This is a genomic window from Acidocella sp. (assembly GCF_035535915.1).
In the GTDB taxonomy this organism is placed as follows: domain Bacteria; phylum Pseudomonadota; class Alphaproteobacteria; order Acetobacterales; family Acetobacteraceae; genus Acidocella.
Window position 1 is genome coordinate 1 of the sequence record NZ_DATLPB010000095.1, and the last position, 48,703, is coordinate 48,703.

Annotated in this window: 55 protein-coding genes and 2 tRNA genes; 18 read left to right on the top strand and 39 right to left on the bottom strand. The window is 62.6% G+C overall.

All coding sequences use genetic code 11. From position 1 onward, the window contains the following. Positions 1-118: 118 nt before the first annotated feature. Entirely contained in the window at positions 119-1,306 is a 1,188-nt protein-coding gene (locus VNC39_RS12495; RefSeq protein WP_325399688.1) for a UbiH/UbiF/VisC/COQ6 family ubiquinone biosynthesis hydroxylase, read from the bottom strand. 285 nt (positions 1,307-1,591) lie between these two features. Between VNC39_RS12495 and VNC39_RS12500 the strand changes: the two genes are divergently transcribed. The 3 genes from VNC39_RS12500 (at position 1,592) to VNC39_RS12510 (ending at position 6,371) form a co-directional block, all read left to right on the top strand. After that, a complete protein-coding gene (locus VNC39_RS12500) occupies positions 1,592-2,962 on the top strand; it encodes an ammonium transporter (RefSeq protein WP_325399690.1) in 1,371 nt (456 codons plus the stop codon). A 292-nt stretch (positions 2,963-3,254) separates the two neighbouring features. Further along, positions 3,255-5,651 carry an FtsK/SpoIIIE family DNA translocase gene (locus VNC39_RS12505; RefSeq protein WP_325399692.1) on the top strand — a complete coding sequence of 799 codons (2,397 nt, stop codon included), beginning with the start codon at positions 3,255-3,257 and terminating at the stop codon, positions 5,649-5,651. A gap of 276 nt (positions 5,652-5,927) precedes the next feature. Next, the gene (locus tag VNC39_RS12510; protein ID WP_325399694.1) at positions 5,928-6,371 is read left to right on the top strand and encodes a cupin domain-containing protein; all 444 of its coding nucleotides are present in this window, start codon (positions 5,928-5,930) and stop codon (positions 6,369-6,371) included. Positions 6,372-6,448: 77 nt separating this feature from the next. On the opposite strand, the gene VNC39_RS12515 is transcribed toward VNC39_RS12510, so the two are convergent. Continuing rightward, on the bottom strand, positions 6,449-7,105 hold the full coding sequence (locus VNC39_RS12515; RefSeq protein ID WP_325399697.1) for a glutathione S-transferase family protein: 657 nt from the start codon (positions 7,103-7,105) through the stop codon (positions 6,449-6,451). A gap of 140 nt (positions 7,106-7,245) precedes the next feature. Between VNC39_RS12515 and VNC39_RS12520 the strand changes: the two genes are divergently transcribed. Continuing rightward, positions 7,246-8,463: a polyhydroxyalkanoate depolymerase gene (locus tag VNC39_RS12520; RefSeq protein ID WP_325399699.1), complete on the top strand. Its 1,218-nt coding sequence runs from the start codon at positions 7,246-7,248 to the stop codon at positions 8,461-8,463. A 147-nt stretch (positions 8,464-8,610) separates the two neighbouring features. Here the strand turns inward: VNC39_RS12520 and VNC39_RS12525 are convergent, their stop codons facing one another. The 7 genes from VNC39_RS12525 to hisB form a co-directional block, all read right to left on the bottom strand. Beyond that, entirely contained in the window at positions 8,611-8,976 is a 366-nt protein-coding gene (locus VNC39_RS12525; RefSeq protein ID WP_325399701.1) for a histidine triad nucleotide-binding protein, read from the bottom strand. A 93-nt stretch (positions 8,977-9,069) separates the two neighbouring features. Then, the gene (locus tag VNC39_RS12530; RefSeq protein ID WP_325399703.1) at positions 9,070-9,429 is read right to left on the bottom strand and encodes a phosphoribosyl-ATP diphosphatase; all 360 of its coding nucleotides are present in this window, start codon (positions 9,427-9,429) and stop codon (positions 9,070-9,072) included. Beyond that, the gene (hisF, locus tag VNC39_RS12535) at positions 9,422-10,222 is read right to left on the bottom strand and encodes an imidazole glycerol phosphate synthase subunit HisF (RefSeq protein WP_325399705.1); all 801 of its coding nucleotides are present in this window, start codon (positions 10,220-10,222) and stop codon (positions 9,422-9,424) included. The genes VNC39_RS12530 and hisF overlap by 8 nt, the downstream gene beginning before the upstream one ends. Continuing rightward, on the bottom strand, positions 10,216-10,947 hold the full coding sequence (hisA, locus tag VNC39_RS12540) for a 1-(5-phosphoribosyl)-5-[(5-phosphoribosylamino)methylideneamino]imidazole-4-carboxamide isomerase (RefSeq protein WP_325399707.1): 732 nt from the start codon (positions 10,945-10,947) through the stop codon (positions 10,216-10,218). The genes hisF and hisA overlap by 7 nt, the downstream gene beginning before the upstream one ends. Continuing rightward, entirely contained in the window at positions 10,944-11,489 is a 546-nt protein-coding gene (locus tag VNC39_RS12545; RefSeq protein ID WP_325399709.1) for a GNAT family N-acetyltransferase, read from the bottom strand. The genes hisA and VNC39_RS12545 overlap by 4 nt, the downstream gene beginning before the upstream one ends. 70 nt (positions 11,490-11,559) lie before the next feature. After that, complete coding sequence (gene hisH / locus VNC39_RS12550; protein ID WP_325399711.1) at positions 11,560-12,195, bottom strand: imidazole glycerol phosphate synthase subunit HisH; 636 nt, start codon at positions 12,193-12,195, stop codon at positions 11,560-11,562. A gap of 13 nt (positions 12,196-12,208) precedes the next feature. Then, positions 12,209-12,799 (bottom strand): imidazoleglycerol-phosphate dehydratase HisB, encoded by a 591-nt coding sequence (hisB, locus tag VNC39_RS12555; protein ID WP_325399713.1) that lies wholly within the window; start codon positions 12,797-12,799, stop codon positions 12,209-12,211. A 131-nt stretch (positions 12,800-12,930) separates the two neighbouring features. On the opposite strand from hisB, the gene VNC39_RS12560 reads away from it, so the two are divergent. Further along, on the top strand, positions 12,931-13,683 hold the full coding sequence (locus VNC39_RS12560) for a gamma-glutamyl-gamma-aminobutyrate hydrolase family protein (RefSeq protein ID WP_325399714.1): 753 nt from the start codon (positions 12,931-12,933) through the stop codon (positions 13,681-13,683). Between the two features lie 107 nt (positions 13,684-13,790). Continuing rightward, the gene (locus VNC39_RS12565; RefSeq protein WP_325399716.1) at positions 13,791-14,234 is read left to right on the top strand and encodes a hypothetical protein; all 444 of its coding nucleotides are present in this window, start codon (positions 13,791-13,793) and stop codon (positions 14,232-14,234) included. A gap of 159 nt (positions 14,235-14,393) precedes the next feature. On the opposite strand, the gene mctP is transcribed toward VNC39_RS12565, so the two are convergent. From mctP to purB, 4 genes are all read right to left on the bottom strand, one after another. Beyond that, positions 14,394-15,917: a monocarboxylate uptake permease MctP gene (gene mctP / locus VNC39_RS12570; protein WP_325399718.1), complete on the bottom strand. Its 1,524-nt coding sequence runs from the start codon at positions 15,915-15,917 to the stop codon at positions 14,394-14,396. Continuing rightward, positions 15,914-16,099 (bottom strand): DUF3311 domain-containing protein, encoded by a 186-nt coding sequence (locus VNC39_RS12575; RefSeq protein ID WP_325399720.1) that lies wholly within the window; start codon positions 16,097-16,099, stop codon positions 15,914-15,916. Before VNC39_RS12575 ends, mctP begins: the two co-directional genes overlap by 4 nt. 134 nt (positions 16,100-16,233) lie before the next feature. Then, on the bottom strand, positions 16,234-16,929 hold the full coding sequence (locus VNC39_RS12580; protein ID WP_325399721.1) for an NRDE family protein: 696 nt from the start codon (positions 16,927-16,929) through the stop codon (positions 16,234-16,236). 16 nt (positions 16,930-16,945) lie between these two features. Further along, positions 16,946-18,280 (bottom strand): adenylosuccinate lyase, encoded by a 1,335-nt coding sequence (purB, locus tag VNC39_RS12585; protein WP_325399723.1) that lies wholly within the window; start codon positions 18,278-18,280, stop codon positions 16,946-16,948. A gap of 97 nt (positions 18,281-18,377) precedes the next feature. Between purB and VNC39_RS12590 the strand changes: the two genes are divergently transcribed. Further along, positions 18,378-18,980 (top strand): YjbE family putative metal transport protein, encoded by a 603-nt coding sequence (locus tag VNC39_RS12590; protein ID WP_325399725.1) that lies wholly within the window; start codon positions 18,378-18,380, stop codon positions 18,978-18,980. Between the two features lie 214 nt (positions 18,981-19,194). On the opposite strand, the gene phnE is transcribed toward VNC39_RS12590, so the two are convergent. Genes phnE through VNC39_RS12605 form a run of 3 tightly spaced genes read right to left on the bottom strand, consistent with a single transcriptional unit; the run spans position 19,195 to position 21,663 of the window. Further along, positions 19,195-20,016 carry a phosphonate ABC transporter, permease protein PhnE gene (phnE, locus tag VNC39_RS12595; protein WP_325399727.1) on the bottom strand — a complete coding sequence of 274 codons (822 nt, stop codon included), beginning with the start codon at positions 20,014-20,016 and terminating at the stop codon, positions 19,195-19,197. Continuing rightward, positions 20,013-20,762: a phosphonate ABC transporter ATP-binding protein gene (gene phnC / locus VNC39_RS12600; protein ID WP_325399791.1), complete on the bottom strand. Its 750-nt coding sequence runs from the start codon at positions 20,760-20,762 to the stop codon at positions 20,013-20,015. The genes phnE and phnC overlap by 4 nt, the downstream gene beginning before the upstream one ends. Before the next feature lie 10 nt (positions 20,763-20,772). Next, positions 20,773-21,663: a phosphate/phosphite/phosphonate ABC transporter substrate-binding protein gene (locus tag VNC39_RS12605; protein WP_325399729.1), complete on the bottom strand. Its 891-nt coding sequence runs from the start codon at positions 21,661-21,663 to the stop codon at positions 20,773-20,775. 157 nt (positions 21,664-21,820) lie between these two features. Here VNC39_RS12605 and phnF point away from each other — a divergent pair, with 157 nt between their 5' ends. Together phnF and VNC39_RS12615 are read left to right on the top strand one after the other, a co-directional pair. Continuing rightward, entirely contained in the window at positions 21,821-22,558 is a 738-nt protein-coding gene (gene phnF, locus VNC39_RS12610) for a phosphonate metabolism transcriptional regulator PhnF (RefSeq protein ID WP_325399731.1), read from the top strand. Further along, entirely contained in the window at positions 22,558-23,673 is a 1,116-nt protein-coding gene (locus tag VNC39_RS12615; protein ID WP_325399733.1) for an alpha-D-ribose 1-methylphosphonate 5-triphosphate diphosphatase, read from the top strand. The genes phnF and VNC39_RS12615 overlap by 1 nt, the downstream gene beginning before the upstream one ends. Before the next feature lie 146 nt (positions 23,674-23,819). Here VNC39_RS12615 and phnN read toward each other — a convergent pair whose 3' ends face one another. The 11 genes from phnN to VNC39_RS12670 form a co-directional block, all read right to left on the bottom strand. Beyond that, positions 23,820-24,350, bottom strand: a complete 531-nt coding sequence (gene phnN / locus VNC39_RS12620; RefSeq protein WP_325399735.1) for a phosphonate metabolism protein/1,5-bisphosphokinase (PRPP-forming) PhnN — start codon at positions 24,348-24,350, stop codon at positions 23,820-23,822. Continuing rightward, entirely contained in the window at positions 24,347-25,012 is a 666-nt protein-coding gene (locus tag VNC39_RS12625; RefSeq protein ID WP_325399737.1) for a DUF1045 domain-containing protein, read from the bottom strand. The genes phnN and VNC39_RS12625 overlap by 4 nt, the downstream gene beginning before the upstream one ends. Further along, positions 25,005-26,123: an alpha-D-ribose 1-methylphosphonate 5-triphosphate diphosphatase gene (locus tag VNC39_RS12630; RefSeq protein ID WP_325399739.1), complete on the bottom strand. Its 1,119-nt coding sequence runs from the start codon at positions 26,121-26,123 to the stop codon at positions 25,005-25,007. Before VNC39_RS12630 ends, VNC39_RS12625 begins: the two co-directional genes overlap by 8 nt. Next, a complete protein-coding gene (gene phnL / locus VNC39_RS12635) occupies positions 26,120-26,860 on the bottom strand; it encodes a phosphonate C-P lyase system protein PhnL (RefSeq protein ID WP_325399741.1) in 741 nt (246 codons plus the stop codon). Before phnL ends, VNC39_RS12630 begins: the two co-directional genes overlap by 4 nt. Next, positions 26,857-27,621 (bottom strand): phosphonate C-P lyase system protein PhnK, encoded by a 765-nt coding sequence (phnK, locus tag VNC39_RS12640; RefSeq protein WP_325399743.1) that lies wholly within the window; start codon positions 27,619-27,621, stop codon positions 26,857-26,859. The genes phnL and phnK overlap by 4 nt, the downstream gene beginning before the upstream one ends. After that, a complete protein-coding gene (locus VNC39_RS12645; protein ID WP_325399745.1) occupies positions 27,618-28,451 on the bottom strand; it encodes an alpha-D-ribose 1-methylphosphonate 5-phosphate C-P-lyase PhnJ in 834 nt (277 codons plus the stop codon). Before VNC39_RS12645 ends, phnK begins: the two co-directional genes overlap by 4 nt. Beyond that, the gene (locus tag VNC39_RS12650; RefSeq protein ID WP_325399747.1) at positions 28,448-29,587 is read right to left on the bottom strand and encodes a carbon-phosphorus lyase complex subunit PhnI; all 1,140 of its coding nucleotides are present in this window, start codon (positions 29,585-29,587) and stop codon (positions 28,448-28,450) included. The genes VNC39_RS12645 and VNC39_RS12650 overlap by 4 nt, the downstream gene beginning before the upstream one ends. Then, positions 29,588-30,154: a phosphonate C-P lyase system protein PhnH gene (gene phnH / locus VNC39_RS12655; RefSeq protein WP_325399749.1), complete on the bottom strand. Its 567-nt coding sequence runs from the start codon at positions 30,152-30,154 to the stop codon at positions 29,588-29,590. It lies immediately after the preceding gene. Beyond that, a complete protein-coding gene (gene phnG / locus VNC39_RS12660) occupies positions 30,151-30,609 on the bottom strand; it encodes a phosphonate C-P lyase system protein PhnG (RefSeq protein ID WP_325399751.1) in 459 nt (152 codons plus the stop codon). Before phnG ends, phnH begins: the two co-directional genes overlap by 4 nt. Positions 30,610-30,619: 10 nt before the next feature. Then, entirely contained in the window at positions 30,620-31,294 is a 675-nt protein-coding gene (locus VNC39_RS12665) for a DapH/DapD/GlmU-related protein (RefSeq protein WP_325399753.1), read from the bottom strand. 254 nt (positions 31,295-31,548) lie between these two features. Then, complete coding sequence (locus VNC39_RS12670; protein WP_325399754.1) at positions 31,549-32,940, bottom strand: ArnT family glycosyltransferase; 1,392 nt, start codon at positions 32,938-32,940, stop codon at positions 31,549-31,551. Between the two features lie 126 nt (positions 32,941-33,066). Here VNC39_RS12670 and VNC39_RS12675 point away from each other — a divergent pair, with 126 nt between their 5' ends. After that, positions 33,067-33,546, top strand: a complete 480-nt coding sequence (locus tag VNC39_RS12675) for a DUF192 domain-containing protein (RefSeq protein ID WP_325399756.1) — start codon at positions 33,067-33,069, stop codon at positions 33,544-33,546. 145 nt (positions 33,547-33,691) lie between these two features. Here VNC39_RS12675 and VNC39_RS12680 read toward each other — a convergent pair whose 3' ends face one another. From VNC39_RS12680 to VNC39_RS12700, 5 genes are all read right to left on the bottom strand, one after another. Next, complete coding sequence (locus VNC39_RS12680; protein ID WP_325399757.1) at positions 33,692-34,954, bottom strand: threonine/serine ThrE exporter family protein; 1,263 nt, start codon at positions 34,952-34,954, stop codon at positions 33,692-33,694. A 12-nt stretch (positions 34,955-34,966) separates the two neighbouring features. After that, positions 34,967-36,373 (bottom strand): class II fumarate hydratase, encoded by a 1,407-nt coding sequence (gene fumC, locus VNC39_RS12685; RefSeq protein WP_325399759.1) that lies wholly within the window; start codon positions 36,371-36,373, stop codon positions 34,967-34,969. Then, the gene (locus VNC39_RS17470; protein WP_408840695.1) at positions 36,370-36,522 is read right to left on the bottom strand and encodes a hypothetical protein; all 153 of its coding nucleotides are present in this window, start codon (positions 36,520-36,522) and stop codon (positions 36,370-36,372) included. The genes fumC and VNC39_RS17470 overlap by 4 nt, the downstream gene beginning before the upstream one ends. Before the next feature lie 53 nt (positions 36,523-36,575). After that, positions 36,576-38,309: a ubiquinone-dependent pyruvate dehydrogenase gene (gene poxB, locus VNC39_RS12695; protein WP_325399761.1), complete on the bottom strand. Its 1,734-nt coding sequence runs from the start codon at positions 38,307-38,309 to the stop codon at positions 36,576-36,578. Between the two features lie 197 nt (positions 38,310-38,506). Next, positions 38,507-39,457 (bottom strand): SAM-dependent methyltransferase, encoded by a 951-nt coding sequence (locus VNC39_RS12700; protein WP_325399763.1) that lies wholly within the window; start codon positions 39,455-39,457, stop codon positions 38,507-38,509. A gap of 353 nt (positions 39,458-39,810) precedes the next feature. On the opposite strand from VNC39_RS12700, the gene VNC39_RS12705 reads away from it, so the two are divergent. From VNC39_RS12705 to VNC39_RS12720, 4 genes are all read left to right on the top strand, one after another. Further along, the gene (locus VNC39_RS12705) at positions 39,811-39,978 is read left to right on the top strand and encodes a hypothetical protein (RefSeq protein WP_325399765.1); all 168 of its coding nucleotides are present in this window, start codon (positions 39,811-39,813) and stop codon (positions 39,976-39,978) included. Between the two features lie 86 nt (positions 39,979-40,064). Continuing rightward, positions 40,065-40,138, top strand: a tRNA-Pro gene (locus VNC39_RS12710). 59 nt (positions 40,139-40,197) lie between these two features. Further along, positions 40,198-40,503 carry an ETC complex I subunit gene (locus VNC39_RS12715; RefSeq protein WP_325399767.1) on the top strand — a complete coding sequence of 102 codons (306 nt, stop codon included), beginning with the start codon at positions 40,198-40,200 and terminating at the stop codon, positions 40,501-40,503. Positions 40,504-40,577: 74 nt separating this feature from the next. Further along, positions 40,578-40,654: transfer RNA gene (locus VNC39_RS12720), tRNA-Arg, on the top strand. A gap of 228 nt (positions 40,655-40,882) precedes the next feature. Here VNC39_RS12720 and VNC39_RS12725 read toward each other — a convergent pair. The 3 genes from VNC39_RS12725 to VNC39_RS12735 form a co-directional block, all read right to left on the bottom strand. Further along, positions 40,883-41,218 carry a hypothetical protein gene (locus tag VNC39_RS12725; RefSeq protein ID WP_325399769.1) on the bottom strand — a complete coding sequence of 112 codons (336 nt, stop codon included), beginning with the start codon at positions 41,216-41,218 and terminating at the stop codon, positions 40,883-40,885. 613 nt (positions 41,219-41,831) lie between these two features. Continuing rightward, positions 41,832-42,161 (bottom strand): hypothetical protein, encoded by a 330-nt coding sequence (locus VNC39_RS12730; protein WP_325399771.1) that lies wholly within the window; start codon positions 42,159-42,161, stop codon positions 41,832-41,834. A 728-nt stretch (positions 42,162-42,889) separates the two neighbouring features. Beyond that, positions 42,890-43,678, bottom strand: a complete 789-nt coding sequence (locus VNC39_RS12735; RefSeq protein WP_325399773.1) for a hypothetical protein — start codon at positions 43,676-43,678, stop codon at positions 42,890-42,892. A 112-nt stretch (positions 43,679-43,790) separates the two neighbouring features. On the opposite strand from VNC39_RS12735, the gene VNC39_RS12740 reads away from it, so the two are divergent. The 3 genes from VNC39_RS12740 (at position 43,791) to VNC39_RS12750 (ending at position 46,157) form a co-directional block, all read left to right on the top strand. Further along, positions 43,791-43,988, top strand: coding sequence for a hypothetical protein (locus VNC39_RS12740; protein WP_325399775.1), 198 nt, complete (start codon positions 43,791-43,793; stop codon positions 43,986-43,988). A gap of 674 nt (positions 43,989-44,662) precedes the next feature. After that, entirely contained in the window at positions 44,663-45,052 is a 390-nt protein-coding gene (locus tag VNC39_RS12745) for a hypothetical protein (protein ID WP_325399777.1), read from the top strand. 784 nt (positions 45,053-45,836) lie between these two features. Beyond that, on the top strand, positions 45,837-46,157 hold the full coding sequence (locus VNC39_RS12750; RefSeq protein WP_325399779.1) for a hypothetical protein: 321 nt from the start codon (positions 45,837-45,839) through the stop codon (positions 46,155-46,157). Positions 46,158-46,687: 530 nt separating this feature from the next. Here VNC39_RS12750 and VNC39_RS12755 read toward each other — a convergent pair. Genes VNC39_RS12755 through VNC39_RS12770 form a run of 4 tightly spaced genes read right to left on the bottom strand, consistent with a single transcriptional unit; the run spans position 46,688 to position 48,409 of the window. Further along, on the bottom strand, positions 46,688-46,969 hold the full coding sequence (locus VNC39_RS12755; protein ID WP_325399781.1) for a hypothetical protein: 282 nt from the start codon (positions 46,967-46,969) through the stop codon (positions 46,688-46,690). Next, positions 46,966-47,289, bottom strand: a complete 324-nt coding sequence (locus VNC39_RS12760; RefSeq protein ID WP_325399783.1) for a hypothetical protein — start codon at positions 47,287-47,289, stop codon at positions 46,966-46,968. The genes VNC39_RS12755 and VNC39_RS12760 overlap by 4 nt, the downstream gene beginning before the upstream one ends. Further along, positions 47,289-48,239, bottom strand: coding sequence for a glycine-rich domain-containing protein (locus VNC39_RS12765; protein WP_325399785.1), 951 nt, complete (start codon positions 48,237-48,239; stop codon positions 47,289-47,291). The genes VNC39_RS12760 and VNC39_RS12765 overlap by 1 nt, the downstream gene beginning before the upstream one ends. After that, positions 48,236-48,409: a hypothetical protein gene (locus VNC39_RS12770; RefSeq protein WP_325399787.1), complete on the bottom strand. Its 174-nt coding sequence runs from the start codon at positions 48,407-48,409 to the stop codon at positions 48,236-48,238. The genes VNC39_RS12765 and VNC39_RS12770 overlap by 4 nt, the downstream gene beginning before the upstream one ends. An 80-nt stretch (positions 48,410-48,489) precedes the next feature. On the opposite strand from VNC39_RS12770, the gene VNC39_RS12775 reads away from it, so the two are divergent. Further along, on the top strand, positions 48,490-48,703 hold a 214-nt coding region (locus tag VNC39_RS12775), incomplete at its 3' end, for a hypothetical protein (protein WP_325399789.1).

The window sequence follows — 48,703 nt, forward strand, 5'->3', positions numbered from 1 at the left end:
GAAAAAAGCGCCGCAAAAACTTTTGTTATGCTGGGCCATGGGCGTTGGCGCTGACACAGCCCATGACCCGGCATAACAAAAGTTTTTTGCTTCTTTTTTTCAAAAAAGAAGCACTTGCTTACCTTCCCATCGCCGTCAGCATGAAACGCCGTTTCAGCCGCGGCATGCGGTCGACCGCGGCGAGGCCGAGGTCGCGCACCAGCCGGATGGCCGGGTTGTTGGTGGAAAACAGCCGGTCCAGCGCGTCGGTGGCGGCCAGCATCATCAGGTTGGCGGGGCGTCGCGCCGCCTGATAGGCGGCCAGGAGCGCCGGGTCGCCCGGGTCGGGCGCATCGGCGAGCAGATCGACCAGGGCCAACGCATCCTGCAGCCCGAGATTCAGCCCTTGCCCGGCGATCGGGTGCACCCCGTGCGCGGCGTCGCCGATCAAAGCCAGCCTTGTATCGAAATAGCGTGCCGCATGCATGGCCGAGAGCGGATAGGTCCAGCGCCGCCCCACCAGGGTCACGGCGCCGAGATGGTCGCCGAGCCGCTTGGCCACTTCCCGCGTAAAGCGCGCATCATCGAGCAGACCGAGGCGGTTCACGATTTCGCTGCGGTCAGTGAACACGATGGCGGAGAGATGTTCGTGCTGCGCATTGCCGCTCATGGGCAACTGGGCGAACGGGCCGCCGGGCAGGAAATGCTCGAGCGCCACGCCCCGATGCGGCTTTTCATGGGCCACGGCGCACACCACGGCCGATTGGCCATAGACCAGCCGGGTGACGGGAATCCCCGCCTGGGCCCGCAAGGTGCTGTTGCGCCCGTCGGCCGCCACCACGAGGCGGGCCTCGATGATCTCACCGCTCTCGAGGCTGACGCGCACGCCGGCGCTGTGCCGCGTCACGCTTGCCTGGGCCGGTGCGCGGAGCCGGATGTTTTCCTGCTCATGCACGCGGCGGTTGAGGGCGACACGCAATGACCGTGCTTCGATGATCCAGCCGAACGGGTCATCGCCGACCGCGCGGTGATCGAAATGCAGACGCAGGGGCGAAGCCCGGCGCCCGGCCTTTCCGTCCGTGACGTCGATGTCCAGGATCGGGCAGGGTGGGAAGGGCAGGGCGTCCCATAATCCGGCCGCGTCGAGCAGGCGTTTGGAGCCGGCGGCAATCGCATAGGCGCGGCCGTCGAAATCCGGGTGCTCCATCGGCGGCAACGCGGCTTTGTCGACCAGAGCCACAGTGCGGCCGCATGCCGCCAGGGCGCAGGCAAGGGCCCCGCCCACGGGACCGGCGCCGATAATCGCGATGTCATGGTGACTCTGCATGCGGCCCTATGTGGCAGAGCAAGGCAGCCGCGCCAAGTTTCCGGCCGCCATGCGGGGTGAAATTTTCCGCAGCGACGAGGCACGCCAGATGGAGATGTGCGCTTAATAAATAATCAGATTCTGATCGTTGATTGAGCGCTCCGGCAGCATGAACGGTAGGCAATCCGTTCTTTGCCCCAAATAAAGATTGCATAAGATTGGCACGGAAGATGCTTTGCAACCGACACCGCTAGGCTTTGTGCGCAAAGCCTGAACACGCGGTTGTGGCATTATGGAGACGTAACAATGGCAATAGTTCCCGCGCTACCGGGCAGCTGGCTTGATACAGGCGATAACGCTTGGCAGCTTACGGCGGCAACGTTGGTTGGCCTGCAGAGCGTGCCGGGCCTGGTGGTGCTATACGGCGGCATCGTCAAGAAAAAATGGGCGATCAACTCCGCCTTCATGGCGTTCTACGCCTTTGCGGCGGTGCTGCTGGTATGGGTTCTCTGGGCCTATAATATGTCCTTCGGCAAACCCTGGCTGGTGATGCCTGGGACCGGTGGTGGCGGGTTCCTCGGCCATCCGGGGCAGATTACGTCCGCCTGGAACGAGACCAAGGAAGCGATCGTTCCCTCCGCCGCCGGCGGCATGCCGCCTCTCGGCTTCCCGATGGCCACAATGGTGTTCTTCCAGTTCGTGTTCGCCGCCATCACGGTGATCATTATGCAGGGCTCCATCCTCGGCCGCATGAATTTCAAGGCCTGGATGATTTTCGTTCCCGTGTGGATCAGCGTCGTTTACCCGATCGGCGCGTTCTCGCTCTGGGCTGGCGGCTGGCTGGGTTCCATGGGCGTGGTCGACTATTCCGGCGGGTACGTGATTCACCTCACCGCCGCCGCGTCCGGCTTCACCGCCGCGGCCATGATCGGCCCGCGTCTGGCGCGTGACCGCGAAAACTTCCAGCCGAACAGCCTGCTGATCACCCTGGTGGGCGCCGGCATTCTGTGGCTGGGCTGGGACGGCTTCAACGGCGGCGACCCATATTTCGCCAACGCCGATGCCGGTGCGGCCGTGCTGAACACCAACGTGGCGGCGGCAGCGGCTCTGTTGTCCTGGACCGTGCTGGACGTGATCGCCTACAACAAGCCCTCCGTGCTGGGCGCGGTGAATGGCATGATTGCCGGTCTCGTCGCCATCACCCCGGCAGCGGGCTATATCAATGGCGGCGAGGCGATTGTCCTCGGGCTCGCGGCTGGCGTCCTGCCCTGGATGACCTGGAACTGGCTCGGCAAGACCTGGCTGTTCCGCAAGGTCGACGATACGCTCGGCGTGTTCCACACGCACGGCGTGGCGGCCCTTGTCGGCGGTATCGGCACCGGCATCCTGGCCGATCCCGGCATGATCGAATATTTCGGCACGGGTAAGGACAGCTCGGTGAGCGTCACCGGTGCCGCCTTCGGCAATCCGCATCAGGTGCTGCTGCAGATCTACGGCGCGGCTTTCATCATCGCCATCAACGTGGTCGGCACGTTTGTCCTTCTCAAGATCATCGGCTTGTTCGTGCCGCTGCGCGCGAATGACGAGGTCATGATGATCGGCGACGACGCCGTCCATGGTGAAGAAGCCTACGCGATCTTCGCCGACGGCCAGAAGATCCCGGTGATGGGCGACTAGAGTCGGATGATTTTAGATCGAATCGCGTAGCGATCCGCTCTAAAATCTGAATCCGCCTTTAGATAAATAAGTTAGAGGGCGATTCAGACTTTAAGCCGAACCATGAATGGTTCGACTTAAAGTCATCGCGCTCTAACGCCGTCCCCCATCCGTCTAAACAGAGAAACAGCGCCGCGAGGCGCTGTTTCCATTTGTGCGTGAACGATTCGTCATGAGTTCGGCAGCCTGGCGGCCGGGCTTTGGGCCACGAATGTATTTTGAAATCAGGTACCTCCAACGTATAACGTCGGCCATGGCGGTAAATTTCGAAGCCCGACGGTTCGTCTCTCCAGCAATCCGGGCGCAGCTCCGCCGCCGGATTTCAGAGCTTTCAGCGGTTTGCTGCGCACTGGTCGGCTTGGCGGTGCTGCTGGCGCTGATCTCCTACAATCCCCATGATCCGTCCTTCGACACGGCGAGCGATTCACCGGTGACGAATCTCGCGGGCCCGGTGGGGGCGATTCTCGCGGACCTGGTGCTGCAGGGGTTCGGCGCGGCCGGGCTGATCCCGCCTTTGGTTCTGCTGGCCTGGAGCTACCGTTTGGGCAGCCGCGGCGCGGTTGGCCATCTGAAGAGCCGAATCTTTTCGGCCGGCTTGTCGATGCCCTTGTTGGCCACGGCTTTGGCCATGGCCCTGACCATCATCCCCGGGCCATCCGTCGGCTGGCCCGTGCCGGCCGGAATCGGCGGCGCGGCGGGGGCCGTGCTGTCTCATGCGTTTGTCAGTTTGGGCAATTCCGGCCTGGGGAAAGTCGGCAGCGGCCTGATGCTGCTGCTGACGCTGGTTCTGGCGCTGGGGAGTTTCGGATTCGCGCTGGGCTTCACGCCCGGCGAATGGCGCTCGGGCGGGCGCAAGGCCGCGGTTGTCGCCAAGGCGTCGGTGAGCCACAGCCGGCGCGGCGCGGAGGCGGTGTCCTCCTGGATCACGCCTCTGCTGCAAAGCGTGTCGGAGCGTGCCGAGGAGGCGCCGGGGCGGGCCTGGGTTCCCGCCGTGCCGCCCGGCCGGCTGGACGAGGATGATGACGCGCCGGTGATGCCGGCGATGCCGACGCCCCAGGCGCGGAGCATGCCGGCGATCAAGGCCACGCTGCCGCCCAAGAAGGCGCCGCCGCGCCAGGAAATGCTGCCCTTGCTCGAAGCCGGCTGGAATTTCCCCTCGCTCGATCTGCTGCGCACGGCACCGCCGCGCAACAGCACCGGCCCCTCGCCGGAGGCGCTGGAGAACAATGCGCGCCTGCTGGAGAATGTCCTTCAGGATTACGGCGTGCAGGGCAAGATCGTTGAGATCCGCCCGGGCCCCGTGGTTACGTTGTATGAGCTGGAGCCCGCGCCTGGCATCCGTTCGGCCCGCGTCGTCGGGCTGGCCGACGATATCGCCCGCTCGCTTTCGGTGGTCGCCGTGCGCATCGCCACGGTCTCGGGCCGCAACGTGATCGGCATCGAGGTGCCGAACGCGAAACGGGAAACGGTCTATCTGTCCGAGCTGCTCGGCGCCGAGACCTGGGAAAAGCAAAGCTCGAAGCTGACGCTCGCGCTCGGCAAGGATATTTCCGGCGCCCCGGTGCTCGCCGATCTGGCGCGGATGCCGCATCTGCTGATCGCCGGCACCACCGGGTCCGGCAAATCGGTTGGTGTCAATGCCATGATCATGAGCCTGCTGTTCCGGCTCTCGCCCGAACAATGCCGCCTGATCCTCATCGACCCGAAAATGCTCGAACTCTCGGTGTATGACGGCATCCCGCATCTCATGGCCCCGGTCGTCACCGAGCCGGCCAAGGCGGTGGCGGCGCTCAAATGGGTGGTGCGCGAGATGGAGCGGCGCTACCGCTCCATGAGCCAGCTCGCGGTGCGCAACATCGCCGGGTATAACGACCGCGTGAACGAGGCGCGCAGCCGCGGCGAGGTGGTGACACGGCGCGTGCAGACCGGCTTCGATTCGGAAACCGGCAAGCCGGTGTTCGAAGACCAGCCTCTGGCGCTCGAACCTCTGCCCTTCATCGTGGTGTTCATCGACGAGATGGCGGACCTCATGATGGTGGCCGGCAAGGAAATCGAAATCGCCGTTCAGCGTCTGGCGCAGATGGCCCGCGCCGCCGGGATTCACGTGATCATGGCGACCCAGCGCCCCTCGGTCGACGTCATCACCGGTACGATCAAGGCGAATTTCCCGACCCGCATCAGCTTCCAGGTGATCTCGAAATTCGACAGCCGGACGATTCTTGGCGAGCAGGGCGCGGAGCAGCTGCTCGGCCAAGGCGACCTGCTGTACATGGCGGGCGGCGGGCGCATCACCCGCGTTCACGGGCCTTTCGTGTCCGACCAGGAGGTCGAGGCGGTGGTCGCCTTCCTGCGCGAGCAGGGCGAGCCGGCTTACCTCGATGAAGTGACCGAGCCGGTCGAGGACGAGACGCCGACGATTTCCGGGGCGATCGGCGGCAACACCAATGGTGAAAACGCGCTGTACGACCAGGCCGTCGCCCTCGTCGCCCGTGAGGGCAAGGCGAGCACGTCGTTCATTCAGCGGCACTTGCAGATCGGCTACAACCGCGCCGCCAAGCTGATCGAGCAGATGGAGAAAGAGGGCGTCGTGAGCCCGGCAAACCATGTGGGCAAACGTGACGTGCTGGTTCGCACGGAGCGGGAAGAGTAAGTAAGCGCTACTTTTTGTGAACAAAAAGTAGCAAAAAAACTTTGTTATGCTGGGCTTCAGGCTGTGTCGGCGCCAACGCCCATGCCCCAGCGTAAACAAAAGTTTTTGGTGCCGCTTTTTTCAAAAAGCGGCCACTTTCTGTCTGAGCCGGTTGTGCACCTAACAAATGATTAAGGAATAGTTTCCTAAAATCGTGTTGCGGCGCAAAATAAATCTGGCTAAAAATGCGGATTCGTGCAATAAATTCTAGATGGCCCTTCGGGGGGAGCACAACCTATGCTCGACAAAATGGCGGTGAATCAGTTTTCGCACGTCCGGCCCGGTGACACGCCGTGGCGCAGCGATGGGTTGCGAGATTTCTTCCTATATCGCGATTTGGGCGTGGCCGGGGCGACCGGCGGGCGCGTGCTGTGTCAGCTCGTCAGGGCCAATCCTGATCGCCCGCCCGAGCAAGGGACGGGGTGGCACCGGCACGTCGCGGATTTCCACATCGTCCTCATGCAAAAGGGGTGGGCCCGCTTCATGTATGGCGACCAGGAACATCTGGTCGCCGCCGGGGACTGCGTTCACCAGCGGCCCGGCATCGTGCATTATCTGTTCGATTATTCGCCCGATATGGAATATCTCGAAATCATCTCCCCGGCCGATTTCAAGACCGTCGATGCCGAGGCGCCCTGCATTGTACCGGCACCGACGCCATGGGCCGAGTTACCGAAATAGGGCGCCGGAACCATGAGGCGGATCGGCCTTTAGGCCGGCTGCCACGGCAGGTCGCGCCCCGCTTAGAAATCTCCCGCTCAGAAATCCATGTCGAGTTCGATGATTTCCTGGGGCTCGCGCTTGGCTTCAGCGACCCATCGCTGCATCGGCTCCCAGTTCATGATGGTGTCGCAGTAATCCTGGCAGGCTGGGCCGACCGTGACGTCATAGCTCAGGAAGCGGGTCACGACCGGCGCGTACATCGCATCGGCGATCGTCGGCGCCTTGCCGAACAGGAACGGCCCCTTCCAACTCGTCAGGCAGTCCCGCCAGATCGAGGTGATGCGGTCGATGTCCGCCTGGGCGGACGACCAGACGGTGAAGCCGCGCTTGTGGGCGCGCAAATTCATCGGCAGCGAGGCGCGCAAGGCGGCAAAGCCGGAATGCATTTCGCCGGATATCGACCGGCACCGCGCCCGCGCCACTTTTTCACGCGGCAGCATCTGCGCGTCGGGAAACACTTCGTTCAGATACTCGGCGATCGCCAGCGTGTCCCAGACCGAAACCTCCCCGTGAATCAGGCAGGGCACGAGAATCGACGAGGTGCGCATCAGCAGTTCCTGCCGGGCGCGCGCGTCATCCGGCGAGACTTTCTCTTCGACGAAGTCGATGCCGGACAGCTTTGCCAGCAAATAGCCGCGCAACGACCAAGAAGAATAGTTTTTGCTACTAATCAGCAGGGTCGCTTCTGTCATGATCGCGCCTTTGTTTTATGAATATACTGCTTTTGTCTTATGAGTATACCGCTTTTCTTGGACTAGACGAGCGGCACACTGGCGTGAGAAATCTTATTACGGGGACTCGGCGATACCATATTCGCCTAAGGGACTGAACGATGATTTACGACCTCTACCAAGCCCAGACGGACGTTCTGGACCCGCTGCGAATGATGGCCCGGCATAGCAGCACGTTGTTGAGATGCGTCACGCCCACCCAGCCCTATGGCGTCCTGATGCGCCATGTCACGGCGGCGCTCGACGTGTTCGGCAATTCGGGCACCACCCATAAGCGCCCCGCATACGAACTCAACGACGTCACGGTCGGCAATAAGCTGGTCAGCGTCACGGACGAAATCGTTCTCGAGACTCCCTTTGCGAGCCTGATCCATTTCAAAAAAGACACCGACCGCCCGCAGCCTAAGGTGCTGCTGGTGGCGCCGATGTCGGGCCATTTTGCCACCTTGCTGCGCAGCACGGCGGAAACGATGCTGCGGGATCATGATGTTTACATCACGGACTGGCATAATGCCCGGGATGTGCCGATGGAGGCGGGGCGCTTCGGGTTCGACGAATATATCGACCATGTCATCAAATTCCTGGAGTTTCTGGGCCCGCGCAGCCATGTGCTGGGCATCTGCCAACCTGCGGTGGCCGTTTTGGCCGCCGTCGCCGTCATGTCCGAGGACAACCACGAGGCGACGCCACGCAGCATGACGCTGATGGCCGGCCCCATCGATACGCGCCGCAATCCCACCAGAGTGAACGAGCTGGCCAAGAGCAAGGACCTTTCCTGGTTCGAGGACCGTATGATCAGCACCGTTCCGTGGCGGTTCCGCGGCGCCGGGCGGCAGGTCTATCCAGGCTTCGTCCAGCTTTCGGCGTTCGTCTCGATGAATCTCGAAAAACATATCGGCGCGCATTTCCGGCAGTTCCGCTCGCTGGCGGCCGGCGACAAGGCGACCGCGGAAATGCACCGCGCGTTCTATGACGAATATCTCGCGGTCATGGATCTGCCGGCCGAGTTCTACCTCGAGACCGTCAAGCGCATTTTCATGGATCATGAGCTGCCCAAGGGGGAACTGACCTATCATGGCCGCGCGGTGCGGCCGGATATGATCCAGAAGACCTTCCTGTTCACCATCGAAGGCGAGCGCGACGATATTTGCGGCCTCGGGCAAACCGCCGCGGCGCTGGACCTGTGCACCAATCTCCGTCCGGCGCTCAAGCGCCATCACGTGCAGACGGGAGTCGGCCATTACGGCGTCTTTTCCGGATCGCGCTGGGTCAAGGAAATCTACCCGCGGGTGCGCGAGGTGATCCAGTTCAGCGCGTAAGCAAGGAAGCGCTACTTTTTGTGAACAAAAAGTAGCAAAAAAACTTTATTTATGCTGGGCCATGGGCTGTGTCGGCGACAACGCCCATGGCCCAGCATAACAAAAATTTTTGCGCCGCTTTTTTTTAAAAAGCGGCTGCTTTCTTACTTACGGCGCGACGAGCATGGCGCCCAGCCGATGCCCGCCGAGAATATGCACGTGGAAATGCGGCACTTCCTGCCGGCTGTCGGGGCCGGCGTTGGCGATCAGGCGATAGCCGCTTTCGGCCACGCCCAGTTTTTCCGCGACCAGGGAAACCGCCCGGTAAAAGCCGGTGATTTCTTCAGGCTTGGCCTTGGCGCCGAAATCCGTGGCCGACACATATTTGCCTTTCGGGATCACCAGCACGTGGCAAGGTGCTTGCGGCTTTATGTCGGGGAAGGCGAGGGCGAACTCGTCTTCATAGAGGCGCTGGCAGGGAATTTCGCCGCGCAGGATGCGGGCGAAAATATTGTTGTCGTCATAGGTGGCCATATTTCGTCCCCTTTCGCTGTGCAGGTTTCGCTGCCCCAGTCCCAGCATAAACAAAAATTTTTGCGCCGCTTTTTTTAAAAAGCGGCCGCTTGCTTACTTCTGGCGAGCCGCCTTTTCGGCGATGCCGCTCACGCCTTCGCGCCGCGCCAGCTCGGTCCAGACCTGGTCCGGCCGCACGCCGGCAGCGACCCACAGGACCATCAGATGGTACAGCACGTCGGCGCTTTCCGAGACCAGGGCGTCCGGCCGGCCGGCGACGGCTTCGATCAGGCATTCCACAGCTTCTTCGCCGAATTTCTGCGCGACCTTGGCAGTGCCGCGCGAGAGCAGGCGCGCCGAGTGGCTCTCGTCGGGGGAGGCATCCTTGCGCGACAGCACGGTGGCCCAGAGCCGGTCGAGCACGCGGGCATCCAAGCTTGCCGTTGAAGCGGCCGGTTCGATTTTTTCAGCCATGATCACCTGCTGTTATGGGCGCCGAATTCGTCGTTACAGGCGGGCGCACGGGCAGGTGCGCCGCGAGCAAGGCCTGTTTGACCTCGGCGATGGAAAACTGGCCGAAATGGAAGACGCTGGCCGCCAGCAGCCCGGTGGCGCCGGCCTCGGCGCCCTCGACGAAATGCTGCAGGCTGCCGACGCCGCCGGAGGCCACGACAGGCAAGCGGATTTTGGCGCAGATGGCCTTGAGCAGGGCCAGGTCGAAGCCTTTGCCGGTGCCGTCCCGGTCCATGGAGGTGACCAATAGTTCGCCCGCGCCGGAGGCTTCCATGCGTTGCGCCCATTCGAGCACGTCCAGGCCGGTATTCATCCGCCCGCCATGGGAAAAGACCTCCCATTTGCCGGGTGAGACCATGCGCGCGTCGATCGCCACCACCACGCACTGGCTGCCGAATTTCTGCGCCGCTTCGCTAACCAGTTCGGGCCGGCTGATGGCCGCGGAATTGATGCTGCATTTGTCCGCGCCCGCCAGGAGCAGCCGCCTTATATCCGCCACGCTGCGGATGCCGCCGCCCACGGTCAAAGGCAGGAACACTTTTTCGGCCGTGCGGGAGACGACGTCGAGGATCGTGTCGCGGTTGTCGCTGCTGGCGGTGATGTCGAGGAAGGTCAGCTCGTCGGCGCCGGCGGCGTCATAGACCACCGCCTGTTCCACCGGGTCCCCGGCGTCGCGCAACGAGACGAAATTCACCCCCTTCACGACCCGCCCGTCCTTGACGTCGAGGCAGGGGATCACGCGCAGTTTCAGCATGCGGCGAGCGCTTCCGCCGGGCTTAAGCTGCCGTCATACAAAGCGCGGCCGAGAATCGTCCCGGCGAGGTTCTTTTGGGTCCGCGCGGCGTCCTTCAGGGCAAGGATGTCGGCGATCCCCGCGACGCCGCCGGAGGCGATAACCGGCAGGCTGACCGCCCGAGCCAAAGCGGTCGTCTCCGCGAGGTTGAGCCCGGTTTTCATCCCATCCCGCGCGATATCGGTGTAGATGATCGCGGAAATGCCGGCATTTTCCAGGCGCTGGGCCAGTTCCGTGGCTTTGAGGCTGGAGGTCTCGGCCCAGCCTTCGGTCGCCACCATGCCGCTTTTGGCGTCGATGCCTACGACCACGCGGCCGGGGAATTTTTTCGCGGCTTCGATGACGAGGCCGGGGTTTTTGGCGGCGGCGCTGCCCAGGATCACGCGCGACACGCCGGCTTCCAGCCAGCTTTCCACCGCGCCGAGATCGCGAATGCCGCCGCCGAGCTGCACCGGAATGTTCACCGCGTCCAGAATCGCCTTCACCGCCGGGCCGTTCGCCGTCTTGCCGGCAAAGGCGCCGTTCAAATCGACCACATGGACCCAGGAGAAGCCCGCCGCCTGCCAGGCTTTGGCCTGCGCCGCGGGGTCCTCGCCATAGATGGTGGCGCGGTCCATCTCCCCGCGCTGCAGGCGCACGCAAGCGCCGTCTTTCAGATCGATGGCCGGAAATAAGGTCAGTGTCATTTTTGCAGCAACTTATAATAGAAATGTCCGCGCACGGTCTCGCCCTTCACCCGCGCATAGGCCGGATGGGTTCCCCAGCGTACGAAACCGGCGGCCTCGAACAAAGCGATGGCGGCTTGTTGTGTTTCGCGCACGTCCAGGTTCAGCACCCTGTAGCCGAGCGACCTGGCATGCTCCTCGGCGCGCTGGATGATCAGCCGCGCCAAGCCATGGCCGCGCGCGTAAGGCGCCACGAAATGGTGCATCAGATGCGCCGAGACCGCCTGCGCCTCGTTGTTCCGTGAGGGGCGATGCAGCTGCACCGCGCCATAGATCACGCCGTCCATGCGGCCGACGATGAGCATGCGCTCCGGCACCAGCAAAACACCGCGGAAATACTGCTCGAGCAAAGCGGCCTTCGGCGGCTTCACCCAGCCGAAACCGCCGCCATCCAGGATCGCCGCCGTCGCGGCTTCTGCCAGCGCGTGCACGTCGGCATCGTCGTCGAAACGCTCGATGCGTTCGGCGGTCAAGGTGGTGGGTGGGGGCAGGTCGTAATTCACCGCTGCCTATTCGCGCGTGTGGGAGGGCTGATCAAGGTACCGGGCATGACAGTTTGCTAAGCTCTCATGCCTAGGGAGACCAGCGCAAGAAATTACCGAGAATTCTTAAGCCGACCTGTTGGCTTTTTTCCACATGGAACTGCGTGCCGGCGCAATTTCCCGCCGCCACCATGGCGACGACCTTGCCGCCATATTCAGTCGTGGCCAGAACCTGCTCGGGCCGGCTCCCAGCCAGTGCAAAGGAATGCACGAAATAAGCGTGGTCGCCCGGCTTCAGGCCGGCCAGAAGCGGGTGCGAGTCGGCGGTGAAGGTGAGCTCGTTCCAGCCCATATGGGGCAGGCGCAGATCGCCCGCCGGCAGGGGGGCAATCTCGCCCGAGACCCACCCGAACCCTTCGGTCACGCCGAACTCCAGGCCGCGCTCCGCCATGAGCTGCATGCCGACGCAGATGCCCAGAAACGGGGCCCCTTCGGCCACCCGGCGCATCATCGCCTCCTTCAACCCGGTGACGCCCGCAAGGCCGGCGGCGCAGTCGGCGAACGCGCCCTGGCCGGGCAGGACAATCCGGTCCGCCCGCCCGACCAGGTCAGGGTCGGCCGTGATGCGTATGTCGGCCGTCAGCCCAAGCTGTTCGGCCGCAAGCGAGAGCCCCCGCGCGGCCGAGGCGAGATTGCCGCTGCCGTAATCGACGACGGCTACCAGCATAGCGCGCGCCGCATCACAGGGAGCCTTTGGTCGAGGGGATTTGGCCGGCGCTGCGCGGGTCCACCGCGACCGCCATGCGCAGCGCCCGCGCCGCGGCCTTGAACGCGGCTTCCGCCACGTGATGCGCATTGGTGCCGGCCAACTGGCGCAGATGCAGCGTGAACAACCCGTTGCCGGCCAAAGCGCGGAAAAATTCCTCGACCAGCTGCGTGTCCATGGTGCCGAGCATCGGCCGTTCGAAATTCACCTGCCAGCCCAGATAGGCGCGGCCCGAAAGGTCGATCGCCGCGTCCACCAGCGCCTCATCCATCGGGATGCTGGCCTGGCCGAATCGGGTGATGCCCCGCTTGTCGCCGACCGCATGGCCGAGCGCCTGGCCCAGCACGATGCCGACATCCTCGACCGTGTGATGCGCGTCGATATGCAAATCGCCCTTGGCCTCGATTTCCAGGTCGAACATCCCGTGGCGCCCGAAGGCGGTCAGCATATGGTCGAAAAACCCGACCCCGGTGGCGATTTTGGTCGCCCCGGTCCCATCCAGGTTCAGGCGGATCAGGATGTCGGTCTCGGAGGTTTTGCGGCTCAGTTCGGATCTGCGTGTCATAATACCGGCCTACATCAGCGCCGCCGAAAATTGAAGCGGCGCGGGGACGTGGGGCGTATACCGGCGCGCGGCAGCCTTGTGGCCGGCCCGTGGCCTCGCCATAAAAGTCGTGTTGATGGAGCTTAAAGAATATGGTCGGCCCTTGCGTCGTTGGAATCCCCGCCTGCACGAAACTGGTCAATCACTATATCCAGCATGCCACCCCGGCGCGGTACGGTGCCGCCCTCATCGCCGCGGCGAATGCCATTCCCATCCTCATTCCGCCGGAAGGCGCGGCGATGGGCGCGCTGCTCGACCGGCTGGATGGCCTCATGCTCAACGGCAGCCCCTCCAACGTGGCGCCGATGTGCTACGGGGCCGATTTCGACGCGACGCCGGACCTCCACGACCCAGCGCGCGACGCCACGACATTGCCCTTGATCCGCGCCGCGCTCGATCGCGGCATGCCGATCCTGGGGATCTGCCGCGGCATGCAGGAACTCAACGTGGCTCTGGGCGGCACGTTGTTTCAGGAGGTCCACAAGGTGCCGGGCCGCATGGATCATCGCGCCGGCGAGGGAACGCGCGAGCAGATGTTCAGCCTGAAGCACGATGTAACCCTCTCCGGGGAACTGGCGCGGATTTCCGGCGCGGAGACCATTCGCGTGAATTCCCTGCACGGGCAGGGGATCGACCAGCTCGCCGCCGGCCTGGTGGTCGAGGCGCGGGCGCCCGACGGCACCATCGAGGCGCTGCGCGTCGAGGGGGCGAGCAGTTTCGCTATTGCGGTGCAATGGCATCCGGAATGGGAGGTCACGCATTTTGTCGACCGCAAGCGGTTGTTCGAGGCGTTCGGGCAGGCCTGTGACGAGTATCGGCGCGTGGTCAAGAAGGTCACGGCTTGAGGGGTGTGCATCCCCAGTGACAAACTGTCACATTCCGCCACGGAGTCGCCCTCGGTTTTGGTGACGGGCTTGCCTATATTGATAATCGACCCAAAGGAGGGGCCACTATGGATATCCAGACCATCGACAACCAGTATAGTCAGCTACAGACCCAATCCCAGCAGACCGTGCAGGAATTGCGCGCCCTGGCCATGAAGCTGCAGGGTTCGGCGCAGGCCGGCAATCAGGATGCGCGGGAATGGCTCCTGGACCTGAAGAGCATCGCGCTCGCCATTCAGAGCGAGCAGAACCAGGTGGCCAACCTCCTGCAGGCTTTGCACAATTTCATGGATAACCAGAACCGGATGCAGCAGCAGAGCCCCTGGGGTAATCAGCCGCAGCCGATGCCGTATCCCGCGCAGAACATGCCGTACCCGCCGCAGAATTATGGCGGTTACCCGCAGCAAGGGGGCGGCATCCTGGGCGAGGTGATGAATTCCGGCTTTGGCCGGGCGATCACGATGGGCGCCGGTTTTGCCATCGGCGACGATCTGATCAACTCGATTTTCTAACAAGAAAGCAGCCGCTTTTTGAAAAAAGCGGCGCAAAAACTTTTTACTATGCCGGGCCATGGGCGTTGTCAGCGGCATTGCCCATGGCCCGGCGTTAGCAAAGTTTTTTTGCTACTTTTTGTTCACAAAAAGTAGCGCTTTCTTATTTCTTTCCCCTCATTAGGCGGCGTAGTCGGCCGCCTTGGTGGCATCGCGCGCGCGGTCGGAGGCGATGGCGTTGAACGGCACGCTCAGCACCGCCGCGATCACGGCGTTCAGGATGACGGTCGCGAACGCGATATAGCTCGGGACCGTATAGCCGAGGATATGAAAGGCCCAGATTGCGCCCATCAGATGGTTCAGCGCGGCCAGATAGGTGGCGCTGACGATCCCCACGGCCCAGCCGATCAGCAGCGCCCAGCCGTTGAAGAAGCGGGTGAACACCGAGAACGCGATCGCCGGGAAGGTCTGGATGATCCACATGCCCCCGAGCAGTTGCAACTGCACGGCATAGGTATTGGGGATCGCCAGGATGAAGAGCACGGCGCCCACGACCATGACGATGGAGAAGAGCTTTGCGATCAGCGTCTCCGTGCTGGGGCTCGTGGCTGACGCGAACTGCTTGTAGATGTCGCGGGTGAAGATGTTCGCCGACGCGATGGACATGATCGCCGCCGGCACCAGGGCGCCGATGGCGATGGCGGCGAATGCCACGCCGGCGAACCAGCCGGGGAACGCATAGAGCATCAACGCCGGAATCGCGAAGCTGGCATGGTATTGCGCGAAGCCCGCGGCGAATTGCGGCATCTTCGCCAGGCCGGCGGCCACCGCCATGAAGCCGAGCAAGGCCAGGAGGCCCAGCACGAACGTGTAGGCGGGCAGCAGCGCCGCGTTGCGCTTGATCACCCGCGGACCGGAGGCGCTGAGAATGCCCGTGGTGGTATGCGGGTAAAGGAACAGGGCCATGGCCGAACCGAGGGCCAGCGTGGCGTAGCTGGTGTAAGCCCCGGTGCTGCCGGCGGGCGGCGTGGGCAGAATCAGCTTCGCGGGCGCCACATGGGCGAAGATCGCGCTGAAGCCGCCCAATTCGGTGGGAATGACGATCACGGCGACGATCACCGTGAGATAGATCAGCGAGTCCTTGACGATCGAGATCATCGCCGGGGCCCGCAGGCCGGAGGTATAGGTGAAGGCCGCGAGCACCGCGAAGGCGGCGATCAGCGGAATATGGCCGGGAATGCCGAGGGCGCCGATGATCGTCTGCATGCCGATCAATTGCAGCGCGATATAGGGCATGGTGGCGATGATGCCGGTCACGCCGATGGCCAGCGCCAGCCAACGATTGCCATAGCGGCCGCGGACGAACTCCGGACCGGTAATATAGCCGTGATTGCGCGCCACCTTCCAGAGTTTCGGAAACACCAGAAACAGGATCGGGTAGCAGACCACCGTGTAGGGGACGGCAAAAAATCCGATCGCGCCGGCGCCGAACATCAGCGCGGGAATGGCGATGAAGGTATAGGCGGTATAGGTGTCGCCGCCGATCAGGAACCAAGAGATCAAGGTGCCGAAGCGCCGGCCGCCAAGCCCCCATTCCTCGATACTGTCCATATTGCCGGCCTTCCAGCGGCCGGCGACAAAACCAAGCACGATAACGAAGGCGATCAGCGCCACAAAGACAATTGTTGCAACCGGGTAGGTCATTCTTCAGTCTCCTCGCGGTCCTCGGCGCGGAAGACCGCATAGATCAGCAGCGAGGAGACCGGGACGGCCAGCATTTGATACCAGTAGAAAAAGGGAAAGCCGAATAAGGCCGGGCCGGTCCGGTTGAAAAACGGGACGGCGAGATTGATCACAAGGACCACAAGAAATATTATTTTAGCCAAACGCACCTCCGAGCAACGGAAAGTCCGGTTAGACCTTCTGTTTCGTTTTGACAAGCTCGTGGGAGGGGCCGGGCGGCGGTTTTCATCGAACATATCGATTGAAAACAGCATGGACGCCGGACCAGGAGAGGAAGTTACTTCGTGTCCCAGAGCGGCACGGGCGTGAACAAGGCGGCGTGGGGCGCGCCGGCGGCGAACCACCATTGCGGGCCTGCGCTGCCGCCCAATCGCAACAGGGACGAACAGACCGTGCCGAACCCGTTACGCGCGGGAATGTCGAGGGAACTTTCCCAGGGCGGCGAATCATCGGCCAACAGGTCGCCCCATTGGGCGAAATCCGCGCTGGTGAATTTCGGCAGATGCCGGGCGATGCGCGGCAGCGACAGATCGTTGGGTTCGCCCGAGGTAAGCATGATTGTGCCGGGCGCCAGCGTCACGGGTTCCGGGGCGCCGCGTTCCAGCCCGCGGAGCAAAAACGCGCCGCCCGAATCCGCGAGTACGAGATTGAAACTGCGATAGGTGCTGGCATCGAGCCGGCTCAGCCGCGCCGCCGCGGCTTCGGCGCTGGTTTCCCGCAGCGCCAGGAGCGGCAACTCCCCCCGGCTGCGCTTGCCGGGCGCCGGCCCGAGGCTGCCATGCCGGTTCAGGATGGCCGCCATTACGCCGTGCCGGTTGAGCGCCATCCATGTTCCGCCACCCAGCAGGTCGCGGCCGCCGATGATCCCCGGCCAGTATTCCGCCGGCCCCTCCCAGCTTCGCGCCACCATCTCGTCACGGTTGGCGCCGATCAGCACCCCGTCCGCACCCGTTCGTAAAATGATCGAGCACATGGCGGAGCGCCGCCGATCAGTCTTGGAAAACGCGGTCGAAAATCACGTCCAACTGCGCCAGATGCAGCCGGGAATCCATGGCCGCGTCGATCACCTCAGCGGAGATCCGCCCCGCGACCTCAGGGTCGGCCAGCAGATTGGCGCGGAAATCCCGGCCGTCCTGCTTGCCCAGCTTCGTCCATGTCGCCATGGCGTTGCGCTGGACGATCTTATAGGCGTCCTCGCGGAGAATGCCGGCCTTGGTCAGCGCCAGCAGGACCTCGCCCGAATGCACGACGCCGCCCAGGCTTTCGAGATTCGCCAGCATCTGTTCGGGGTAGATGGTGAGCTTGTCGATCATTCCAGCCAGGCGGCTCAGCGCGAAATCCAGCGTCACCGTCGCGTCCGGCCCGATGCCCCGCTCCACGGAAGAGTGGCTGATGTCGCGCTCATGCCACAGCGCGACATTCTCCATGGCGGGGATGACGGCGGACCGCACGAGCCGGGCCAGGCCGCTGAGATTCTCCGAGAGCACGGGGTTGCGCTTATGCGGCATCGCCGACGAGCCCTTTTGCCCGGCATGGAAAAACTCTTCGGCCTCGCGCACTTCGGAGCGTTGCAGATGCCGGACCTCGGTCGCCAGACGCTCGATGCCCGAGGCGATGACCCCAAGGGTCGCGAAGAAGGCAGCGTGGCGGTCGCGCGGCACGATTTGCGTGGAGACCGGCTCGACGGCCAGGCCCAACTTGGCGGCGACATAGGTTTCCACCGCCGGGTCGACATGCGCGAAGGTGCCGACCGCGCCGGAAATGGCGCAGGTGGCGATTTCCCGCCGCGCAATTTCCAGCCGGGCGCGGTTGCGGCGGAACTCCGCGTAATGCCCGGCCAGCTTCAGGCCGAAGCTCGTCGGCTCGGCATGGATGCCGTGGCTGCGGCCGATGGTCAGCGTGTGCTTGTGCTCGAGGGCCCGCTTCTTCAGCGCCGCCAGCACGCCGTCCAGATCGGCCAGCAGCAGGTCCGCCGCCTGGGTGAGCTGCACGGCAAGGCATGTGTCCAGAACGTCCGAGGAGGTGAGGCCCTGATGGACGAAGCGGCTTTCCGGCCCCACCGCCTCGGCGAGCCAGGTGAGGAAGGCGATCACGTCGTGCCGCGTCTCGCGTTCGATTTCGTCGATCCGTTCGACATCGGCGGGGCCGATGGCAGCCAGCTTGGCGTCGCCGCGCTCACGGATCACCGCGGCAGCCTCGGCCGGGATGGCACCGATCGACGCCATCCCCTCGCAAGCGAGGGCCTCGATCTCAAACCAGATCCGGTAGCGGTTCTCGGGCGACCAGATGGCGGCGGCCTGCGGCCTCGTATAGCGGGGGATCATGGCGCATTCCTTGAAAAAGACACGGGCGAAAGACAGGTTCGCCTAACCCCCCAAGCCGGCGTTGACAAGACGCCGGCGGCTGGCCAGTCGAGGGGGTATGAGTTTCAATGCGTTGCTTGCCCTGGGGCCGATCCTCGCCCAGGTTCTGGTCATCGACCTGGTTCTGGCCGGCGATAATGCCGTGGTCATCGGCCTTGCCGTCAGCCGTTTGCCGCCCGCGCAGCGCCAGCGCGCCATCTGGCTCGGGATCGCCGGCGCCACCATCATCCGCGTCGGGTTCGGGCTCGTCGCGCTGAAACTTCTCGCCTTGATCGGCCTGACCCTGGCGGGCGGATTGCTGCTGTTATGGGTGGTCTGGAAAACCGCCCGGGAATTGCGGCGGACCGAGACACATGCCGCCGAATCGCCGCCGCCGGGCCGCCTGCGCACCGCCATCCTGCGCATCATCGTCGCGGACGTGTCGATGAGCCTCGATAACGTGCTGGCCGTGGCCGGGGCGGCGCGGGCCCATCCGGCGGTCCTCGCGGCCGGCCTGCTGGTTTCGGTCGCCTTGATGGGGGTGGCCGCCAGCCTGGTTGCCCGGCTGCTGAACCGGTTCCGCTGGCTGGCCTGGGTGGGGCTGGCGATCGTTTTCTATGTCGCCGTCACGATGATCCATGACGGGCTCGGCGAGGTGCTGCTGCATTTGCCGCAGCGTTAGGGAAGGGAAGGAAGCGCTTCTTTTTGTGAACAAAAAGAAGCAAAAAAACTTTGTTATGCTGGGTCATGGGCGTTGTCAGCGACACAGCCTCAGGCCCAGCATAATAAAAGTTTTTGCGCCGCTTTTTTCAAAAAGCGGCCACTTACTTTCTCTCGGGCAAAAAAAACGCCGGGACCGCAAACACGATCCCGGCGTTTAAAGTTGACGCGAACAATCAGGCGATGCGCCGGCGCAGCCAGGCGGACATGCGCTCCGCACCCATGACGATGATGAAGGTCATCACCAGCAGGGTCGAAACCGTCGGATAATCGAACAGGTTCATCGCCGTGAGCAGCTGGAAGCCGATGCCGCCGGCGCCGACGAAGCCGAGCACGAGCGAGGCGCGGATGTTTTCATCCAGGCGGAACAGCGCGATGCCGAGCATGGAAGGCAGCACCGTGGGCACCACCGCGTGGCTGAAAACCTGCAGGCGGCCGGCGCCGGTCGAGGCCAGGGCTTCCATCGGGCCCATGTCCATATCCTCGATCACTTCCGCGGTCAGGCGGCCCAGCATGCCGATCGAATGGATCATCAGTGCCAGCGCGCCGGCAAACGGGCCAAGGCCGACCGCGGTCACGAACAGCAGCGCCCAGACCAGGTCCGGTACCGAGCGGCAGATCGCGATCAGGCCGCGCGCGAACACATAGGCTGGCCGCGCCGGCGTGGTGTTGCGCGCGGCCAGAATGGCCAGCGGCACGGCCAGAAGCACCGCAAAGAACGTGCCGAAAATACCGATATCGACGGTTTCCAGCGCCGGCCAGAGCTGCGATTGCAGATTCGAGACGTTGGGCGGCAGCGAGCGGGAGATGAGGTTCGCCATGCCGTGCACGCCGGTGATCAGTTCGCCGGGCTGCGCCTGCACCACGTACAGCGCCTGGACCAGCACCAGCAGCAGGAAGATGCCGATGATGATTTTCACGATCGGGCCGCCGAAGGACGATGAACGTGCCAGCGCAGGGGCGGGCAGGGCCATGGCATCGGTGTGCTGTGAGTTCATGCCGGGTGGAATCCTTCATAGAGGCTGTCGATTTCGTCGTCCGACACGTTGGCCGGCGCATCCGCGAAGGCGATGACGCCTTTGCGCAGGCCGAGCAGCCGGTCGGCGTAACGGCGCGCGAGTTCGGGCTGGTGCAGCACGGCGAGCACGGCCATCCCTTCGTCCTTCGCGAGTTGGCGCAACAGCCGCATGACTTCCTCGGAGGCTTCGGGGTCGAGGCTGGCGATCGGTTCGTCGGCGAGCAGGGCGTGCGGGCGCTGCGCCAGCGCCCGGGCGATGGAGGCGCGTTGCGCTTGGCCGCCGGACAGCGTGCTGGCGCGCTGGTGGGCGAATTTGGTCAGGCCGACCCGTTCGAGGCACTGCATGGCATGGCCAAATTCGCCTTTCGGCAGAATGCCCAGAGACGTTGCCAGGCTGCGATGGCGCCCCAGAGTGCCGCAAACCACGTTGGCAATCACACTGCGGCGTTTCACGAGATTGGCGTGCTGGAACACCATGCCCAGCCCCATGCGGGCTTTGGCCAGGTCGCGGCCGGTGAGGGTGGTGATGTCCTGCCCGGCCAGCCGCACCGCGCCCTCGGTGGGTTTGGTGATGCCGGCGATGATCCGCATCATGGTGGACTTGCCACTGCCGTTGGCGCCCAGAATCACGGCAAACTCGCCCGCAGAGACCGTAAAGCTGGCGCTTTGCAGCGCCAGCCTTCCGGTTGCGTAACGCATGCCGAGGTTTTTCGCCTCGATCTGCATTGACGTCACTTCAGCTCAGCTTCGACAGATCGATGTGCAGCACATGCACCAGCGAACGGATCTGGTTGTAGGAAGCGTCGGTTTGGGGAACCAGCTCGCCGGACGGCGTGCCGAGAACCTTCTGTTCCGCCGGGGTCAGGTTGGTGAGCTTGAGATGCTGCACGGCCGCGATGACCTTGGCCTTCAGGACCGGGTTCAGCTTGCCATAGATCGTGATCGGATCCAGCGGGATCGGCTTGGACTGCCACAGCACGACGAAATTCTTCGGATCGTAGTTGCCGGCCAGCGCCGCCGCCTGGATCACCTGGCTGTTCATTTCGCCAGCCTGGACCTTGTGGTTGAGCAGCGTTTCATAGCTGGCGGTATGCGAACCGGAATAAAGCGGGATGACGCCCTTGTTCGGATCGATGCCAGCCGATTCCAGCGCGTAGGCCGGGAACAAATGGCCGGAGGTGGAGGCAGGGTCGGAATAGGCGAAAGTGTGGCCCTTGACCTGCGCCAGCGTGGTGATGCCCGAGCCGGGCCAGGTGGCGATGGAGGCGGTGTAGGTGGACGGGTTGCCGTTGGCGTCGGCCACGGTGGCGATCGCCTGAGCATGGGCGACCTGATGGGCCAGCACATAGCCGAGCGGACCGAACTGGCCCATTTCCAGCTTGCCGGCGCGCATCGCCTCGATCTCCGCGTTATAGGAGGTCGCGATGTAGATCTGCACGGGGCAGCCCACCTCGGCGCTGATCAACTGGCCGATCTTGTTATAGATCGGCGTCAGGATCGCGTTGGATTCATAGGGTTCGACGCCGAAACGGATGGAGCCGCCCGCAGGGCAGTAATCAGCCGCCAGAGCGGGGGTCGCGGATGCGGCAAAAGCCAAGCCGAGCGCGGCCAGAGCGATTTTCTTCATGGGTGAAACTTGTTCCTTGTTGCGTGCCGGTGTGTCGGTTCCCCGACGGCGCTTTCCTTAACGGCGTTTAGCGACAAAGTTTTTGCGGATCGATGAAGTTTTTATGACTCACATAAACATCTAGACAAATCTGCGGTTGATCGGCATGTGAGAGGCGATGACAATCGAATGGAAAAAAGGCGAGGCGCTGTGGAGCCAGATCGCGGGCGAAGTGGCGCGCGACATCGAAAACGGCGTCTACCATAAAGGTGAAAAGCTGCCGACCGAGGCGCAATTCGCCGCGCAATACGAGGTCAACCGGCACACGATCCGCCGCGCGCTTGAAGAATTGTCCGATGCCCGCATCATCCGGACCGAGCACGGGCGTGGGTCTTTCGTCACCGAAGACGTGATGGATTACCGCATCGGCAAACGGCCGCGATTCAGCGAATGGATCCGCAGCTACAAGCGAGAGCCGATCGGCGAGATTCTCACGATCGAGGAAGTGACGCTCGGATCGCTTCCCGAGGCCGAGGCGGCCGGACAGGCTTTGCGGCTCCAGCCCGATGAGAAAATTGTGCTTCTGGAACGGTTGGGCGCAGCCGATGATCGGCCTGTCGCGCTCTCGCGGCATGTTTTCCCGGCATCGCATTATCCCGGCATCAAAGAAGCCCTGCGGCAAAACCCTTCGATCACGGCGGCTTTGGCGGAAGTGGGCGTAACCGATTATACGCGCCAGTGGACCCGCGTCTGTGCCCGCATGCCTGACGTCCGGGAAGCCCGCTTGCTGCGTATGGCGCGCACGGACGCGCTGCTGACCTGCGAAGCTTTAAATGCGACGCCGGATGGAGAGGTGGTTGAATACTGCACCACCTGTTATCCGGCGCCGCGCGTACAACTGGTGTTTGAGGCGTGATGACTGATATTCTGATTAAAAATGGCCCGCGTATCACTGGCGGCATCATCGCCGTGCCCGGGCCGGCACAGGTCGAGATCGACGCGAGCGGGCTGGACATTCTGCCCGGTTTCATTGACGTGCACGGCGATGCGTTCGAACGCGCCATCGCGGCGCGCCCCGGCGTCTATCTGCCGGTGGGCATTGCCTTGGCCGAGCTGGAGGCGCAGTTGCTGGCCGCCGGCGTCACCACGGCCTATCTGGCGATTACCTTGTCGTGGGAGGCGGGGCTTCGCTCGGCCGCAACCTACAAGATGCTGCGCGACGCGGTGCTGGCGCGTCCCGCCGGCGCGGTGCCGGACCTGAAGCTGCACGTGCGTTTCGAGGAAACCAATCTCGATTGCCTGGACATGGTGGTGGCGGATATCGAAGCCGGCCACATCAAAATGCTGTCCTTCAACAACCACACGCCGAGCATTTTGAAGAAGCTGCCGAAGCCGGCTGCGGTGGCGAAAATGGTCGAGCGCGCCGGGCAGACTTACGAGGCGTTCGCAACCGACGTGCAACGTTCCGCCGCGGTGACGCAGGAGCAGATCGAAGCGGGCCGGGCGCGGCTCGCCGCTGTGGCGCGGAAGGCCGGCATCCCGATGGCCAGCCATGACGATGGTTCCCCGGAAGAGCGCGATGTGTTCCGCGCGGTGGGTGCGGACATTTCCGAATTCCCGACTACGGTCGAGGTCGCGAAATATGCCGTCGCCAACTACGAACCGACCGTCATGGGCGCGCCGAACGTCGTGCGCGGCGGTTCGCATACAGGTTGGCACGGCGCCGAAGATCTGGTGAAGATGGGCTGCTGCTCAGTGATCTGTTCGGATTACCATTATCCCTCGCTGCTGCACGCGGTTTACCGCCTGGCGCGCAACGGCAGCGCCAGCTTTGAGGACTCCGTAGCGCTGGTCACGAAAAATGCCGCCCGCATGGCCAGGCTGAAGGATCGCGGAGAGCTCACGGTCGGACAACGCGGCGACATCGTGCTCGTCGAGCCCGGTCCGCTGCCGCGGATCGTCGCAACGATCGCGAACGGAAAACTCGCTTATGTCGCGCCGGATGCGCTGGAGAGAATTAGAACAAGGTAAGTAAGGAAAGAAAGCGCTTCTTTTTGTGAACAAAAAGAAGCAAAAAAACTTTATTGACTCTGGGCCATGGGCTTTATCGGCGACGACGCCCGTGGCCCAGCATAAAAAAATTTTTGCGCCGCTTTTTTTAAAAAGCGGCCGCTTCCTTACTTCTTCGTCAGCGCTTCAAGAATTGAAATCAGCTGCTGTCCCGCCTCAGCGGGCAAGCCGTCATTGACGATCACCGAATCCGGCTTGACCGGCGTCACGGTGCGGGCGACGCGGGTGGCGATGTCGGCGGAGCTTTCGCGCCCGCGCCCGGCCAGCCGCGCTTCGAGGACATCCGGCGAGGCGGTGATCTCGACCACGAAGGTGCGGAAGCGCAGTCGCGCGCCGGCGATGATGGTGCGCGAAACATTGACGATCACGGTTTTGCCGGCTTCCAGCTTGGTCTCGAGGTCGAGTGGGATGCCGTAGCGCAGGCCGTGAGCGTGCCAGGACAGCGCAAAATCGCGGCTCGCAAATTCCATGTCGGTGACCGGCTCATGGTCTTCCGTCTTATCCGCCGGGCGGGTGATCACGCGGCGCTGAAACACCACATCCTCACGCACCGCGAAATGCGCGCGGGCCAGATTCAGCAGCGTATCCTTGCCGGCGCCCGAAGGGCCGACGACGAGAACGAGATTGCCTTGGGTCATGCGCCGAATCCGATCCGTTCAAAAAGATGAAATGCTTCGCCCGCGGCCGGTTCGACAAAAACCGCGACGCTCGCCACGCGGCGCGGCAGTGAAAGGGCCTCGGAAAAATGTTGCCTGGCGGCATCCATCAGCCGTTCGTCGGCGCTGGGGTTGCTCAGCGTCATGTGAAAGCGCCAATCCTCCATCACGAACGGGTAGCCCCACTTCGCGACGTTGCGGCGCTGCGAGTCGGTGCGCCCGGCCGCACGGCGCGCCTGCGCGGCTTCGTCTTCAGGCCGCCTGTAAGCATCGAGCGATGCGACGCAGGCATCGGCCAAAGCGTGCAATTCCGGCGATGCGGCGCTGGGGCACAGCGCGATGAAGCGGCCGAGCAAGGTCACGTCCAGGCGGGGCATCGCGAACGGCTTGAGGTCGCGACAGACATGTCTCGTCTCGTCCAGGAAGCGTTCGAACGGCGCCGTGAGCTGCATGGGCGGTTTCAGGGTGGCGTGAAACCCGTAGCGCCTCGGCTCGGTCACCTGCGCCGCAATGCCGGCAATGTCGGGCTGCTTCAGGTCGCCGCCTGTCGCCGGGTCGTAACCGAGCCACGAACAACCGCGCGCCCAAAGCGGGTCATCCGCCTCGGGCGCGTAGTACAGAGCGACGCGATACGGCTCAGGCAATGCGCTTGCCCCCATGCCACACGGCGCGAATCACTGGCGTGCCGTTGAACAGGCGCACCTGCACGAGGTCGGCGCGCAATCCGGTTTCGATCCGGCCGCGATCGGCGAGGCCGGCGATGTCGGCCGGGCCCGAAGTGATCAAGGCGATCGCCTGGGGCAGGGACAGCAACCCTTGCGCCACCACGCGGAAGGCGGCTTCCAGCATGGCGGCCGGCACGTAATCGGAGGCCAGCGCATTCAGCGCCCCGGCGCGGATCAGATCCGTGACGGCGATGTTCCCCGAATGCGACCCGCCGCGGACGATGTTGGGCGCGCCGGCGATGATGTGCATGCCCAAGCCCCGCGCAGCGCGGGCAGCCTCGAGGGAGACGGGGAATTCGGAAATGGTGATGCCTTCCTCATGGTTGCGCGCCACTTCCGCTTCGGTGCGGTCGTCGTGCGCGGCCACCGGAATTCCCCGCTTCCGCGCCGCCTCGAGCACCAGTGCGCGGTGCGGGGGGTGATAGGTGCGATGGTTCTCCTGGAGTTTCAGGAACATCTCATCGACTTTGGCGAGCGCGTAACCTTCTTTCACGCGCATGTCGCGGTAGCGCTCAATGTCCGAATATTGCCCGTTGCCGGGGCTGTGGTCCATGACCGAGATCAGCCGGACCAGCTCGTCATCGATGGCAAGCTCGAGCAGTTCCGGCATTTCCGGCGCCGGCAATTCGCAGCGCAGATGCAGGAAATGGTCGGTTTTCAGCATCCCCGCTTCGGTCAGCTCGCGCAGATCGTTATAGCCGTCCTTGAACGTCTCGGTGCGGGCCTTGGCGAAGCCGATATCGCCCAGACAGAGCGCATCGAACACGGTGGTGACGCCGGCCGCCGCGCATTGCGCGTCATGCGCCAGCATCGCCGAGCGGGAGGGCCAGCGCGCGTTGCTGCGCGGCAGAACCTGGCGTTCGAGATTATCGGTGTGCAGATCGATGATGCCGGGGATCAGGAAATCGCCGGCCAGGTTCTCGCCCGCCGGTGCATCGCCGAGTGCTGCGATGCGGCCGTTCTCGATCGTCAGGCTTCCCGGCAGAATACCATCCGGCAGGACGATCTGGGCGTTGGTCAGGCTAGTCATGCCACTTCCTCATTCTTGAGCGCCGTCGAGCTGACATCGCGCATTTTCGAAACAGGTTCCAGAGCCAAAACGGCGTCGGCGATCGCATCACGTACGAACACGTCGTGAAAAATACCAACCAGCGCGGAGCCTCGGGCCTTCGCCTCGCGCATCAGCTCGATGACAATGTCACGATTCGCGTTATCGAGCGAGGCGGTGGGCTCGTCGAGCAGCATGATCGGCCAGTCGCACACGAAGGCGCGGGCCAGGTTCACGCGCTGCTGCTCGCCGCCCGAGAAGGTCGCCGGCGGCAGGCCGTGCAGGCGCGGGCCGATCCCCAGCCGCTCCAGCATGGTCGCCGCCCGGGCGCGGGCCTGGGTGAGCTCGGTGCCGCGGTCGGTGAGGGCGCCGGCGACGACGTCCAGCGCCGTGACGCGCGGAATGGCGCGCAGAAACTGCGAGACATAGCCGAGCGTGGTGCGACGGATTTCAATGATCTCCGCCGGCGGGGCCTTGGTCAGGTCGATCATCCTGCCCTCATGGCGGACCAGGATTTCGCCCTCATCGACCAGATAATTGCCGTACAGGCTGCGCAGCAGCGTGGATTTGCCGGTGCCCGAGGGGCCGGCCAGGGCCACGCAGGTTCCCGCGCGCACGGTCAGCGAGGTGTCGTGCAGTACGTCGAGCTGCGTGCCGGCCTGCAGATGCAGCGTGAAGGTTTTGGAAAGCCGGTTGGCTTGGATGAGGATGTCGCTCATGTCGGCAGCACCGAGGAAACCAGGAGTTGCGTGTATTCGTGATGTGGGTCGTCCAGCACCTGATCGGTGAGGCCAGTTTCGACGATCTGGCCGCGGCGCATCACCACCAGCCGGTCGGCCAATAGTCGGGCCACGCCGATATCATGGGTGACCAGCACCACGGCCAGGCCGAGGCGCTTCACCAGGCTGCGGATCAGGTCGAGGATGCGGGCCTGAACCGAGACGTCGAGGCCGCCGGTGGGCTCGTCCATGAACACGAGTTCCGGCTCGGTCACCAAAGTGGCGGCGATCTGCAAACGCTGCATCATGCCGCCGGAGAAATGCTTGGGATAATCGTCGATCCGCGAGGGGTCGATTTCCACTGCCGCCAGCCATTGCGCCGCGACCTCACGGATATTGCCGTAATGCTGCGCGCCGCCGGCCATCAGCCGCTCGCCGATATTGCCGCCGGCGGTCACGTTCAGGCGCAGCGCCCGGCGCGGGTCCTGCTGAATGAAGCCCCATTGCGCCCGCTGCAGCCGGCGCAGCCCCAATTCGCCGAGGGCAGAGATCGGCGACAAACCCTCGCCGCGGTCGTAATACACCGCGCCGGAATCGGTCGTGATGTTGCCGGCCAGCGTGTTCAGCAGCGTGGTTTTGCCCGAACCGCTTTCACCGACGATGGCGAGAATTTCGTGCCGCCGCAGGCCGATCGAAACATCGTCCAGCGCCGTCACGCGGCCGAACTGTTTGTTGAGATGTCTGGCTTCGAGCAAATTCACGCCGCGTCACTCCGGTTCGATTCGCAATAATCCGTGTCCGAGCAGGCGAACATCTTGCCGCCTTTGTCATCGATGATGATCTCGTCGAGATAGCTCGTCGTGCTCCCGCACAGCTCGCAGCAATGCGGCGCGCGGCCGGGATGGAACGGGTGATCCTCGAAATCCAGCGAGCGGACATCCGTGTAAGGCGGCACGGCGTAGATGCGCTTCTCGCGCCCGGCGCCGAACAGCTGCAGCGCCGGCATGCGGTGCATTTTCGGGTTGTCGAAGGCCGGAATGGGGGAAGGCGACATCAGGTAACGCTGGTTCACCATCACCGGATGGTCATAGGCGGTGGCGACGCGGCCGAAGCGCGTGATGTCCTCATACAGGCGCACATGCATCTCGCCATATTCCGCCAGCGCGTGGCGGCGGCGGGTCGCGGCGCGGCTGGGCTCAAGCTTGTAGAGCGGCTCGGGCTGCGGCACCTGATAGACCAGGATCTGGTCGGGGCGCAGCAAGGTTTCCGGAATCCGGTGGCGGGTCTGGATGACGCTGGCCTCGGCGGTGTGCGTGGTGGTGCGCACGCCGGCCACGCGGCCGAAAAACCCGCGGATCGACACCGCATTGGTGGTGTCGTCGGCGCCCTGGTCGATGACTTTCAGCACGTCATCCGGGCCGATGATCGCGGAGGTCACCTGGATGCCGCCGGTGCCCCAGCCGTAAGGCAAAGGCATCTCCCGGCTCGCGAAGGGGATCTGGTGTCCGGGAATGGCGACCGCCTTGAGGATCGCGCGGCGGATCATCCGCTTGGTCTGTTCGTCCAGATAGGCGAAATTATAGCCCTTCATGGCGTCTCGCTTTCACGCTTGGTCTCGTCTCGTTTCAGGGCGCCGAGCGCCTCGGCGCGTTTCAAAGTCTCGCGCGCCTCGGCGCGCATGGCACGGATCGTTTCCAGCTCGCTCTGGAAATCCACATGGTGCGGCAGCTTCAAATGCTCGACGAAGCCGGTCGCCTCGATATTGTCGCAGTGCGACAGCACGAATTCCACGCTCTGCGCCGGCGCGGAGGCGTCTTCGCCGAGTTCCGCCGCGCGCATCGCCCGGTCGACCAGCGACATCGCCATCGCCTTGCGGTCGGCATGGCCGAAGCACAGCCCGTAGCCGCGGGTGAATTGCGGCGGCGCGGTTTTGCTGCCGCCGAACTGGTTGACCATCTGACACTCTGTCAGCATCACGTCGCCGATCTCGATGGCGAAGCCGAGCTCCGGCGGCACGATGCTCACCGGCACCTCGCCGACGCGCAACTCGCCGACAAACGGATGGTTCTGGCCGTAGCCGCGCTGGGTCGAATAGCCGAGGGCGAGAAGGAACCCTTCATCGCCGCGCGCCAGCCCTTGCAGGCGCACATCGCGCGGCGCCGGGTGTTCCACCGGCTCCATGGTCAGGTCGCGCGGCGTCTCATCGCCGGACGGGTCGTTTTCGATCAGCGATTCGGCGCCGAGCAGGTCGGTCACGCGCGGCATTTTTTCGATGCTCTCGACCGCGGCGGCCGGCACCGGAGCGGGCGCGGCGCCCGCGGTTTCCAGGCTGAAATCGAGCAGCCGGTGGGTGTAGTCCGTGGTCGGCCCCAGGCGCTGGCCACCCGGCAGATCCTTGAAGATCGCCGAGACGCGGCGGGAGATCAGCATCGCGCCGGTGTCCACCGGGTCGGTGTCGATCAGCCGGGGCAGGGTGGTGCGATAGGCGCGCAGCAAAAACGCGGCCTCGATCAGGTCGCCCTGCGCCTGGGCGATGGCGAGCGCGGCGAGGTCGCGGTCGTACAGTGCGCCTTCCGCCATCACGCGGTCGACGGCGCGGCTGAGCTGTTCCTTGATTTGCGCCAGCTCCAAAGCCGGCACGTCGCGCGCGCCCCGGCGCGCTTCGGCGAGCCAGGAATGCGCGGCGGAAATGGCGGCCTCTCCGCCTTTGACGGCTACATACGCCATCTAAATCTCCTCGATCTTCAGGCTGCGCGGCAGCCCCAGAATGCGTGCTTCGTGGCAGAAAATGACATCGACGCCGCGCGGCGCGGTCTGTGCCTGTTGGCGCCAGGCTGTCACGAACCCGTCGGCGAGCGGCAGCATCACGCGCCGCTCGGTTTCGATGCCGGGCCCGGTCAGCCGATAAAGCCGGCCGGCTTCCAAAGAGGCGACGTCGAGAACCAAAGTGGCGCCATCCTCCGGCGCGTCATCCGTGCCCTGGCGGAGCTGGCGCAGGTCTAAATGGTCGCGGGCCAGGACGAAATCCGCCGCGTCGGGCGCGGCCAGCCGCACGCCGGCATGGAAGACCAGCCAGTCCCGCGCCGCGTCGTCGCCTTCGGGCAGGCTGGCGGACACGCTCGAATCGGTCAGCGTCAGCAGCACCGAGGCGGCGGCGGCGGAAAGTCCGGGCGGCGGGCCGACCGGCCGGGTGAAAGGCACGACCACGCCGGGCGTGCTGAGGGCCTGAAGAATGCCGCGAAAGCAGCCTTGGGCGTCCGTCGGGGACGCGAAACCGGGAGCGAAATATTTCATGAGCGCATTGTCGCCAAAGTGAAGAATTTAACTTCCGTGGCCTTCGCCCGCGCCTCGGTCTCGAGGCGGCGCGCGGCCTGCGCCTGCGCCAGCGGTTGCAGCACCGCCTGGTCGTACGCGCCGAACAGGACTTCGTCCTGCAGCACGGCATCCAGCCGCGCCACCAACTCGACCTGCTCGAGGTCGTGTCCGGCGGCGTAGCCGTGGCCGACGCGGCCGGCCTCGTCGCGAATCGAGCAGCGGGTGATGGTCATTTCGCCCAGATTGAACGGGGCGCCATTGCCGCCCATGCGGCCGCGAATCATGGCCATGCCGCATTCGGGCTCGCGCAGGCGTTCAAAGCCCGGCAACGGCGGGGCGGAGTCCAGCAATTGCATCAGCCGCTCACGGCTGGCGCGCGCCAGAAGGCCGAGCCAGATCTGGCGCGGCGAGAGGGAGGAGGGAGCGTCAAACATGTCTAGACATCTATTCTGTTAGAGGGGCGTGGTCAAGGTAACGGGCGCAGAATTTTTCGATGGGCAGGTTGCGAAAATCCATCAGCGCGGCGGCGAGCTGGGCGTGAGACCAGTCCCACCAGGCGATTTTTTTGAGCTGCGCGCAGATGTCCGGCGCGAAGCGGAAGCGGATCGGCTTCGCCGGCACACCGCCGACGATGGCGAAATCCGGCACATCCTTGGTGACCACTGCGCCGGCGCCGACGATCGCGCCGCAGCCGATGGTGATTCCGGCCATGATGGTCGCGCCATGGCCGATCCATACGTCCTGGCCGATCGTCACGCGGTCGCTGCGGCGCCAGTCGAAGAAGCCGGGCTCATCGGGGCCCAGGCCGAACTTGCTGGCGCGATAGGTGAAATGGTTGAGCGCGGCCCGTTCGATGGGGTGATTGCCGGGGTTGATGCGCACCTGCGCGGCGATCGAGCAGAATTTGCCGATCTCGGAATAGATGATGTCCGTGTCGTGCGCGATATAGGCATAGTCGCCGAGCACCGATTCAGCCACGCGGGTGCGGGGGCCGATTTCGTTGAAACGGCCGAACACAGTGTCGCGGATTTGCGCGGTCGGGTCGATCGCCGGGGCGTCGGAAAGCTTGGCGCGCTTGGCGCTGTCCGGATCGATATACTCTGTTGGGGCGGCCGCCATGCATAACCTTCCGTGGGACTTCGTGACGGAAGTGATCTAGATGACTAACGCGGTCGATTTCGTGGCGGTTCTGTGAAGGGTCGATGACATCGCGGCAGCATAACGAAGGTGAGGGAAGGGAAGCGCTACTTTTTGTGAACAAAAAGTAGCAAAAAAACTTTGTTATGCTGGGTCTGAGGCTGTGTCAGCGCAACGCCCATGGCCCAGCATCGTAAAAGTTTTTGCGCCGCTTTTTTCAAAAAGCGGCTGCTTCCTTACTTCCGTTGAAACACGACAATCCCCGGATAGCTTTGCCACAAACGGTAATGCGCCGCGAGAGCGGCATTCACTTCCGCATAGACATCAGGGTTGATGATGGCGGGATTCGTCTCCGGGTCGCTGCGGCGGACGATGAAGTCCGGCGCAGCGGCGAGAATGCGCTGGATTTCGGCGACCGGATCGTCCCCCGCCACGCGCGGCAGCGACCGCCCAATCAGCTCCGAGGGGAGCACGAAGCGCGTCGGCGGGGTTTTGCCGGCGAGGGCGTAAATGATCGGCTGCGTGTCGAACACATAGAGGCTGCCCGGCTGGTCTTTCAGGGCCGCGCCGATTTCGCCCGGAATGTCAGGGGCCAGGATATGGCCGATCGCGGTTTTAGCCGCCCAGGCCGGCAAGGCGAGTGCGGCCGCGACAAAGCCGGCGCGGACCCAGGCGGTGCGCCCCAGCCGCGCGAACAGAACGCCGAGGATCACGCACAGAACCGGCAGGATTTGCAGAAAATAATGGTCGTAGAAGGACTTCGCCGCGACCACGCCGACCGCCCCGCCGAGCAGCCAGGCGGCCAGGAAGAGATCGTCGGCGCGCCGCCGGGCGGCGGCCAGGACCAGCAGCGCCAACCCGGCCAGGTACAGCGTGCCCCAGCGCAGCAACTCCATATGCAGCGCGTAGTCGAACGCCTGGGCGGTGAAAGGCGCATCGACGCGCCGGAAATTCGAGGCGATACTGGTTTCCCACCATAAGCCAAGCTGCCCGTGCGCGGCATAGAGCAGGGCGGCGAGCGCCAAAGGCAGGGCGGCCCCCAGGATCATCCGCACGCCGGCTTCGGGCCGCCGGTGCCGGATGAGGAAAAAAAAGAAAATCGCCGGCGTCTCGAAGATCGAGACATATTTGATCATGAATGCCGCGCCGAGCAGCAACCCGACGAGAAACGCCCGCTCCGTGGTCAGGCTCACCCACACCGCTAGGGCGGTGCAGCAGGCCATGAACAGCTCGGTGTTGGAAGAGAGCCCGTCATTGCTCAGCGAGCAGAGAATCAGCGCCGCGCCCGCGACGAGCCCGGCCGCGTCGTCGTCGGTCAAAGCCCGCGTGATCCGGAACACGACAAAGGTCAGCAGGCTGACGCACAGCACCATGGCGAGGCGGATGGAAGCGACCCGGTCGCCGAACGCCGTTTGGGCAACGGCGAAAATGGCATAGATGCCGATCGGCTTATTGTCCCAGATGGTCGTGTAGGGCAGGTGGCCGTGGCGCCATTGCTGGGCCATGAGGAAATACAGGCTCTCGTCCCAGTCGAGGACGGATTGCGCAAAGGTGGGAATGCGGCTGAGCAGGGTTGCCGCGAAGAACAACAGCGCGATCGGCCAGGAGGGAAGGCGTCGTATCGTCACCCGACGGTGATCGCAGCCGCGCCTGGTTTTGTCCATGGCGCGCGGGCGGGAGGCTGGCCGTGCGCGGCCGCGGCGGCTACAATTTGCCGGCGCTCGGCGCGACGAGATGAAGCGAATGGGGGATTTATGAAGAGTCTTGCTTTGGGTCTGGTGGCGGCGATGGCGGCGGCCGGGATGGCGTGCGCCCAGACCGACGACCCCACAGGGCCGCAGCCGAAACTGCCGACGGAAACGCTCACCATCGCCGCAGACAACGGCAAGAGCTACGTCTTCACCGTGGAAACGGCGCTGACCACGCAGCAGCAGGATACCGGGCTGATGTTCCGCACCTCGGTCCCGGCCGATACCGGCATGCTCTTCCCCTGGCCGCAGCCGCAGGTCTCGGACATGTGGATGAAGAACACCATCGTGCCGCTGGACATGGTGTTCATCGGGCCGGACCACAAAATCAAAGCAATTGCCAATGACACCGTGCCCTATAGCTTGCGGCCGATTTCCAGCGGCGTGCCGGTGATCGCCACGCTGGAACTGCAAGGCGGCATTACCGCCGCCGAGGATATCAATGTCGGCGATCTGGTGACCGCCAAGCAACTGGGCGGGAGCTAAGCAAAAAGAAAGCGCTACTTTTTGTGAACAAAAAGTAGCAAAAAAACTTTATTTACGCTGGGCCATGGGCGTTGGCGCCGACACAGCCTCAGGCCCAGCGTAACAAAAGTTTTTGCGCCGCTTTTTTCAAAAAGCGGCTGCTTTCTTACCTAGTAAAATTCGGCAGGAAGCAGCTGATGAAAAGCTTCGGCATAATGAGGCCGAACGCCATGGCCACAAGCGTGACAACCGCCGTCATGCCATCCGTGATCGTGCCGGTGAGCAGGCTGAGAGGCACGTCTGCGCCGCGCGTCATCAGAGCGACCAATCCGCCGGCCATGCGAAACAGGGCCACACCGGGGATGAGCGATACCACGGAAGCGAACGCCAAGGCCGCGAACGGAAATCGCAAGCGCGCGGCGATGGGTGTGGCGAGAGTCCCGACGATCAGGCACGCGACAAACGCACCGGCCTCGACGCTGGCGCCGGCCACCGACAGCATGACCCATCTTGTAGCGTGGGCGAACATGCCCATCAGGATCGGAACAGGAAGCGTGCGCCAGGACATTGAAAAGAATGTCCCATAAGCCGAGACGGCGACGCCTGCGGCGAGGACATCGTAGACAAGGGCGACGGGCTGGCTGGGGCCGGTAACGGGCAGCGATTCTCCCCCGAGCGCGAGCCCCAAGAGAAGCCCGGTACAGATCATGAGGATGATCACGCTTGCATAGATCATCCGGGCGGCGCCAAGCGCCACGCGGCCGCGCGCGAGATCCAGCATGCCGTTCAGCAGATGCGGGCCCGGCACAAGGATCATACAGGGACAAACCGCGATCAGACGTGCCGCCGTACTGAGCTGAAACTGGATGGCAATCGCGCCGATGACACCGGCGAGCAGGGCGGCACAAAAGGGTTGCACATAGAGGTTTTCGCTCAGCTTCGCCAGCCAACGGCGCAGCACCGCCCCGGCGCCGGCACTGAGGGCGATGAGAAGGTAGCTGAGCAGATGGGCCGCGCCGAAAATGACCGCGAGCGCCAAGGCGCCCGCCGTCGACGCCAAAGTGAAACGGAACAGAGAGGCGGGTGGGTATTTCGAGATCGCCGCGAGCCTTGAGGCCAGCGCCGGTGCATCGATCTGCCCGGCGCAGCTTGCATCGATCGCGATCATCGTCGCGGCGACCTTGCCCATATGTATGCCCGCCGGTCTGGCGGCGCTGATGAGCTGCCGCGTGCCGGCGGCACCATCCACGTGAATCATCAGCTCGCCCCAGCGGGGCAGCACGGTGGTGGTGCGAAAGCCCAATGCCGCGCCGAGCCGCGCCAGCGCGTCGACCATCCGTTCCGTTGTCTGGCCATCCGTGAACAGGAGTTCGGCGCTCTGCAGGAGGAGAGTCTCTGGACTGCCCGCGACCTTGCCGTCGTCTCTCATCGGCACGTTCGATTAATGGTCTGTGGCAACGTAGGGCTTAACCATTTTGCGGGGATCGACGATCCGGTCGAACTCTTCCGCCGTGACGAAGCCAAGCTTCAGCGCCGCTTCCTTTAGCGTGAGATCATGATCCGATGCATGATGCGCGATCTGGGAGGCTTTATCGTAGCCGATGACGGGCGCGAGCGCGGTCACCAGCATCAGCGACCGGGTGACGTATTCGTCGATCCGCTTGAGATTCGGCTCTGTGCCCTCGATCAGGAATTTTCGGAAATTCGTGCATCCGTCTGTCATGATCGTGATGGAATGAATGACATTATGGATGACCAACGGTTTGTAGACATTCATCTCCAGATACCCGCCGGCGCCGCCGAGGCCGACGGCCACGTCATTCGCCATGACCTGTACGGCGACCATGGTAAGCGCTTCGGCTTGTGTCGGGTTGACCTTACCGGGCATGATGGAGGAGCCGGGTTCGTTTTCCGGGATCATCAATTCGGCAAAGCCCGCGCGCGGGCCGCAGGACATCAGGCGTATGTCATTGCCGATTTTATAGAGCGATACGGCCAAAGTGCGGAACGTGCCGGAGAGTTGCACGAGCGCGTCATGCGCGCCCTGCACCGTGAATTTATTCGGCGCGCTGACAAAAGGCAGGCCGGTGAGCGTGGCGATTTCGGCGGCGGCCTCTTCGGCGAAGCCGGGCGCCGCGTTGATCCCGGTGCCGACCGCGGTGCCGCCCAACGCCAGGTGATACACATCCTTCAGCGCGTCCTGAATGCGTCCGAGATTATCCGCAAGCATCCCGGCATAGCCGGACCATTCCTGGCCAAGCGTGATCGGCGTGGCGTCCTGCATATGGGTGCGGCCGATTTTGATGATGTCGTCCCACGAAGCGGCCTTGGTGGCGATGGCGTCGTGCAGTGCCTTCACCGCGGGGATCAGCCGCTGAACCGTGCTCATCGCCGCGGCGATGTACATTGCCGAGGGGAAGGTGTCGTTGGACGATTGCGACATGTTGACATGGTCGTTGGGATGGACCGGCGTTTTGCTCCCGAGCGCCGTGCCGGCCAACTGGCAGCAGCGATTGGAGATCACCTCGTTCATGTTCATGTTGAACTGGGTGCCGCTGCCCGTCATCCACACATGCAGCGGAAACATCTCATGATGCTGTCCGGCCAGGATCTCGTCGCAGGCCTGGAGAATCAGACCATGCGTCTTGTCGTCGAGGCGCTTGCCCGCATGGTTCGCGTTGGCCGCGCCTTTTTTTAAAAACGCGTAGGCGGTGATCATTTCCCGCGGGATCAGATCATGCCCGATGCTGAAATGCTCGAGGGAACGCTGGGTCTGTGCGCCCCACAGTTTGTCGGCTGGAACTTCGACTTTCCCCAGGCTGTCCGTTTCCGTGCGAACTTCGCTCATCGATTTGTCTCCAGAAATGTTGAATATGCCTCCCGCTGTGCCTGCGGTAAGCCATCGTGGCCGAACCGCTCGAGGCGTTCGAGTGTCGCGATGCCGGCCTCAGGGAAAAATGCGCCGCTAAAGCAGGGATCGAAAAGCCGGATTTTCATGGACCACTCCTTGGAGCTGTGCGGCGCGACCCGTTATGCGGAAGTGCGCCCCCTCAGCGCCACAAATTCGTGCGGGCGAGATCGAGCAACTCGTCGCCGCGGCCGCTCATCACGGCCTTCAACATGTAGAGCGTAAAGCCTTTGGCCATCTCCAGCTTGATGGCCGGCGGCATCGCCAGTTCCGACTTGGTCACGACGGCATCGATCAGCACCGGCCCGTTATGGGCAAAGGCCGCCTTGATGCCGGGCTCGACATCGGCCGGGTCTTCAAGCCGGATGCCGCGTATGCCGGCAGCCTCCGCCATGGCCGCGAAATTCGGGTTCTGAAGTTCCGTGCCGGTCGTGAGAAAGCCGGTTGATTTCTGTTCGAGTTCTATGAAGCCCAGTGCGCCGTTGTTGAAGACGATTATTTTTACCGGCAGCCGCAGTTGCACGAGGCTGAGGAAATCACCCATCAGCATGGAAAATCCGCCATCTCCCGAGAGGGAGACCACTTGCCGGCCGGGCGCCGCCGCCTGCGCGCCAACCGCCTGCGCCATCGCATTCGCCATGGAACCGTGCCAGAAGGAGCCGATCAGCCGCCGCTTGCCGTTCATCGCCAGATAGCGCGCGGCCCACACGGTGGGCAGGCCGACATCGCAGGTGAAGACAGCGTCTTCGGCGGCATGGTCGCTGACGGCTTTGGCGACTTGTTGCGGGTGGATCGGCCGTTTACCCGGCGTGCCGACGGCGAGTTCATCAAGGCTCTTGCGGGTTTTGTGATAATGTTCGACGGCCTTGTCGAGATGCGCGCGATCGCTCCTGTCGCTGAGCCGCGGCAGCAAAGCTTGCAGCGTCGGGCCGACATCGCCGACGATGCCGAGGTCAACCGGCGCGCGTTTTCCGATTTGTTCTCCCCTGATGTCGATCTGAGCGATGCGCACCGACGCGCCCTGGGGATAGAACTGGCGATAGGGGAAATCCGTGCCGAGCATGAGCAGAACGTCGCAATCGAGCATGGCGTAATAGCCCGAGGAGAAGCCAATCAGGCCGGTCATGCCGACATCGTAGGGGTTGTTCCACTCGACATGCTCTTTGCCCTTGAGCGCGTGCACGATGGGCGCCTTGATCCGTTCGGCGAGGGCCAGGAGTTGCTCATGGGCACCCTGGCAGCCCGAACCGCACAAGATCGTTACCCGGCCTCCGCCATTCAGAAGGGCCGCCAGCCGTTCGAGATCGCTGGTGTTAGGCTGCACAAGCGCGCGGGGCAGCAGGAGCCCGCCGGGCTTCGGCGCCGGCGCGTCCACGGCCGGCTGCAGGGCCACGTCGCCCGGAATGACCACGACCGACACGCCGCGCTTGCTCACGGCCTGGCGGATGGCCACCTCCAGCGTACGGGGCATCTGGTGGGGGGCGGAGATCAGCTCGCAATAATGGCTGCATTCCTGAAAGAGCGTTTCGGGATGGGTCTCCTGGAAATAGCCGCTGCCGATTTCCGCCGACGGAATTTGCGCGGCGATGGCGAGCACCGGAACCCTCGAGCGGTGGCAATCGAAAAGCCCGTTGATGAGGTGCAAATTGCCGGGCCCGCAACTGCCGGCGCAGACCGCAAGGTCTCCCGTCAGATGCGCTTCCGCCCCCGCCGCGAAGGCCGCCACCTCCTCATGCCGGACATGGATCCATTCGATCTTGCCTTGGCGCCGGAACGAGTCCGTCAGGCCGTTCAGACTATCGCCGACGATGCCATAAATCCGCTTCACGCCGGCAATGGCAAGAATTTCCGCAAATTGGTCCGCGACGGTTTTCATGGCCTCGCCCCTTCAATGCTGAAAGCTCGATACCATCCAAAATCCGGGATGACCAGCGTAATGATCATGGTGCGGATGCCGCGAGGGGGGCGGAAAAAGACCGGCAGGGCGGCACCGGAACCGCGCACGCTGTTCGAGGGGCGGCTTTTCCCTCCGCAACGCGCTTGGCCTATGCCGTCTGGCCCCTCTGTTGCATGCTATTGTTTGATCCAGGTCAGCTCGTGCTTGTTATGGTGCAGGTGCAATAGCCGCGAACCCGGGATCTCAGCCAGTTTCTGCGCGGTTGCAAAGTCGGTTTCGCCCTGGAATTTGACCGTGCAGACAAAGCGGCGGACCAGCCCCGAGGCGAGCCATTTCTGCACCAGCGTTAGCAGCCGGCTGGGGTAGCAGATGATGTCCGAAAACAGCCAGTCGACCGGCCCGATCGTCTGTGGGTCGAGTGCGAAAGCGCTCTCGCTCCGATACGAGACATTGGGCAGGCGGGCAATTCTGTCGTCCAGCGGCGCTTTGTCGACGCTCAGGACGCGCGCGCCGAGCTGTTGCAGCACCCAGGTCCAGCCGCCGGGGCACGCCCCGAGATCGAGGCAGAACTCCCCCGCTTTCGGGGCCTCTCCTAAAACCGTGAAAAGATCCCAGAGTTTCAGATAGGCCCGGCTGGGCGCGCCAAGGCGGTCTTCGACGAACTGGACCTCGCCATTGGGAAATGGGCTGGAGCAATGCGGCGCGGCGAGCAGGGTGTTCGCGTCGATCAAAGTCCAGCTCCCAAGCGGAGCGGTGGGCGCGGCGCTGCCGAAGACCAGAGGCTTGGCCGAGACTTTCGGTAATTTTTCGGCAATCAGCGCGGCACGGCGATGCAGGGCGAAAGGGTAGTGGGCCCAGTTGCGTTGAATGTCGCGCAGTTTCCGGGCCGCATCCCCGATCGAGTCAATCGGGATGAACATCGGGTCTTTCCAGATATTCGCCGCCCACATCACGGGTTTTTCCGGCGGCGCCGCCAGCACGAGATGATCGAACAGGTCAGTCACGCCCTGGCCGAGCTCCTGCCGCAGCTCGGGGAGGAACCCTTGCGGCGCGAGGTAGCCGACGCATCCATCCGCGGCGCGGCGGGAAATGCCCGGGTGATCGGCATGGGCCGGAGACTGGTTCATGATCGGTTGGCTGAGGCGGTGCGTATGATGTGAGGTGACCTTGTGCATACCCTACAGGATGCCAAAGGGAAGCGCCATACAGCAAGGTGGCGGCCATGCAGCGGCCGGGTTTCTTGGATTTTTTTTGATGTTATCAAAAATAATTAAAAGTTAGTAAAGCAGAACGCTTTGTGAATTCATGAAAGCCGTACTCTACAAGGTTGTAAAGTGCAGCCTGTTCTGATGGAGTTTGGTAAGCGCAGAAGGTTGGCGGTACGGCACCTTCACATTCAACCCGGATAGCCAGATCGCCGCGCGGTTTCTATCGCATGATCCTGAGAGCGCCGCCGGCGCGGCCGCGGTGGCGCGGGTCAATGCCAGCGCCCCGTCGCTGCTGGACGACGCGGCCGATCACGCTGCTGAGGCGTTCACCAATGAGGTTGGCCCTGGTCCATGCCCGGCGCGAGGCCCGCGTGCTGGGCAAAGGGGGGGCGGGCCGGGCCATCCGGTCCACCGGGCTGCCGGTCGACCTGCCACCATAAGGGAAAATCGGACAAACGCATATTTTGTGGCTATCCGGGCGCCCGCATCTCGCCTTGGCGGTTTTTTTTAGCTACTACCCGTGGCACGGAGTGTAGCTCAGCCTGGTAGAGCGCCAGCTTTGGGAGCTGGAAGCCGGAGGTTCGAATCCTCTCACTCCGACGGAATGATACGGGTTGGTCGCGCGCACCCGGGCGCCCCGGCCAGTGAGGAGTAGGTGAATGCGAGCTCGGATCTATTTGCCGTCGAAATCCGCCATGCAGTCCGGCACCGCCAAGACGCATCGCTGGGTGCTGGAATACGAGCCCGAGAAGGCCAAGATCCGCGACCCGCTGATGGGCTGGACCGGCAGCGACGATATGCGCCAGCAGATCCGCGTGATGTTCGACACGCGTGAAGAGGCCCTGGCCTACGCCGAGAAACATGGCATCCCTTACGATCTCGAGATCCCGCCCGCCCGGACCAAAAAGCCGAAATCCTACGCCGACAATTTCCGCGCCGACCGCAAGGAAAACTGGACGCACTGAACGGCGCCGCCCCGGTGCAAGGGCGTCGAGATCATCTTGCGGGGGACGCGGGCGCGGGTTACCACCACCCCAACGCGCCCTTAGCTCAGTTGGATAGAGCACGAGACTTCTAATCTTGAGGCCGATGGTTCGAATCCATCAGGGCGCGCCAATGAAATCAATGGGTTAATGCGCGGTACCCCGAATATCAAAAATAAATGTCCGCACTGTGTCCGTAAAAAATTTCAGAAATTCGGCGGCAGGCGGTTAGCCTGATCTCCGCCGTCGCGTCGCAGCGCTCTGATCAACTCAGATATGATGCATCCGTACGGGGCAACCGCGGCAAGTCCGTGCACCAAGGATGCGACAAGAAAACCCTCGGGATGGGGAAATTCCCTTATCAATACCCCTGTCGTTCGGGTGAACAGATGCGGACGACGGTGCTCTGCTCCTCGCCCTTCCGCTTCCGGGAGTCTGCGGCGGCCAATTCATCCCGCAGCCTAATCGCTGCCTGACGGACAAGATCCCCCACCGCCTTTACTGCCGATGGTTCCATGATGGAATCTTTGCCCTGCATGGAAAGCTCGGAACAAAGATGGGCCGCCCCTTTCAAGTCCTCGGCGATGCGTTTGATTACGTCTGGCGGAACCTCGCCAGGGTGCAACCGATCCCAGGCATCCGAGGAGCTTTCCCCGAATTCCACGGCGTCTGACTTATCAGATTCACCGACGTTCATGTATCCCTCCACGTCCGTTTTTTTAGACAAATCTAAAGCCAACGCTTCTTCTGACTTTTGCGCGAGAAATTATTTCCTTGTCAAAAATTAAATTGTTTCGTATCGTTAATGAATTCAACCTTAATTTGATGATCAGTTCGCGTTCTGCGGTATCGTCTTGGCAAAGGCAACCGGGAAAACCAAACCTGTAGTCGAAGGGATTAGCGCCTTGAAAAAGCTGGAAGTTGACACACGACGAGACCGCACACGCAATCTCCGGCTAGAGAGGCCTAGCGGTCGAGTGGATTTGACCACAACCCTCACGGGCTCCTATTCAATCGCCAAGAAAAGAAACGCGCTAGCCTCCTGGCTTAGAAAAGCCGGAGAGGATGACCGCGCGCTTGATCTTTTGTCCTGCTGGCAAAAACTGTCCATGGAGAAACAAGAAATTATCTTGGATGTGGTCCGGGGGATGCAAGCTGCTGCGGCTGTCTCTTCCAGCGTTGCAATGGCTGGCTGCGCGGGTCTGCAAGCACCTTCAGGCCCCTGCCATCGCCTTGGGTAATCAGGACACTAAGAGCTTACGGGGGCCGAAGCCCCCGTTGGTTAGTCGCCGTGGCTTGCCGGTTACCGCTTAGTTTTGAACGTTGATATCGCAGCTCGTCTGATCACTTAGATCAACCGACTGCCAATCAGCCCCCCATACCTGGTAATCGATATGACGGACAAAATGGGTCTGCGGATCTGCATACTCGCGAATTTCGGCGATATGACCGATATCCAAAGTTGGCGCCTGTCGGCCACTTTGAAAACATTGGATACCGCGGAAGGGCAGGCTGCTGTACGATTCAACTAGTACCAAACCAGCAGGAGGCGTAGGCACCTCTTGGGCAAAGCCCATAGCAGGAACTCCCAGCGCACCGAGAAACATAGCTCCACAAAAAACACGCGAGAAACTGCGCATAGTCATCCCTCAAGTTAAACTACCTTAAGTAGAATTTCTTGAGAGCTTATTCCTGTCAAGTACAGCAATAAAACGGGGGCGCTCGGCCCGGTGTCGGCCTCCCTCAAAGAAAAAGCCAGAATCGCTCCCTGGCCGTGATGGGGCAGGTTAGGACTTGCCTTTTTTTGTCGGCTTCCGCGGCGCCACAGCCAAAACTTCCATAGCCTCTTTTCGCGTTTTTGGGTTCGAGCTGTGGGCATCCTTGCCCGCGCGGGAGAGGCTTGGTTTAGACGGTGTTCTTGTCGATTTAGCCATTCTGACCCCTTAAATGATATGACGCCGCAATGATCGTGCGTATATCGAGTCGCATCAAGGTATATCGGCATGGCGATTTATCAGCGTCAAAGGCCCCAGATCGCTCCGGGGCCCATGTTGTATCAATATCCCTCAACCGGCCACTTGCCGATCACAAGCGGTCTGGGTTTGCGTGGCGGCCGCGGTGGGATGCCGTGGGATATCCATACAGGAATTACCGGCGGCTTCTCAGGGGGCTTTTCGCCTGGCGCGAGGAAGCTACGCATTGAGCGTCTCCCCACGGTAAGCCGCCTCGAGCATGGCTTTGATTTCGTCGCGCCGTGCGGCGTTGTCGAGGGCAATTTGGCACGGCCAGGAGCAAGGGCACGGGCCGGGGAGAAGACTGCAAACGGTGTTCGGCGCGCGGGGGCGCGGCGCCCGTTGGGGCTGGTTGTTCATCGAGGCACCTCCGGAAACGCTACTTCGCAGAGGCCTTGCAGCCCCTCGTCCAGTGTCACGCCTAACTCCGCGGCGACGATCGGCAGACAGCCACGCACCATCCGGCGCAGTGCGACCATCTCGGCCTTAAAGTCGAAGCCTTCCTCTTGGTCGTTCGCCGCCAGGTCTTCAGCCTTGTCATCTATGAGCTTGAGCATGGCGAGAACGTCGCCCATGTCGCGAGGCTTCAGGAACGATGCCGCTCGAGCAATGTGCTCCTGATACTCCCAGAGAAGCCGCTGGTGACCGCCATTTAGCCGCCGCTCCAAGTGGGCATTCTTGGGCATTTCCGCCTGCTGCTCGTCCAAGACGGTACAGGCGTCACGGGCCTGCTCAATCAGTTGGTACATGCCGGCAGTTGATAGGCCGGCTTGCGCTGGCACAGGCGACGGCTCGTGTCTGCCTTCATTGATGCGGATCAGATCGTTGAGCAGGTCCCACGCCCAGGCTGCAGAGTAGCCGTCCGGCCGCACCACTCCATCCAGGTCCGTTGCCTCGACCTTGGCCGCTCTGGCCTTGGCAAGCATGCCGGCAAATGTCTGCGGCTCCGCGTCACAGATCGCGTCCCGCGTCCGCTCATAGGCGTGCCAGAGAGGATCTTTCTCAAACTTTGAATCGGGCGACGCTTGGTCATTGTAGGCATGAAAATTTGCGATGTGCTCGGCACAAAGTGCGATCAACGCGGCGTCAGGGCATTGGACGATACCGATCGCCGGCACCGCAACGGGTTTTCTCATGTCATTCATAGTTAGCTCCATGATTTGGTTAGGTCGGTGCCGGCCGGCGACAGCACCCGCTAATTCATATGAACCATATCATTGATATGGCATAACAAGATTCCTTGTCAATATCTTTCATATGAATTATATCGTTCGTATGGAGACTTCATACCCCGTCAAAAAAGCCCTGCAGTTCACCGCGGAACAGTGGGAGAAGGTTCGCGCCTTTCGCTTCGATCAGAAGATTGGAACCGAGGCCGAGGCCGTGAGGGCGCTGATCGATATGGGATTGAAGGTGGCGGGCCAGAAAGAAGTCGTCTCTAAGCCGGATAACTAAGCCTCCGCCGTTCATGCCGCTCGACACGAGATTACCGGCGCGTTAGGTTTGCTGCCAAAACCATAACGCGAGCGAGCCATGAACCGCTATTCCCTGACGCTAGCCTTTAGCCTGCTGGCCTCGCCAGCGATGGCCCTAAATCTCTACCAATCCCAGGACGCTGCGCAGGGTCATTGCCGCTCTGACACGGTCGTCTGGCTCAACACGAATTCGGGAATCTATCACTTCCAAGGTGAACGTTGGTACGGCCGGACGAAGCATGGGGCATACGTTTGCGAGAAGGATGCTGACGCGGCTGGGGACCGCGCGACAGAGAATGGGCAGTAGGTAATCCTCCGCCAGAAAATGGCTAGGGGGCGCTGGTTATCTCCTGAGTCTGCCGCAGACTACCTCGACGTGCGCGTGGACGCCCTGCCCCGGCTCGTGCGTGCCGGCCGCGTTCCAGCCCCCGATTACAGCCTGGGCCCACGCAGCCCGCGCTACGACCGCGAAGCGTTAGACGCGGCCATGGGCTCAGGCGTAGCGTCAAATCACCCAGATAGATGTTTGGAGAGATTCCTTGAGAAAACGGCGCAGGGGAAGGGCAAAAGGAGGCTGTCTAAGTCCGAAGAATAGGAAGGTAAGGAAATGACCAATGACGAACCAACCTGTTAATGAAAAAAAGGAGGGGTGAAATGAAGCGACTGTTACTCGCGGCGGCTGTGTTTGCGGCCGTCCCCGTACTGGCTCTTGCCGATGATATTCCCGCAAGTTGCAGCAGCCATCAGGTCGTCGATGACGTAGAGTCAAATCTTCCCGCGATTCTCGGAATTACGTCTCCTGGAGCCGCAAGAATCGTTAAGGTCAAGGCGTTAGGCAACGACGATCCGACATCTCCATTTCGCCGGATCGGCACTCCTGGCGCCTACGTCCTCCGGTGCTTTGTCACCGTGTGGTGGAGCAATGGGCTCGTCCAGAAGGGCAACTTGCGCCTATATGACGACCAATACGGCCAAGCAGACATAGCGTTCTCCGCTACGGTCGAGTACGGCCCCAACGGCCCGATCTGGGCTGCGGGCCATTAACTAAACCCCAGAATTCGCTCCGTTCTCGCCGCCAGACACTCACTGTCCGGTCGATGCCGAGTTCGCGGACTGCCGCGCTGACGCCGCCCTGTGGCTGACCGCGACCTCGGGGAATATCGGCGCAAGTTGCGCCTTTATTCTTTTCGTCCGTCAGCCTAACCCACTCCGCAATGTGCTCCGATCGCCCCACAGCGTCCGAAGGCAAAACCATATCGAATCTAGAATGTTCCGACTATATCGGCGATTATCGAGAACAAGGAAAAAAGCGATGCACGGATTAATTTTGGCCATTTCAGTCGTAATGGTGATGGCTGGGATTGCTCACGCCCAAACGAACAACAACCCGCCTTCTAGTGACGACCTGGTGCCGGCCATGCAAAACATCAGCAGTCAGGTCAACACATCGATGGCGGCTGCTTGTCGGGGGCCTTCAGACAGTCAGCTGATGATCGGAACAGGGCTTCCGAACAACCCGTCCGACGATATACGCTGTCAATCGGTCACGGTCTTGATCACGGCATGCCTCTCTCTCGCCTCCGCTGCAGGCGGCATCCAAGAGGGAGTATTAAACGGCCAGACCACGTATGGCCAAGAGGCTAATACCCTCCAAAACCAGAGTGGCGACGCTAGCGATCAGCTGTCGGCGCTTTACTTGGCGCGGCAAGCCTCGACAAGCATGTCACCAGGGCAACTCGCTCTAGCTGTGTATTCCCATTGTACGTCGCTCATTTCACGAGCAGCTCAGTAGCTCAATAAAGCTAACAGCAGCGCAAGAGAGATAGCTATGACGTCACGTATCGCCGTGTTTTTGGACAATAATGTCTGGGATCTCTTATTTGCGCTAAACATCAACCTTGAGCGTGAACTTCCCGCGGATCGTTTCGGCATCTCTATCACGCGGGAAGCTGAATTTGAGTTAGAACCGCTGAAGACCAAGAGACCTGATCTTTGGGATTACATCCAGGGCTGCATTCGTGCCCGCAAGATTCACACTGACTCGTACTTCGGATTCTTTCAACAAGATTTTTCTCGAGAAGATCAAAGAGTCGGGGGGGTTCGATGTCGGGCGTTGGATCTCTGCGAAGGAACAAGATTTTTACTCTAGACACGCAAGTAAAACCGTCTCCGGGCGAATCAGGCCGACCCGGCTATTTCAAGAGGAAGCTGATCTTTCTTTGGCAGCTCGATCATTTGTGGGCGTAGTGTTAACCATGGATGCTAAGCGAGGCATCTTGAGAACTGCTAAAGATGAAGGCGGCAAGGTTCTATTTCTCACGAATTTCGACTTAAAAACTTGGCCCCTTCGGGAACTGGTTGAGAGCATCGTTCCTTAGACGACACCGCGAGCGATCGAGCTAAAGGGGCAAGCCCCCGAAAATCACGAATTCCGCGCCTGCAGCCCGGGCATTAGCCACGACCCTTAAGTGAAGGTCTTCCGCACCCTCTTCCGCCTTCCGTTTTCAATTCAGGCCAGCGGCCGTGGCATGGTTGGTAGGATTTGTATCTGGCAGCCCACCTGTAATCCTGATCTCTTCGATGTTCATAATTCACCTGCTGTTATTTAAACTTTTTCCAGGATTCGCATCGTTTGGCTGTTCTGAACAACCACCGTACTCCTTATGAGGCCCTGGCGGTCTATTGATTCAAGGAGGTTTTATTGGGCTTCATCGCCTTGATCAGCTCCACCTCAGCCTCCCGGATCTCCTCCTCGGTCTCCCTGGTCACCTGCGCCGGCACGGTATGTCCATCGCGGGCCAGGTCATGCAGATCCGCCCGGCGCCGGATTGCCGCGGCGAGGCGATCGGCTGGGGATAGGGCGCTCATGATGCCGCCGTTGGGGCCTGCCCCCGCGGCGGTTATGATGTCCTGCGTGTTCGGCGTCATCGGCGTTGTAATTGCGATGTCGTAGTATCTCATGATGCCACACTCCCGCCGCGGACCATCGCGACCCACGCCTCAGCAGATGCGGCCACGGTCGGGATCATGACCACGGGATAGCGTGGCTGGACGCTTTCCAGGGCCTGTTCAGCGGTCTCGCCGGTCAGCGTCTGAACCGGCTCTGCGGGCGCGGTGAACGACCATGTGCCGCCCGCCTCGGTTGCTGCCCATCCGTATTGTGGAGACGGCGCGATGGCGCTTACGTCCGAAGTCCATACCATCGGTGCGGCAACCGGGAATATCGCCGCGCTGAGCTGGCAGACGCGCGAATTCGGGTCGATGAGCGCATAAAGGGCCATTACGAACACTCCCACACGACGCAAAGGCCGTTGGCACCATCACCGCCCGTGGCAGCAGGGCCGGACAAGAGCGCCAGAGCCCCCGCACCACCAGCGCCTGGCCCAAAAGCGGACGTGCCGTTATTAGAGTTATTGTTTGCGCCGCCGCCGCACCCGAACAGAGTGTTTGCGCCGGCACCTGAGAAGCCAACGCCTAGCGAAGCCACGAAGCCTATTGGCGAGACTGCCCCTACCCCGGAGATTATATTGCCGCCGGATGACAGCGCACCGGTAAAGCCATTTCCAGCCGTAAGCGGCGGAGCGGTTGGGCCCGACCTCAACCCGCCCGCGCCGCCGGCAGCAGTCACGAGCGAGCCAAAACTGGTTGTTCCGCCTGCAGTTCCTGCGGCGCCAACGACGGCCGCGCCACCCAAGCCGATCGTGACCGTTTGTTCTGATAAATTGGAGATTAGCGCGAGGGCTAGCGCGCCGGCATTGCCCCCAGCTCCAAGTGAAATTTGCGCCGACGAGGTCGCGGCGGCACCGCCGCCAGCCCCACCAGCGCCGAGGACCAAGACCATCGCCTTTGTCGCGCCGGGCGTCGGGGTGTAGGTTCCGCTTGCGTTGAATACTTGGGTGTTTAGGAGGCGGCCGGGCGCAACTTGGAGAAAATTCCCCATTTGCCCAGCAGTTGGCGCGGAATAAGCAAAGTCCCCGACATTCCATGAGAGCGCTGTAGTGCCTTCCTGCGCACGCAGCACTGTCAGCGTCGCGCCGGAAACCGCCGTCGCATACATGATCTCGAAGTTTTGCTGCGTGGCCTGGTCATTCAGTGTGATGGCCATCACGTCGCCGCTCGGGATCGAAGCCGGCAGATTGACAGCGCTCGACAGCGTAATTGTCGTCGAGGATGCAGTAATCGGCGACGCAAGCGACGTGTTCAGGTTGTTAAGGAAAGTGAATACTGTCACGGGATTTTCCCCAGGTCGATATGGCGAACCTTGCCGCCGGATTTCCACACGGCGGCATAACCTTGCGTCCTGATTGCCGCTTCACGCGACATAGCCTCCGCCCGACGCTGTGATGCGCGGGCGTTGGCGCCAAACTTCCAGCGTAACGCCGCCAGAAACTTGCGGATCATTTGCGGTTGCCATCCGGCCGCGGGATCGTGACTGTCATGGGGGGAGCCATGAATGGAGCCATCCATACAGAGTTGTCCCCATGCCAGCGGGTAATCATCCTGCCGGAACCATCATCGAAGCGTTCGGCAACAAGCTGGCCAGGCTTCACATTGGAATAACCAGCCTGCCGTACCGCGGCCAAAACCTGCGGCTCGACAACGTCAAGCATCGCCGCATCGGCAAAATCGAAGCGACTGTTTTTGTACTGGTCCGTGTGCTTGGCGTACTGGCTGCAAAGCTGGCGGCGGTACTCG

Excerpts from the sequence above, each read along its gene's own strand:
- VNC39_RS12615 (WP_325399733.1), top strand. The coding sequence starts at position 22,558 with ATGACTGATATTCTGATTAAAAATGGCCCGCGTATCACTGGCGGCATC.
- VNC39_RS17470 (WP_408840695.1), bottom strand. The coding sequence starts at position 36,522 with ATGAAAATCCGGCTTTTCGATCCCTGCTTTAGCGGCGCATTTTTCCCT.
- phnC (WP_325399791.1), bottom strand. The coding sequence starts at position 20,762 with ATGCAGATCGAGGCGAAAAACCTCGGCATGCGTTACGCAACCGGAAGG.
- phnF (WP_325399731.1), top strand. The coding sequence starts at position 21,821 with ATGACAATCGAATGGAAAAAAGGCGAGGCGCTGTGGAGCCAGATCGCG.
- hisH (WP_325399711.1), bottom strand. The coding sequence starts at position 12,195 with ATGCTGGTAGCCGTCGTCGATTACGGCAGCGGCAATCTCGCCTCGGCC.
- VNC39_RS12510 (WP_325399694.1), top strand. The coding sequence starts at position 5,928 with ATGCTCGACAAAATGGCGGTGAATCAGTTTTCGCACGTCCGGCCCGGT.
- VNC39_RS12715 (WP_325399767.1), top strand. The coding sequence starts at position 40,198 with ATGCGAGCTCGGATCTATTTGCCGTCGAAATCCGCCATGCAGTCCGGC.
- VNC39_RS12560 (WP_325399714.1), top strand. The coding sequence starts at position 12,931 with ATGGTCGGCCCTTGCGTCGTTGGAATCCCCGCCTGCACGAAACTGGTC.
- phnH (WP_325399749.1), bottom strand. The coding sequence starts at position 30,154 with ATGAAATATTTCGCTCCCGGTTTCGCGTCCCCGACGGACGCCCAAGGC.
- VNC39_RS12525 (WP_325399701.1), bottom strand. The coding sequence starts at position 8,976 with ATGGCCACCTATGACGACAACAATATTTTCGCCCGCATCCTGCGCGGC.
- VNC39_RS12645 (WP_325399745.1), bottom strand. The coding sequence starts at position 28,451 with ATGAAGGGCTATAATTTCGCCTATCTGGACGAACAGACCAAGCGGATG.
- VNC39_RS12565 (WP_325399716.1), top strand. The coding sequence starts at position 13,791 with ATGGATATCCAGACCATCGACAACCAGTATAGTCAGCTACAGACCCAA.
- phnN (WP_325399735.1), bottom strand. The coding sequence starts at position 24,350 with ATGACCCAAGGCAATCTCGTTCTCGTCGTCGGCCCTTCGGGCGCCGGC.
- VNC39_RS12675 (WP_325399756.1), top strand. The coding sequence starts at position 33,067 with ATGAAGAGTCTTGCTTTGGGTCTGGTGGCGGCGATGGCGGCGGCCGGG.
- VNC39_RS12665 (WP_325399753.1), bottom strand. The coding sequence starts at position 31,294 with ATGGCGGCCGCCCCAACAGAGTATATCGATCCGGACAGCGCCAAGCGC.
- phnL (WP_325399741.1), bottom strand. The coding sequence starts at position 26,860 with ATGAGCGACATCCTCATCCAAGCCAACCGGCTTTCCAAAACCTTCACG.
- phnE (WP_325399727.1), bottom strand. The coding sequence starts at position 20,016 with ATGAACTCACAGCACACCGATGCCATGGCCCTGCCCGCCCCTGCGCTG.
- fumC (WP_325399759.1), bottom strand. The coding sequence starts at position 36,373 with ATGAGCGAAGTTCGCACGGAAACGGACAGCCTGGGGAAAGTCGAAGTT.
- VNC39_RS12590 (WP_325399725.1), top strand. The coding sequence starts at position 18,378 with ATGAGTTTCAATGCGTTGCTTGCCCTGGGGCCGATCCTCGCCCAGGTT.
- hisB (WP_325399713.1), bottom strand. The coding sequence starts at position 12,799 with ATGACACGCAGATCCGAACTGAGCCGCAAAACCTCCGAGACCGACATC.
- VNC39_RS12520 (WP_325399699.1), top strand. The coding sequence starts at position 7,246 with ATGATTTACGACCTCTACCAAGCCCAGACGGACGTTCTGGACCCGCTG.
- VNC39_RS12745 (WP_325399777.1), top strand. The coding sequence starts at position 44,663 with ATGAAGCGACTGTTACTCGCGGCGGCTGTGTTTGCGGCCGTCCCCGTA.
- poxB (WP_325399761.1), bottom strand. The coding sequence starts at position 38,309 with ATGAAAACCGTCGCGGACCAATTTGCGGAAATTCTTGCCATTGCCGGC.
- VNC39_RS12505 (WP_325399692.1), top strand. The coding sequence starts at position 3,255 with ATGGCGGTAAATTTCGAAGCCCGACGGTTCGTCTCTCCAGCAATCCGG.
- VNC39_RS12760 (WP_325399783.1), bottom strand. The coding sequence starts at position 47,289 with ATGGCCCTTTATGCGCTCATCGACCCGAATTCGCGCGTCTGCCAGCTC.
- VNC39_RS12650 (WP_325399747.1), bottom strand. The coding sequence starts at position 29,587 with ATGGCGTATGTAGCCGTCAAAGGCGGAGAGGCCGCCATTTCCGCCGCG.
- VNC39_RS12770 (WP_325399787.1), bottom strand. The coding sequence starts at position 48,409 with ATGATCCGCAAGTTTCTGGCGGCGTTACGCTGGAAGTTTGGCGCCAAC.
- VNC39_RS12700 (WP_325399763.1), bottom strand. The coding sequence starts at position 39,457 with ATGAACCAGTCTCCGGCCCATGCCGATCACCCGGGCATTTCCCGCCGC.
- VNC39_RS12705 (WP_325399765.1), top strand. The coding sequence starts at position 39,811 with ATGCCAGCGCCCCGTCGCTGCTGGACGACGCGGCCGATCACGCTGCTG.
- phnG (WP_325399751.1), bottom strand. The coding sequence starts at position 30,609 with ATGTTTGACGCTCCCTCCTCCCTCTCGCCGCGCCAGATCTGGCTCGGC.
- VNC39_RS12515 (WP_325399697.1), bottom strand. The coding sequence starts at position 7,105 with ATGACAGAAGCGACCCTGCTGATTAGTAGCAAAAACTATTCTTCTTGG.
- VNC39_RS12495 (WP_325399688.1), bottom strand. The coding sequence starts at position 1,306 with ATGCAGAGTCACCATGACATCGCGATTATCGGCGCCGGTCCCGTGGGC.
- VNC39_RS12740 (WP_325399775.1), top strand. The coding sequence starts at position 43,791 with ATGAATTATATCGTTCGTATGGAGACTTCATACCCCGTCAAAAAAGCC.
- VNC39_RS12755 (WP_325399781.1), bottom strand. The coding sequence starts at position 46,969 with ATGAGATACTACGACATCGCAATTACAACGCCGATGACGCCGAACACG.
- VNC39_RS12630 (WP_325399739.1), bottom strand. The coding sequence starts at position 26,123 with ATGACTAGCCTGACCAACGCCCAGATCGTCCTGCCGGATGGTATTCTG.
- purB (WP_325399723.1), bottom strand. The coding sequence starts at position 18,280 with ATGATCCCCCGCTATACGAGGCCGCAGGCCGCCGCCATCTGGTCGCCC.
- mctP (WP_325399718.1), bottom strand. The coding sequence starts at position 15,917 with ATGACCTACCCGGTTGCAACAATTGTCTTTGTGGCGCTGATCGCCTTC.
- hisF (WP_325399705.1), bottom strand. The coding sequence starts at position 10,222 with ATGCTGAAACTGCGCGTGATCCCCTGCCTCGACGTCAAGGACGGGCGG.
- VNC39_RS12735 (WP_325399773.1), bottom strand. The coding sequence starts at position 43,678 with ATGAATGACATGAGAAAACCCGTTGCGGTGCCGGCGATCGGTATCGTC.
- VNC39_RS12730 (WP_325399771.1), bottom strand. The coding sequence starts at position 42,161 with ATGCGCAGTTTCTCGCGTGTTTTTTGTGGAGCTATGTTTCTCGGTGCG.
- VNC39_RS12750 (WP_325399779.1), top strand. The coding sequence starts at position 45,837 with ATGACGTCACGTATCGCCGTGTTTTTGGACAATAATGTCTGGGATCTC.
- VNC39_RS12680 (WP_325399757.1), bottom strand. The coding sequence starts at position 34,954 with ATGAGAGACGACGGCAAGGTCGCGGGCAGTCCAGAGACTCTCCTCCTG.
- hisA (WP_325399707.1), bottom strand. The coding sequence starts at position 10,947 with ATGACACTGACCTTATTTCCGGCCATCGATCTGAAAGACGGCGCTTGC.
- VNC39_RS12605 (WP_325399729.1), bottom strand. The coding sequence starts at position 21,663 with ATGAAGAAAATCGCTCTGGCCGCGCTCGGCTTGGCTTTTGCCGCATCC.
- VNC39_RS12725 (WP_325399769.1), bottom strand. The coding sequence starts at position 41,218 with ATGAACGTCGGTGAATCTGATAAGTCAGACGCCGTGGAATTCGGGGAA.
- VNC39_RS12530 (WP_325399703.1), bottom strand. The coding sequence starts at position 9,429 with ATGGCTGAAAAAATCGAACCGGCCGCTTCAACGGCAAGCTTGGATGCC.
- VNC39_RS12580 (WP_325399721.1), bottom strand. The coding sequence starts at position 16,929 with ATGTGCTCGATCATTTTACGAACGGGTGCGGACGGGGTGCTGATCGGC.
- VNC39_RS12500 (WP_325399690.1), top strand. The coding sequence starts at position 1,592 with ATGGCAATAGTTCCCGCGCTACCGGGCAGCTGGCTTGATACAGGCGAT.